The sequence below is a fragment of the Kiloniella litopenaei genome (assembly GCF_000982415.1).
In the GTDB taxonomy this organism is placed as follows: domain Bacteria; phylum Pseudomonadota; class Alphaproteobacteria; order Kiloniellales; family Kiloniellaceae; genus Kiloniella; species Kiloniella litopenaei.
The window spans coordinates 57672-113391 of record NZ_LANI01000019.1 but is presented as its reverse complement, the minus strand read 5'-3'; the positions used below and the strand labels follow the sequence as shown (position 1 = coordinate 113391).

61 protein-coding genes and 1 riboswitch (1 of these 62 running past the window's edge) are annotated in these 55720 nt (G+C 46.1%); of the genes, 25 read left to right on the top strand and 36 right to left on the bottom strand.

Translation table 11 applies throughout. The features are described from left to right. The 3 genes from WH95_RS13305 to cysS all read left to right on the top strand — a co-directional run. A protein-coding gene (locus tag WH95_RS13305; RefSeq protein WP_046508059.1) for an NAD+ synthase crosses the window boundary here: on the top strand, positions 1-843 show its end. It extends 873 nt beyond the left edge of the window; 843 of the gene's 1716 nt are visible here — the last part of the coding sequence; the start codon falls outside the window, past its left edge; it ends in the stop codon at positions 841-843. Between the two features lie 21 nt (positions 844-864). Beyond that, complete coding sequence (gltX, locus tag WH95_RS13300; RefSeq protein WP_046508056.1) at positions 865-2196, top strand: glutamate--tRNA ligase; 1332 nt, start codon at positions 865-867, stop codon at positions 2194-2196. A gap of 134 nt (positions 2197-2330) precedes the next feature. After that, positions 2331-3716: a cysteine--tRNA ligase gene (gene cysS / locus WH95_RS13295; protein WP_046508054.1), complete on the top strand. Its 1386-nt coding sequence runs from the start codon at positions 2331-2333 to the stop codon at positions 3714-3716. Between the two features lie 124 nt (positions 3717-3840). Here the strand turns inward: cysS and WH95_RS13290 are convergent, their stop codons facing one another. The 3 genes from WH95_RS13290 to WH95_RS13280 all read right to left on the bottom strand — a co-directional run bounded on the left by WH95_RS13290 (position 3841) and on the right by WH95_RS13280 (position 5637). After that, a complete protein-coding gene (locus tag WH95_RS13290) occupies positions 3841-4344 on the bottom strand; it encodes a hypothetical protein (RefSeq protein ID WP_046508052.1) in 504 nt (167 codons plus the stop codon). A gap of 186 nt (positions 4345-4530) precedes the next feature. Further along, entirely contained in the window at positions 4531-5142 is a 612-nt protein-coding gene (locus WH95_RS13285) for a ferric reductase-like transmembrane domain-containing protein (protein WP_204247787.1), read from the bottom strand. Between the two features lie 6 nt (positions 5143-5148). After that, the gene (locus tag WH95_RS13280) at positions 5149-5637 is read right to left on the bottom strand and encodes a peptidase associated/transthyretin-like domain-containing protein (protein WP_046508050.1); all 489 of its coding nucleotides are present in this window, start codon (positions 5635-5637) and stop codon (positions 5149-5151) included. Positions 5638-6047: 410 nt separating this feature from the next. Between WH95_RS13280 and yghX the strand changes: the two genes are divergently transcribed. Continuing rightward, the gene (gene yghX, locus WH95_RS13275) at positions 6048-6935 is read left to right on the top strand and encodes a YghX family hydrolase (protein WP_046508048.1); all 888 of its coding nucleotides are present in this window, start codon (positions 6048-6050) and stop codon (positions 6933-6935) included. A 102-nt stretch (positions 6936-7037) separates the two neighbouring features. Here the strand turns inward: yghX and WH95_RS13270 are convergent, their stop codons facing one another. From WH95_RS13270 to WH95_RS13260, 3 genes are all read right to left on the bottom strand, one after another. After that, complete coding sequence (locus WH95_RS13270) at positions 7038-7688, bottom strand: LysE family translocator (protein ID WP_046508046.1); 651 nt, start codon at positions 7686-7688, stop codon at positions 7038-7040. Between the two features lie 69 nt (positions 7689-7757). Next, positions 7758-8195, bottom strand: coding sequence for a DUF805 domain-containing protein (locus tag WH95_RS13265; RefSeq protein WP_052742014.1), 438 nt, complete (start codon positions 8193-8195; stop codon positions 7758-7760). A 130-nt stretch (positions 8196-8325) separates the two neighbouring features. Then, positions 8326-8763: a DUF805 domain-containing protein gene (locus WH95_RS13260; protein WP_052742013.1), complete on the bottom strand. Its 438-nt coding sequence runs from the start codon at positions 8761-8763 to the stop codon at positions 8326-8328. 227 nt (positions 8764-8990) lie between these two features. Between WH95_RS13260 and cimA the strand changes: the two genes are divergently transcribed. Next, a complete protein-coding gene (gene cimA / locus WH95_RS13255) occupies positions 8991-10604 on the top strand; it encodes a citramalate synthase (RefSeq protein ID WP_046508044.1) in 1614 nt (537 codons plus the stop codon). A 32-nt stretch (positions 10605-10636) separates the two neighbouring features. Beyond that, the gene (locus tag WH95_RS13250; RefSeq protein ID WP_046508042.1) at positions 10637-11428 is read left to right on the top strand and encodes an RNA methyltransferase; all 792 of its coding nucleotides are present in this window, start codon (positions 10637-10639) and stop codon (positions 11426-11428) included. 65 nt (positions 11429-11493) lie between these two features. Here WH95_RS13250 and WH95_RS13245 read toward each other — a convergent pair whose 3' ends face one another. After that, complete coding sequence (locus WH95_RS13245) at positions 11494-12882, bottom strand: M24 family metallopeptidase (protein ID WP_204247786.1); 1389 nt, start codon at positions 12880-12882, stop codon at positions 11494-11496. On the opposite strand from WH95_RS13245, the gene rpsD reads away from it, so the two are divergent. Further along, positions 12875-13492 (top strand): 30S ribosomal protein S4, encoded by a 618-nt coding sequence (rpsD, locus tag WH95_RS13240; protein WP_046508041.1) that lies wholly within the window; start codon positions 12875-12877, stop codon positions 13490-13492. The two genes, WH95_RS13245 and rpsD, sit on opposite strands and share 8 nt — an antisense overlap. A gap of 143 nt (positions 13493-13635) precedes the next feature. Here rpsD and WH95_RS13235 read toward each other — a convergent pair whose 3' ends face one another. The 8 genes from WH95_RS13235 to WH95_RS13205 all read right to left on the bottom strand — a co-directional run bounded on the left by WH95_RS13235 (position 13636) and on the right by WH95_RS13205 (position 19451). Further along, positions 13636-13965 carry a hypothetical protein gene (locus tag WH95_RS13235; protein ID WP_046508039.1) on the bottom strand — a complete coding sequence of 110 codons (330 nt, stop codon included), beginning with the start codon at positions 13963-13965 and terminating at the stop codon, positions 13636-13638. 93 nt (positions 13966-14058) lie between these two features. Continuing rightward, complete coding sequence (gene grxD, locus WH95_RS13230; RefSeq protein ID WP_046508037.1) at positions 14059-14400, bottom strand: Grx4 family monothiol glutaredoxin; 342 nt, start codon at positions 14398-14400, stop codon at positions 14059-14061. Positions 14401-14439: 39 nt separating this feature from the next. Continuing rightward, positions 14440-14676 (bottom strand): BolA family protein, encoded by a 237-nt coding sequence (locus WH95_RS13225; protein WP_046508034.1) that lies wholly within the window; start codon positions 14674-14676, stop codon positions 14440-14442. Positions 14677-14843: 167 nt separating this feature from the next. Then, entirely contained in the window at positions 14844-17033 is a 2190-nt protein-coding gene (gene purL, locus WH95_RS13220) for a phosphoribosylformylglycinamidine synthase subunit PurL (protein ID WP_046508031.1), read from the bottom strand. Positions 17034-17045: 12 nt separating this feature from the next. Beyond that, complete coding sequence (purQ, locus tag WH95_RS13215) at positions 17046-17735, bottom strand: phosphoribosylformylglycinamidine synthase subunit PurQ (protein ID WP_046508029.1); 690 nt, start codon at positions 17733-17735, stop codon at positions 17046-17048. An 89-nt stretch (positions 17736-17824) separates the two neighbouring features. Beyond that, positions 17825-18067, bottom strand: a complete 243-nt coding sequence (gene purS / locus WH95_RS13210) for a phosphoribosylformylglycinamidine synthase subunit PurS (protein WP_046508027.1) — start codon at positions 18065-18067, stop codon at positions 17825-17827. 117 nt (positions 18068-18184) lie between these two features. After that, the gene (locus tag WH95_RS21285; RefSeq protein ID WP_157845966.1) at positions 18185-18436 is read right to left on the bottom strand and encodes a hypothetical protein; all 252 of its coding nucleotides are present in this window, start codon (positions 18434-18436) and stop codon (positions 18185-18187) included. 259 nt (positions 18437-18695) lie between these two features. Then, a complete protein-coding gene (locus tag WH95_RS13205) occupies positions 18696-19451 on the bottom strand; it encodes an NRDE family protein (protein WP_046508026.1) in 756 nt (251 codons plus the stop codon). A gap of 215 nt (positions 19452-19666) precedes the next feature. On the opposite strand from WH95_RS13205, the gene WH95_RS13200 reads away from it, so the two are divergent. Together WH95_RS13200 and WH95_RS13195 are read left to right on the top strand one after the other, a co-directional pair. After that, complete coding sequence (locus WH95_RS13200) at positions 19667-19987, top strand: DUF1476 domain-containing protein (RefSeq protein WP_046508024.1); 321 nt, start codon at positions 19667-19669, stop codon at positions 19985-19987. A gap of 193 nt (positions 19988-20180) precedes the next feature. Beyond that, a complete protein-coding gene (locus WH95_RS13195) occupies positions 20181-20501 on the top strand; it encodes an ATPase inhibitor subunit zeta (protein ID WP_046508023.1) in 321 nt (106 codons plus the stop codon). Between the two features lie 72 nt (positions 20502-20573). Here WH95_RS13195 and purB read toward each other — a convergent pair whose 3' ends face one another. Beyond that, positions 20574-21965, bottom strand: a complete 1392-nt coding sequence (purB, locus tag WH95_RS13190) for an adenylosuccinate lyase (protein ID WP_046508020.1) — start codon at positions 21963-21965, stop codon at positions 20574-20576. Positions 21966-22258: 293 nt separating this feature from the next. Here purB and WH95_RS13185 point away from each other — a divergent pair, with 293 nt between their 5' ends. Continuing rightward, positions 22259-22999, top strand: coding sequence for a hypothetical protein (locus WH95_RS13185; protein WP_157845965.1), 741 nt, complete (start codon positions 22259-22261; stop codon positions 22997-22999). 146 nt (positions 23000-23145) lie between these two features. On the opposite strand, the gene WH95_RS13180 is transcribed toward WH95_RS13185, so the two are convergent. The 4 genes from WH95_RS13180 to sfsA all read right to left on the bottom strand — a co-directional run bounded on the left by WH95_RS13180 (position 23146) and on the right by sfsA (position 26142). Next, positions 23146-23679 (bottom strand): cysteine hydrolase family protein, encoded by a 534-nt coding sequence (locus WH95_RS13180; RefSeq protein ID WP_046508017.1) that lies wholly within the window; start codon positions 23677-23679, stop codon positions 23146-23148. Positions 23680-23813: 134 nt separating this feature from the next. Further along, positions 23814-24497, bottom strand: coding sequence for a RadC family protein (radC, locus tag WH95_RS13175; protein ID WP_052742012.1), 684 nt, complete (start codon positions 24495-24497; stop codon positions 23814-23816). Between the two features lie 54 nt (positions 24498-24551). Further along, complete coding sequence (gene map, locus WH95_RS13170; RefSeq protein WP_082114148.1) at positions 24552-25361, bottom strand: type I methionyl aminopeptidase; 810 nt, start codon at positions 25359-25361, stop codon at positions 24552-24554. Between the two features lie 79 nt (positions 25362-25440). Further along, a complete protein-coding gene (sfsA, locus tag WH95_RS13165; protein WP_046508013.1) occupies positions 25441-26142 on the bottom strand; it encodes a DNA/RNA nuclease SfsA in 702 nt (233 codons plus the stop codon). Between the two features lie 258 nt (positions 26143-26400). Between sfsA and WH95_RS13160 the strand changes: the two genes are divergently transcribed. Beyond that, a complete protein-coding gene (locus WH95_RS13160; RefSeq protein ID WP_046508011.1) occupies positions 26401-27030 on the top strand; it encodes a hypothetical protein in 630 nt (209 codons plus the stop codon). 105 nt (positions 27031-27135) lie between these two features. On the opposite strand, the gene WH95_RS13155 is transcribed toward WH95_RS13160, so the two are convergent. Together WH95_RS13155 and WH95_RS13150 are read right to left on the bottom strand one after the other, a co-directional pair. After that, positions 27136-28557: a PepSY-associated TM helix domain-containing protein gene (locus WH95_RS13155; RefSeq protein ID WP_245622973.1), complete on the bottom strand. Its 1422-nt coding sequence runs from the start codon at positions 28555-28557 to the stop codon at positions 27136-27138. A 158-nt stretch (positions 28558-28715) separates the two neighbouring features. After that, on the bottom strand, positions 28716-29084 hold the full coding sequence (locus WH95_RS13150) for a DUF2946 family protein (protein WP_046508009.1): 369 nt from the start codon (positions 29082-29084) through the stop codon (positions 28716-28718). Between the two features lie 196 nt (positions 29085-29280). Here WH95_RS13150 and WH95_RS13145 point away from each other — a divergent pair, with 196 nt between their 5' ends. The 3 genes from WH95_RS13145 (at position 29281) to WH95_RS13135 (ending at position 31098) form a co-directional block, all read left to right on the top strand. Then, positions 29281-29730 carry a YtoQ family protein gene (locus tag WH95_RS13145; protein ID WP_046508149.1) on the top strand — a complete coding sequence of 150 codons (450 nt, stop codon included), beginning with the start codon at positions 29281-29283 and terminating at the stop codon, positions 29728-29730. 45 nt (positions 29731-29775) lie between these two features. Further along, complete coding sequence (locus tag WH95_RS13140; RefSeq protein ID WP_046508007.1) at positions 29776-30501, top strand: competence/damage-inducible protein A; 726 nt, start codon at positions 29776-29778, stop codon at positions 30499-30501. 261 nt (positions 30502-30762) lie between these two features. Further along, a complete protein-coding gene (locus WH95_RS13135; RefSeq protein WP_046508004.1) occupies positions 30763-31098 on the top strand; it encodes a PilZ domain-containing protein in 336 nt (111 codons plus the stop codon). A 65-nt stretch (positions 31099-31163) separates the two neighbouring features. On the opposite strand, the gene WH95_RS20665 is transcribed toward WH95_RS13135, so the two are convergent. Further along, a complete protein-coding gene (locus tag WH95_RS20665; RefSeq protein ID WP_082114147.1) occupies positions 31164-31688 on the bottom strand; it encodes a gamma-glutamylcyclotransferase family protein in 525 nt (174 codons plus the stop codon). A 680-nt stretch (positions 31689-32368) separates the two neighbouring features. Beyond that, positions 32369-33406 (bottom strand): transcriptional regulator GcvA, encoded by a 1038-nt coding sequence (locus tag WH95_RS13120; RefSeq protein ID WP_082114146.1) that lies wholly within the window; start codon positions 33404-33406, stop codon positions 32369-32371. 142 nt (positions 33407-33548) lie between these two features. On the opposite strand from WH95_RS13120, the gene WH95_RS13115 reads away from it, so the two are divergent. After that, complete coding sequence (locus tag WH95_RS13115) at positions 33549-33785, top strand: DUF1127 domain-containing protein (RefSeq protein ID WP_046508000.1); 237 nt, start codon at positions 33549-33551, stop codon at positions 33783-33785. Positions 33786-33978: 193 nt separating this feature from the next. Here WH95_RS13115 and WH95_RS13110 read toward each other — a convergent pair whose 3' ends face one another. Further along, positions 33979-34746, bottom strand: coding sequence for an NAD kinase (locus WH95_RS13110; RefSeq protein WP_046507998.1), 768 nt, complete (start codon positions 34744-34746; stop codon positions 33979-33981). 158 nt (positions 34747-34904) lie between these two features. Between WH95_RS13110 and WH95_RS13105 the strand changes: the two genes are divergently transcribed. Further along, complete coding sequence (locus WH95_RS13105) at positions 34905-35390, top strand: hypothetical protein (RefSeq protein WP_046507996.1); 486 nt, start codon at positions 34905-34907, stop codon at positions 35388-35390. Between the two features lie 37 nt (positions 35391-35427). Beyond that, a complete protein-coding gene (locus WH95_RS13100) occupies positions 35428-36639 on the top strand; it encodes an MFS transporter (protein ID WP_046507994.1) in 1212 nt (403 codons plus the stop codon). A gap of 225 nt (positions 36640-36864) precedes the next feature. Here the strand turns inward: WH95_RS13100 and moaA are convergent, their stop codons facing one another. Next, positions 36865-37854, bottom strand: a complete 990-nt coding sequence (gene moaA, locus WH95_RS13095; protein ID WP_046508143.1) for a GTP 3',8-cyclase MoaA — start codon at positions 37852-37854, stop codon at positions 36865-36867. 271 nt (positions 37855-38125) lie between these two features. Next, complete coding sequence (locus WH95_RS13090; protein ID WP_046507991.1) at positions 38126-38980, bottom strand: C40 family peptidase; 855 nt, start codon at positions 38978-38980, stop codon at positions 38126-38128. Between the two features lie 106 nt (positions 38981-39086). Between WH95_RS13090 and WH95_RS13085 the strand changes: the two genes are divergently transcribed. Beyond that, positions 39087-39728: an HAD family hydrolase gene (locus WH95_RS13085; protein WP_046507989.1), complete on the top strand. Its 642-nt coding sequence runs from the start codon at positions 39087-39089 to the stop codon at positions 39726-39728. A 21-nt stretch (positions 39729-39749) separates the two neighbouring features. On the opposite strand, the gene WH95_RS13080 is transcribed toward WH95_RS13085, so the two are convergent. Continuing rightward, positions 39750-41081 carry a mechanosensitive ion channel family protein gene (locus WH95_RS13080; protein WP_046507987.1) on the bottom strand — a complete coding sequence of 444 codons (1332 nt, stop codon included), beginning with the start codon at positions 41079-41081 and terminating at the stop codon, positions 39750-39752. 329 nt (positions 41082-41410) lie between these two features. Between WH95_RS13080 and WH95_RS13075 the strand changes: the two genes are divergently transcribed. The 3 genes from WH95_RS13075 to WH95_RS13065 are packed head-to-tail and all read left to right on the top strand — an operon-like array spanning position 41411 to position 43993. Then, on the top strand, positions 41411-42181 hold the full coding sequence (locus tag WH95_RS13075) for a TetR family transcriptional regulator (RefSeq protein WP_046507986.1): 771 nt from the start codon (positions 41411-41413) through the stop codon (positions 42179-42181). Further along, a complete protein-coding gene (locus tag WH95_RS13070) occupies positions 42171-43514 on the top strand; it encodes an ABC1 kinase family protein (RefSeq protein ID WP_046507984.1) in 1344 nt (447 codons plus the stop codon). Before WH95_RS13075 ends, WH95_RS13070 begins: the two co-directional genes overlap by 11 nt. Then, positions 43511-43993 (top strand): DUF6463 family protein, encoded by a 483-nt coding sequence (locus WH95_RS13065; RefSeq protein WP_046507982.1) that lies wholly within the window; start codon positions 43511-43513, stop codon positions 43991-43993. The genes WH95_RS13070 and WH95_RS13065 overlap by 4 nt, the downstream gene beginning before the upstream one ends. A gap of 29 nt (positions 43994-44022) precedes the next feature. On the opposite strand, the gene WH95_RS21800 is transcribed toward WH95_RS13065, so the two are convergent. From WH95_RS21800 to WH95_RS13045, 4 genes are all read right to left on the bottom strand, one after another. After that, positions 44023-44847 carry a M23 family metallopeptidase gene (locus WH95_RS21800; RefSeq protein ID WP_052742010.1) on the bottom strand — a complete coding sequence of 275 codons (825 nt, stop codon included), beginning with the start codon at positions 44845-44847 and terminating at the stop codon, positions 44023-44025. A gap of 93 nt (positions 44848-44940) precedes the next feature. Further along, on the bottom strand, positions 44941-45735 hold the full coding sequence (locus WH95_RS13055; protein ID WP_046507980.1) for an ABC transporter ATP-binding protein: 795 nt from the start codon (positions 45733-45735) through the stop codon (positions 44941-44943). Between the two features lie 2 nt (positions 45736-45737). Beyond that, the gene (locus WH95_RS13050) at positions 45738-46634 is read right to left on the bottom strand and encodes an ABC transporter permease (RefSeq protein ID WP_046507978.1); all 897 of its coding nucleotides are present in this window, start codon (positions 46632-46634) and stop codon (positions 45738-45740) included. A gap of 183 nt (positions 46635-46817) precedes the next feature. Next, positions 46818-47792, bottom strand: a complete 975-nt coding sequence (locus tag WH95_RS13045) for an ABC transporter substrate-binding protein (protein WP_046507976.1) — start codon at positions 47790-47792, stop codon at positions 46818-46820. A 369-nt stretch (positions 47793-48161) separates the two neighbouring features. Between WH95_RS13045 and fdhD the strand changes: the two genes are divergently transcribed. The 3 genes from fdhD to WH95_RS13030 all read left to right on the top strand — a co-directional run bounded on the left by fdhD (position 48162) and on the right by WH95_RS13030 (position 51445). Then, the gene (gene fdhD, locus WH95_RS13040; protein WP_082114144.1) at positions 48162-49232 is read left to right on the top strand and encodes a formate dehydrogenase accessory sulfurtransferase FdhD; all 1071 of its coding nucleotides are present in this window, start codon (positions 48162-48164) and stop codon (positions 49230-49232) included. Beyond that, on the top strand, positions 49229-49852 hold the full coding sequence (gene mobA, locus WH95_RS13035; protein ID WP_046507974.1) for a molybdenum cofactor guanylyltransferase MobA: 624 nt from the start codon (positions 49229-49231) through the stop codon (positions 49850-49852). The genes fdhD and mobA overlap by 4 nt, the downstream gene beginning before the upstream one ends. A gap of 282 nt (positions 49853-50134) precedes the next feature. Beyond that, complete coding sequence (locus WH95_RS13030; protein ID WP_157845964.1) at positions 50135-51445, top strand: MFS transporter; 1311 nt, start codon at positions 50135-50137, stop codon at positions 51443-51445. Between the two features lie 64 nt (positions 51446-51509). Here the strand turns inward: WH95_RS13030 and WH95_RS13025 are convergent, their stop codons facing one another. Genes WH95_RS13025 through thiD form a run of 4 tightly spaced genes read right to left on the bottom strand, consistent with a single transcriptional unit; the run spans position 51510 to position 54845 of the window. Further along, positions 51510-52460 carry an ABC transporter substrate-binding protein gene (locus WH95_RS13025; RefSeq protein WP_046507969.1) on the bottom strand — a complete coding sequence of 317 codons (951 nt, stop codon included), beginning with the start codon at positions 52458-52460 and terminating at the stop codon, positions 51510-51512. A gap of 21 nt (positions 52461-52481) precedes the next feature. Beyond that, positions 52482-53240 carry an ABC transporter permease gene (locus WH95_RS13020; protein WP_046507966.1) on the bottom strand — a complete coding sequence of 253 codons (759 nt, stop codon included), beginning with the start codon at positions 53238-53240 and terminating at the stop codon, positions 52482-52484. Then, entirely contained in the window at positions 53237-53995 is a 759-nt protein-coding gene (locus WH95_RS13015; RefSeq protein WP_046507964.1) for an ABC transporter ATP-binding protein, read from the bottom strand. The genes WH95_RS13020 and WH95_RS13015 overlap by 4 nt, the downstream gene beginning before the upstream one ends. A 43-nt stretch (positions 53996-54038) precedes the next feature. Then, entirely contained in the window at positions 54039-54845 is an 807-nt protein-coding gene (thiD, locus tag WH95_RS13010; protein ID WP_046507962.1) for a bifunctional hydroxymethylpyrimidine kinase/phosphomethylpyrimidine kinase, read from the bottom strand. Positions 54846-54920: 75 nt separating this feature from the next. Continuing rightward, a riboswitch (TPP riboswitch) is annotated at positions 54921-55036 on the bottom strand. A 171-nt stretch (positions 55037-55207) separates the two neighbouring features. On the opposite strand from thiD, the gene WH95_RS13000 reads away from it, so the two are divergent. Then, the gene (locus WH95_RS13000; RefSeq protein WP_046507958.1) at positions 55208-55555 is read left to right on the top strand and encodes a RidA family protein; all 348 of its coding nucleotides are present in this window, start codon (positions 55208-55210) and stop codon (positions 55553-55555) included. Positions 55556-55720 lie beyond the last annotated feature (165 nt).

Genomic DNA, 55720 nt, shown 5'->3' with positions numbered 1-55720 from the left:
GTCCGTGATTATATTGGCAAGAACCGTTTTCCAGGTATTGTGATAGGTATGTCCGGGGGAATTGATTCTGCGCTTTCAGCGGCGATTGCCGTTGATGCGATTGGCCCGGAACGTGTGCGTTGTGTCATGATGCCGTCGCCTTATACATCGCGTGAAAGTCTGGAAGATGCACAGCTTGCCACTGAGCTATTGGGTGTAAAGTACGATTCTATTTCCATTGGCCCCGCGATGAAGGCCTTTGAAGAAATGCTGGCCCCGGTTATGGCGGGGACCGAAGCGGATACCACAGAAGAAAATATTCAGGCGCGGTCCCGTGGCCTGACGCTGATGGCAATTTCCAACAAGCTTGGGTATATGGTGCTCTCCACTGGTAACAAATCAGAAATGTCGGTGGGATATGCAACGCTCTATGGCGATATGTGTGGTGGTTATAATGCCTTGAAAGATGTTTATAAAACCAAGGTGTTTGCCCTGTCGCGTTGGCGTAATGAAAACAAGCCGAACGATGTTCTCGGTCCGGATGGCGCCGTGATGCCGGAACGGATTATCACCAAGCCGCCTTCAGCTGAACTAAAACCAGATCAAACGGATCAGGATAGCTTGCCGGAATATGATGTTCTGGATGGCATTCTGGAATGCTTGATTGAAGAAGAATTACCCCTTGTAGATATTCTTGCGCGGGGATATGACGAGAGCACTGTTCGTCGGGTCTGGCGTATGTTAGACCTTGCAGAATATAAACGCCGTCAATCAGCGCCGGGTGTTCGCGTGACAATCCGCGACCTGGCCCGCGACAGACGTTATCCGATCACGAATGCGTTTCGCGGTCTTACAAACAGATAAATTAGAGATAAAGACGAGTTCATGAAAGTACGTTTTGCTCCTAGCCCAACTGGCCGCCTGCACGCAGGAAATGCCCGTATCGCTGTTCTAAACTGGCTTATGGCCAAGAAGGCTGGCGGCACATTCCTGCTGCGTATGGATGATACGGATACAGAGCGTTCTACTGAGGAATTCGCTCAATCCATTCAAACAGATCTGAAGTGGCTCGGCCTTGAGTGGGATGAATTTGCTGTGCAATCTCACCGTATGGATCGTTATGAGTTGGCGGCAGAAAAACTGAAAGCCGATGGACGTCTTTATCCTTGTTACGAGACTTCAGACGAACTTGGCCTCAAGCGTAAGATTGCTCTGCAGGCGGGGCGCCCTCCGATTTATGATCGTGAGGCCCTGAGGCTGACTGAAGAAGACATTGCTAAGTACGAAGCGGAGGGGCGCAAACCTCACTGGCGTTTCAAGCTTAACCACGAAGATATCGATTGGACTGATCTCGTGCGAGGGGAAACGCACTTTGAAGGTCAGCACCTAACTGACCCTGTCTTGATTAGAGAAGACGGCCGTCCGCTTTATACCCTGACATCCTGTGTTGATGATATTGAACTTGAAGTTACCCATGTTCTTCGTGGTGAAGACCACGTTTCCAACACGGCGGTTCAGGTTCAGCTTTTCGAAGCTCTCGGTGGTTCAGTACCTGAGTTCGCCCATATCTCCTTGATGGTGGGTGCGGATGGCTCTGGTCTTTCCAAGCGTCTTGGCAGTTTGAGCCTGGAATCTCTTCGCGAAGAAGAGGGGCTGGAGCCAATGGCGCTGAATAGCTATCTGGCGCGTCTTGGTACGCCTGATCCGATTGAAGTTCGCCAGACTCCAGAGGCATTGACCGAGTTGTTTGATATTGCTCGTTTTGGCCGTGCGACACCGCGTTTTGATCCGGTTGAACTGGGGCACCTGAATGCCAAGGTTCTGCATGATGCAGACTTTGCATCTATTAAATCCCGTTTGCAGGACGGCTTTGACGAAGCGCTGTGGGAAGTGGTACGCCCAAATCTGGAGAAGCTGTCTGATACGCAATCCTGGTTTGATATCTGTCGGGGCGCGGTAACGCCGGATATTGCAGACGAAGATGCTGAATTTCTGACACTGGCGGCGGAAAAGCTGCCAGAAGGTGATTGGGATCAGGGCACGTGGAAAGCTTTGACCACAGTTCTGAAAAACGAAACGGGCCGTAAGGGTAAACAGCTATTTATGCCGCTTCGTAAAGCTTTGACCGGCCAACAACATGGTCCCGAGCTGGCACAGCTTCTGCCTGTTATTGGGCGGGAACGTGCTGAAGCACGCCTCAAGGGGCAAACAGCCTGATAAAGGTTGCCCTAATAGTTGTCGCTATGGCGGCTACTTAAAATTATTGGTGTATCTGCAAGAAAGAGGTTTAATATAAATCTCTTTCTTTTATACAATCACTATATTCAACCCCTAGATTTCGGGAAAAGACGATGACGATTAAAGTCCACAATACTCTTGCGCGTGAAAAGCAGGATTTCGAGCCAATCGATCCTAAAAATGTGCGCATGTATGTCTGTGGACCGACCGTTTATGATCTCGCGCATGTTGGGAATGCACGGCCTGTTGTTGTTTTTGATACCTTTGCGCGTTTGCTGCGGTATGTTTATGGCGCAGAGCATGTGACCTATGTCCGCAACATCACAGATGTTGAAGACAAGATTATCGAAGCTTCCCTAAAGTCGGGGGAACCAATTGAAAGTATTACCAAGCGTACAACGCAGGCTTATCATGATGATATGGCTGCACTTGGTGCGCTTCCACCAGACGTAGAGCCGCGTGCGACAGATCACATTCAGGAAATGATTGATATGAGCGCAAAGCTTATTGAAAAAGGGCATGCCTATGAAGCAGAAGGACATGTTCTGTTTTCTGTAAAGTCCATGGCAGATTATGGCGAGTTATCCCGGCGCAATCGTGAAGATATGATTGCCGGTGCCCGGGTAGAGGTTGCGCCCTATAAAAAAGATCCGGCTGATTTTGTGCTTTGGAAGCCAAGTAATGATGAACAGCCGGGATGGGAAAGCCCCTGGGGCAAAGGCCGTCCGGGCTGGCACATTGAATGTTCTGCCATGTCACGCGTTCATTTGGGAGAGACCTTTGACATTCACGGTGGTGGACTGGACCTTACCTTTCCGCATCATGAAAATGAAATTGCGCAATCCAAATGCTGCAATGAAAAGCCGTATGTTAATTATTGGATGCATAATGGCTATGTCGTCGTCAACGGCGAGAAGATGTCCAAATCTCTTGGCAATTTCTTTACCGTGCGTCAGCTTCTGGACGAAGGCCTGAACGGCGAAGCATTACGTTTGACTTTGTTGTCTGGTCACTATCGCCAGCCGCTGGATATCACCCGTGAAAAGGTTACTGAGTTCAAAACACAACTTGATCGTTTTTATGGGGCTATACAGGCCGTTGAAAAGATTGAAGCCTCTACCGAAGAAGTTTCCGAGGCTTTACTCGACGCGCTGAAAGACGACTTGAATACGCCACTGGCCTTGTCTGTGTTGCATGACATTACCACGCAGTTGAACAAAACCACGGATGACCGCAAAAAGAACCGCAAGGTTATTGCTCAGCTCAAAGGACAGCTTTTGGCGGGTGGTAAGTTGTTAGGTATTATTCAGCAAGACCCGGAGGTCTGGTTTAAGGGCGAGGGTGACGATAGCCAAAATATTGAGGCATTGATCGCTGAACGTATCGAGGCCAAAAAATCTAAAGACTTTGGCCGTGCAGACGCCATTCGTGATGAACTGGCGGCTCAAGGCATTGAGTTGCTGGATAGCCCCACAGGAACGACCTGGCGTCGAAAGTAATCTCGGATCTAATCTGTATTACCCTCTTATATCGCGTATTGATCTTAAAGGGCCGGAATTGTTTCGGCCCTTTGCTATTTTTGCTCAAGGGAGTTCTTAAAGAAGTTTTTTTCAGTGTGATAGCTTAAGAGCTTTCGCCAACTAAAATTCTTGTTTTCGCGACATCTTCGTCATTCGAAGGTGGCGATAGTAGCCCACGAATTATATTCTTAATTCTGCTCAGCTTTTCTTGCTGCTGTTCTGTAAGGTTCAGGATGTGCCCATTGGGGCCAATATCCGTATCAAGGGCCTTGGTGATCCGGCTATTTAAATATTCCAGCTTCCATTCCATACCAAAGGGGATTCTCCCGTTATTCGTTTCTGTTTTTGTGACAGCCTTCTCAACCCACCTTTCCAGCGAGTTGATCTTGTTGTCATTGTCTTTTGGTGATGGAGTGTTCGCTTGCGCACGGTAGTCAATTTTTAATGCTTTTATAGCTTCTCGGGAGAGCGTAACCTTGTCTTGTGGTTCTGGTTGATGTGTAGAGGTCGTTTGACCTGGTCGCTGATGGTCGTGCGGCGAGTGTTTGGGCTGAACTCTTAGATCAGCGCTGGCTCTGTTTATAGGATGAAATAGGTTTATATGCATAAGCTTTTTCCTCAAGGAACAGGTATGCATAACGCAGCATTTTTTATGCCAATAATGCTAAGCTATTGATCTGTTTCAAACCATTAAGGCTATCGGATTTCCTTCCCAAAACAGCATAAATTCCTGGGAAAAAGATGCCGAATAGCTATAGCCTTCGTAGAGTACATAATTTTCGAAATGATGGCTTTATCGTTTAGGCAACCGCCACCAATCAACGATTACTTTCGCAGTAATAGCGAGTATGAACCCGCATAATATACGTTTTGATATTACTTCCATTGTGCCGATGATTAGAAGCGCATGTACAATGCTGCTCGAAACAATCACGACCGCAAAGCCCGTATGAATGAATCGCCACTTGTGTGAATTAATGCGCAGGCGACGGCGCAATAAAACTGTTAGGGCAGAGGCAAATAAGGCCCACATCGCAATGACATCCCAAGCGGAAAATGGCGTAGGGGAAGTAAAAAGGAGCGCGTCGATTACATCAGGGGGGCTTGTTATCCATAAACCAATGACATGGATGACGATCATCATGACCAGTATTCCCCCGATAACGCGATGAACCCGGCGACTTAGTAATCGGCTTAGCCCACGTAAATATCCACCTGCGAGTAAAGGTTGAACGAATAAGAGCACCATCGCAATAATGCCAGCTAGTCCGGCAACAATATATACTGGATCACGCCACGCGAGCAGGGGACTTTGCAGGGCGGCAACAATGGGAACAATGATGACTATGGCAAGGGTTGACCAAATTAAACCTGTATTAATCCAGGCCTTCTTTTTTAAACTCACTTTAGGTCAGGCCGGTTGAAGCACGAATTCTACATTAAGACTTGTATCGTTGACGTTTTGCATGACGGGACGAAGAAATACGGTTTTAAATTCATCACCATCATAGGCAAGGTGACCGTGAGGTTGTCCGAAAGCGGGAACAATCTGTGGCATCTCAAGACGGAAAGTGCCGTCTGTCTTTGTCAAAGTAGCGCCATGGCTATGGGGGTCGCGTTCATGTCCCTCGGTCGTATGTGCCCATATTTGTATACGTTGACCCGCAAGAGGTTTTCCGTCTCCGGCACGGCGTACGGTTCCTGTCATCCAAAAACCACCCCCACCGATCTTATCTACGATGGCTGCACCGGGAAGGTAGTTGTTGGACCCGCCACGCATTGTTGGTGTCGGTAAAAGTCCTTGTGCATGAACTGGTAAAAGGGGGGGAGATACGCCAACTATCAAAGCTGCGCCAACTGATTTAATGACGGTACGACGAGTGATTAGAGTATCTGTCATGTGGCTTCTTTCAAACTATGAAATATCCAAGTCTGAATAATAACACTTTGTTCAATTATTTTCACGGAGAGAACCTCGAGGGCAGGATAAACATTGGACACAGTTGCGTGATATGACGGTTTGCTCATAGCCAAGGCGTTGCTTATTACAAATCCACACGATAACATTTGGGGCTCTAGGCATGTTATTTACGCAAGGTTTAAAGTATGTCGGCCTGGGAAATAAAAGAGCTATACCCTAGGGCGGATGTTGGTAAATGGTGCTTTGGAGTGTTAAGCGGCTCCTTAGCATTGGTGATAGTTATCGGAAATAGTTAATCATATTGTATTGCAACAGTTCAGGGCCAGTGGTCCGTATTGACTGGTGGTCTGTGTTGAATTGAGGAGCAATCTGAAAGGGAGGCACTAATAATGACCCGACTAACAGCTAAAGATTTTGACCCAAAGTTGTTGGAACTTTACGACTTTTATGCGCACGGTATGATCACAAAACGAGAGTTTCTCACAAGGGCAGCAAAGTTTACTGTTGCTGGTATGACAGCAACCACTATTCTCGGTTTGATGTCACCGAATTACGCCTTGGCGGAACAGGTTTCTTTTAACGATCCAGACATCATACCGGAATACATCATGTACCCATCACCCAACGGACATGGTGAAGTCCGGGGCTATCTGGTGCGTCCCTCAGGTGTTGAGGGCAAGCTGCCTGCCGTTGTCGTGGTGCATGAAAATCGTGGTCTTAACCCATACATTGAAGATGTTGCCCGGCGACTTGCAAAGGCTGGATTTATGGCAATTGCACCTGATGGACTTACGTCTGTTGGTGGCTATCCCGGTAATGATGCTGAGGGGCGTGAGCTGCAGCGCACGGTTAATGCCGAAAAACTAATGAACGACTTTTTCGCAGCTATTGAATTCATGATGGCCCACGAAGGTTCTACAGGAAATGTCGGTATAACCGGGTTCTGCTATGGTGGTGGCGTAGCCAATGCGGCAGCGGTCGCTTATCCTGAACTGAAAGCATCTGTCCCATACTATGGCCGACAAGCGAGCGCTGAAGATGTGCCGAAAATTCAAGCACCATTATTGCTGCACTACGGAGAACTAGACGAACGGGTGAATGCGGGCTGGCCTGATTATGAAGCTGCACTTAAAGCTAATGGTAAAGAATTTGAGGCTTATATCTACGAGGGTGCCAACCATGGCTTTCACAACGACAGTACGCCGCGTTATGATGAAGCGATGGCTAATTTGTCTTGGGAGCGAACACTCGCGCACTTTCGCAAGCACCTTGTATAAACTTCTAGTCCAGCGGTGTCACCAAAGAAACTTATCTTGTTTTGGATAGCTGGTAAAAAGCAAACAGGGCTGAGGTTCTCGGCCCTGTTTCTTTGTTGGAAACTAGTTATTGGTAAAGGCTATTCGTATGGCCATCCCGCCTAGAATAGTCGCTGTGATCCAGCGCAATAATGTCTTTGTAACTCTACTTGCTTTGATCTTTGCCGCGGCTAAAGAAGTTAACGTGATGAGTACAACAAAAACAATGTAGCCGTTGATATTGAAAAGAAGCCCTAAGGCGAGTGTTTGCCAGACGACGTCCTGTGGCGCTGCATCAATAAACTGCGGTAGAAAGGCAAGCATAAAAAGACCGATCTTGGGGTTTAGAAGATTGGTCATGGCACCTTCCAGGATAATACGGCCGTTTTTTGATTTTGTAGAGATTGAGTGTTCTTTGTTTTCTCGATGATTTTGTGATGGTGCTGTCAAAATCTTATAGGCGATATAGAAAAGATAAATCGCACCAGCAATTTTAAGTGTCAGAAAAGCGGTTTCGGATGCTGCAAGCAGAGCGGATATGCCCAATGCGGAAGCTGTGGCATGAACCATAGAACCCAAACTAATACCTAAAGCAGCTAGCAGTCCGGCTTTCTTACCCTGATGTGTTGTCTTGGCAAGGACATAAGCCATATCAACGCCGGGCGTTAGGTTGAGCGCAATCCCTGCAAGGATAAAGGGGATAAGTAAGGACAAGTCGGGAAGAAGCTGTGGCATGTGTATGACCCATAAAAAAAGCCCGTAAGATTTGTTTTATCCTACGGGCTTTATGATCAATGAAAAGCTTTATTCAAAAACTTCGTTGATATTCTGTTCTTCCGGGAAGCGTGAAGGCCCAAAGCGGTTTGGCCCTGCTGTACCTCGCAAGAAACCGCACTCAATGAGAACCCAAAAAGCACCGATGATTGGAACAAAAATAATAAGGGTCCACCAACCACTTTTGTCTCGATCGTGCCAACGCTTGATGAGAATGACGATTGCTGGATAAATGCCAACGATTGCAAATATAGTGCTAAAGAGACCGCCGCCTGCTTCAATACTATAGGCGCCGATCATTATGTCTAAGCCGACGAGGACGATGTTGATGATGAAATATGGTAGAGCGTACCTCAACCAGTAATCAGAACGTGAAATACGCCCCTTTGGAGAAAGCAGGAACCATTTCCAGGAAAACTCCTGGCTGGCTGAAGCCATGGGTGGCTGTGTCATTGCGGAATCTGTCATAAAAAAATCCCCCCAGATTCATTAAATAAAATAGAAACTAACTTAAGTACGATTTAAGTCGGTTGCTTATATAACATTATTATGGTTGTGATCCTACTGTTTTGTATGTTTAGAAGATAATCACAAGGCTCTATTCAAAAACTTCGTTGATATTCTGTTCTTCAGGGAACCGTGAAGGCCCAAAACGGTTAGGTCCTGCTGTGCCGCTCAAGAAGCTGCACTCGATGAAAACCCAAAAAGCACCAATGATAGGAACAAAAATGATAAGGGTCCACCAACCACTTTTGTCTCGATCATGCCAACGTTTGACATGGATTAATATCGAAGGAATGAGGGTGCCGAGGGCAAAAATACCGAGGAATAAATCTTTGAGAATTCCAGGGATATAGGTTCCAATGTGTATATAAACACTGATAAAGACGATACAGAGCGCTATAAGTGGCATAAAATATATAAACCAATAGTCGAAACTTGAAATACGCCCTTTTGGTGAAAATAGGAACCATAACCAGGAAAAAACCTGATGGCCTGAAGTTATAAATGGTTGCTTAATGACAGGATTTTCCATGAAATAATTTCTTAGTCCTATCACGAACAAATAAAGGAGTGATTTACAGGAGAGTTTGGCGGCTGCTTTATTGCGTTTTTATTGTAAACCGATCCTTGTTGTCTTGGGAAGTTGTAGATGTGATTCCATGACAGAATATCTTGAACCATGGCTGCAACATTGACCTTTTCGTATCTGTATGGTCAAAAGCAGGTATAAATCAATTTCACAAAGAAACTTGTAATAAAATGTCGTCAGGAACCCTAAACGAAAACCGCGTTTATCTATTTGATTCCACTTTGCGTGATGGGCAGCAAACACAGGGGGTTGATTTCTCTGTTGCTGATAAGATTGCCATTGCCATGGGGCTGGATACGATTGGCGTTGATTATGTTGAGGGGGGATGGCCGGGGGCCAATCCGACGGATAACGAGTTCTTTAATGAACGCCCTGATCTTAAAGTGGCGCAATTCGTCGCTTTTGGGATGACACGTCGTCCCGGACGATCTGCTGAAAATGATCCCGGGCTTGCGCCGCTGGTTAATTCCGCTGCAGATGCCGTTTGTATTGTGGGCAAGACGTGGGACTTTCACGTGGATGTTGCCCTGGATATTCCAAGAACAGAAAACATCGACATGATTGGCGAGTCCATCGCCTTTCTGAAAGCACGTAAGAGCGAAGCAATGTTTGACGCAGAACATTTCTTTGATGGTTATAAAGCAAATCCGCAATTTGCCATGGACTGCCTGTTATCTGCTTATGATGCCGGGGCGCGCTGGATCGTTCTTTGCGATACCAATGGCGGAACTCTGCCACAGGAAATTCGTCAAATCGTGAGTGAAGTGACAAATAAAATTCCCGGCACGCATCTTGGTATACATTGTCATAATGACACCGAGAATGCTGTTGCAAACTCGCTGGCGGCGGTTGAAGCTGGTGCGCGTCAAATTCAGGGTACTCTTAACGGGTTGGGCGAGCGATGTGGTAATGCAAATCTTGTCTCGCTGATCCCATCGCTAAAGCTTAAAACATCTTATGATATCGGTGTCAGTGATGCGCAGCTCAAGCGCTTGACCTCTGTGTCTCATATGTTGGATGAGCGCCTGAACCGTGCGTCATCCAGCAACGCAGCCTATGTCGGGCAATCTGCCTTTACCCACAAGGGGGGATTGCATGTTTCGGCTGTTGAAAAAGATCCCAAGACTTATGAACATATAAATCCCGAAGATGTTGGCAACAGACGTCATATTGTTGTGTCGGATCAGGCCGGACGTTCAAACGTCTTGGCGATGTTCCGGGATATGAATATCAATCTGGATGTTCAGGACAACGGCAAGATGACAACCTTGTTGCAGCGGGTAAAAGACCGGGAGTACGAGGGTTATTCCTATGATGGTGCCGAGGCGAGTTTTGAGCTGTTGGCGCGACGGGCATTTGGCGAAGTGCCGAAATACTTCTCTCTTTCGCGTTTTCGGGTTATGGACGACCGACGTTGGGATGCAAAACATAATCTGGTGACTGAGTCCGAGGCCACCGTTCGTCTGGATGTTGGCGGTAATGAAATAATGGAAGTTTCAACCGGGAACGGTCCGGTGAATGCGTTGGATTGCGCCCTGCGAAAAGCGCTGTTGCCTTTCTATCCGGAACTCGAGGATATGGTACTTCTCGATTACAAAGTGCGCATTCTGACGCCACAAGACGGAACGCGGGCGGTGACACGTGTGATGATTGAATCGGGTGATAGTACGGGGCGCAGATGGACCACCGTTGGGGTTTCGCCCAATATTATTGATGCGTCCTATAATGCGATCAACGATGGCATCACATGGAAGCTTTTCCATGAAAAAGCAAAAAGTATTTAAACAGGCGTTTGATTTCGAAAACGGAGAAGACAGTGGCCGGTACTGATTCCACACAACCAGCTTTGGCTCAAGCTTCAAACACAGGTGGCCCGGCGATTATTCTGGTAAAACCTCAGCTCGGTGAAAATATCGGGATGGTAACCCGTGCCATGTTGAACAACGGGCTGACAGAACTGCGCCTTGTCAAACCCCGGGACGGATGGCCCAACCCGGCGGCGGAAGCGTCGGCGGCAGGCGCAATTGAAGTATTGGAAAAAGCGAAAGTTTTCGAAACGACAGAAGAGGCAATTGCCGATCTGCATAAAGTTTATGCCACGACGGCCCGCACACGGGACATGACCAAACCGGTTGCGGTTCCCCATTATGCTGCCAAAGAAATGCGCGCCTTTGATCGCTCTGGTCAGAAGGTGGGTGTTCTTTTCGGCCCGGAAAAAGCGGGCCTGCATAATGATGATGTTGTTTTGGCGGACACTGTGATCTCGGTGCCGCTGAACCCCAAATTTTCCTCTTTGAATCTGGCGCAGGCCGTCTTGTTGATTGCCTATGAATGGTTTCAACAGGGGGTAGATGTACCGGATGAAGAGCTTTTGCTGGGGAGTTCCCCATTAGCGACAAAAGATGAATTGTTGAATTTTTACAAACGTCTAGAAGCCGCATTGGATGAATCCGGTTTCCTCTGGCCGCCGGAAAAACGCCCGAACATGGTGCGGAATTTACGAAATATCTTCCAACGGGCTCATTTAACGGATCAGGAAGTCAATACACTGCATGGTGTGGTGAAGACATTACAGCTTGGTCCTCGGGTCCAAAAACCGAAAGAATAATTTGGGCAGGGAAAGAAGAGCGCAAAGAAAGGTGGTTGAACCTACGACTTTGCGCTCTTTTTATCTTATCCGTTTGCAATCAGATCCAGCGGCATCTTTGAGAGATTTTCACAGCCATCCTTCGTAACGACAACAGTTTGACCAGGACACATCGCAGTGTTGTTGTCGCTATCCATCAGGATCATGTGGAGGAAGAAGACCATCTTTTCCTGCACTTCTACAGGATTGCCATGATAGAACATGGGCCAGTCCATCCAGTTTGGGGCAAAAGTGGTCCCCAGACTGTATCCGGTGGCATTAAGGCGGTGTTCCTGCATGCCTGCATCATCAACAACCCGCGCATAGGCATCAAAAACATCACCGACAGCCGCGCCCGGTTTAAGCGTCTCCATACAGGCAGCCATGGCATCTGTTGCCACCTTGTGCATCTCAATCTGACGGACGCTGGGGGGGCCAATTACGATGGTACGCATCATGGCGGCATGATAGTGGCGGTAAGCACCAGCCCATTCCAGTGTGATCTGGTCTTCTGCGTCTAGATGTCGACGCCCCGTGAAGTAACGACAGAGCAGGGCGTCCTGTCCGGAACCAATGATAAATTCATTTCCCGGATAGTCCCCGCCGCCTTTAAAGACAGCCCCCTGCATGGCGGCGAGGATATCCCCTTCGAACGCGCCGGGGACGCAAAGTTCATTTGCTTCGCGCAGGGCATTATCGGCTAACTCAGCTGCTTTGCGCACATAGCCAAGCTCTGCGGGGCTTTTGATGACCCTGAGTTGACTAACCAGATCTGAAGCATCTTCGAGACGGCAAAAGCAATCCAGTGCAGCATAAAGACGACGGCCATTTCTGGCGGTTAATCCATAAGCTTCCAGTTCGACTCCAAAGGTTTTATCCTTGCCACCATGCTCGTCGAGAATCTTTCGAAGCTCCAGTTCCGGTGTTGCGTCGGGTCCATCAACCCATACTCTTACATCATCAATAATGGATGTGTGTTTTGCCTGTCGCAGGTCTGCTGATCTGGTCAGCAGTGTCATCGTACCATCGGAACCGAGGTAAAGGCACTGAAAAAAAACGTATCCAAAGGTATCGTATCCGGTTAGGTAAAACATTGATTCTTGGCGAAAAATCAGCATTCCGTCCAAGTTTCTCTTGATCATTTCTTCAATGGTTTTTTGGCGGCGTTGGGCCAGTTCCTCTTCGGAAAAGTGGATTGCCATTGGTTTAACCTCGTAAAATGGATGGTTCTGCCGACCTGCAGGAAAGATGTTGAGAGGCATCTTACGCAGGCTTTGCAATCTGTACAGCAGGAAATAGGTTTGACTTTTGGATGTGTATCCGTATAGTCGCGCCTGCATTCCCGGGAAAGTGGGGCGGCCACGGGCCTGTTCCCCGTCCTTGATTGGAACTACCGGGACACTAAACTTAATATATAGGATATCAGAAATGTCCAAGCGTATCGCTGCTAAATATAAAATTAATCGCCGTCTTGGCGTTAATCTTTGGGGTCGCCCAAAAAGCCCCCTAAACCGTCGTGACTACGGCCCTGGTCAGCATGGCCAACGCCGCAAAGGTAAGACTTCTGACTTTGGTACACAGCTTATGGCCAAACAGAAGCTCAAAGGTTACTACGGCAACATCGGTGAAAAACAGTTCCGTCGTTACTTCGCAGAAGCTAACCGTCGTAAAGGTGACACAGGTCAGAACCTTGTTGGTATCCTTGAGAGCCGTCTGGACGCTGTTGTTTACCGTGCGAAATTCGTACCGACTGTATTTGCTGCACGTCAGTTCGTGAACCACGGTCACGTAACTGTAAACGGCAAAAAAGTGAACATTCCTTCTTACCTTGTTAAAGAAGGTGATGTGATCGAAGTTAAAGAGAAAAGCCGTCAGATCCCAATGGTTCTGGAAGCGGTTGAATCTGTTGAGCGTGAAGTTCCAGATTATGTAAACTGTGATCCAAAAGCGATGAAAGCTACTTTCGTTCGCGTTCCTGAACTTGCTGATATTCCATATCCAGTTCAGATGGAACCAAACCTGATCATCGAGTTTTACTCTCGTTAATTCGAGACGAAAACTCTGCTGGTGGTTTCCGCTGGCATCAAATGGTTATCAAAAAAAGGTTGTCAGTTTTACTGGCAACCTTTTTTGTTTCTTTAGTCAAATTCTGTCTTCGCAGTTCTTAAATCACAGCATTTTGAAGAAACTTAGAAGCTCTCTATACCGGGGAATTTACATTCGCCTATTGTGTAAATCTGATCAACCCGCCCAAAACGATGTTGAACAATTTGTAAGTAACCTTTGCAATCTTCAAACCAAATATAAGTATCGTATCCAAATATCCTGCGCTTGTTACGAAAATCTCTAATCGTTTTTTGTGAGGTGATTTTACTTTCGTCGATATTATATTTGACCAGGGCTTCTTTGATTTTCTCTGGATAGGGATTTATTGGGTTGGCAAAGGCTATGTTATTTATAGGCAAGAAGAGAAAGCCGGAAACTGTGAGCAGCTGCGTAAGGAGTTTGAATCTGGTCATGCCTTATTCTCTTGGGCGTTCAATCGATTTAATTGTGAGTTTTAGGGTAAAAAAAAGGCCGCATAAGCGACCTTTTTCGATTATCAAAGCGTCTTAAGAAGCTTGCTCTTGCGCTTCTAATCCCTTGTCTTTGAAGAACTGCTGAAGTTCACCAGTTTGGAACATTTCACGAAGAATATCGCAACCACCTACAAACTCACCCTTCACATAAAGCTGAGGAATTGTTGGCCAGTTGCTGAAATCCTTGATGCCCTGTCTGATACTTGGGTCTTGCAGCACGTCAATACCTGTAAATTTAACGCCAAGGTGGGTCAATATCTGTGCCGCAGTTGCGGAAAACCCACATTGTGGAAATACAGGTGTACCTTTCATGAAAAGTACAACGTCGTTTTCATTTACTTCCTGACGAATGCGTTCAGCGACAACGTTATCCATAAGGTCTATTCCTTGATCGTATTAATTTAATAGAGTGGCTTAGCTCTGCGGGGCAGAGGTCTGTAAAGCCAGCGCGTGTAACTCATTGCCCATGCGTCCCTGAAGGGCTTGGTAAACCATCTGGTGCTGTTGCACGCGGGTCTTCCCTTCAAAGGCAGGCGAAACGACGTAAGCTGCATAGTGATCACCATCACCACGAAGATCTTCAATGGTTACATCTGCTTCGGGCAGTGCATCCCGAATCAGTGCTTCGATCTCTGCAGGGTTCATCGGCATAAATACTGTCCTTGTTCTCATTTCTCCGGTTTAGACTGAGAAGCTTATTTTGGATTCTCAATCCTTTTCAGATACCACACTACAAAGCTTGTTCGAAAAGATCTACAGGAGAGGTATGTTTAATCCTCTCCTGCGTCAAAATTTCTTTCCATAGGATAGATATCAAACTATCCAGCCATATAGTTTGGCATCCATGCTTCGTTGCATTCGCGAAGCTCTGCAACGGATATGGTGCTTCCACCCGGTAGCGTCAAGTCATTGCCGCCTGTACGTCCAACAACAACAGCCGAAACACCAGCCTCTTCAGCTGCTTCGAGCAAGCTCTCTGCATCGCCGATGGAAATCAGATAACGACCCTGATCTTCACCAAATAACCAAGCCGTTGTCGGTGTTTCAACGTCGGCAGGTTTGATGACCTCGGCACCCATGTTTGATGCAATAACCATATCGGCTACCGCCGCGGCAAGACCACCGTCAGAGAGATCGTGACAGCTTTCTACAAAGCCAGCTTCGATCTGTGATCTAACAAACTCACCATTTTTGCGTTCAGCAGCAAGATCAACAATCGGCGCATTTCCTTCGCGGCGTCCTTCGATCACATCGAGATAGATAGACATGCCAACATGGCCGATTGAATCGCCGATCAGAACCAGACTTTCGTTTTCTGAACCAAAGGCAACTGTGGCTGTTTTATCTGAATCTTTAATCAGGCCAACGCCACCGATAACGGGGGTTGGTAGAATACCTTTGCCGTTGGTTTCGTTATAGAGAGAAACGTTACCAGATACGACGGGATAATCCAGAGCAAGACAAGCATCACGCATACCTTCGATACAGCCTACAAATTGTCCCATAATTTCTGGACGTTCCGGGTTACCAAAGTTCATGTTATCGGTAATCGCCAAAGGTGTAGCACCAACCGCTGTAATATTACGATAGGTTTCGGCAACAGCCTGTGCACCACCGCGAACAGGGTTTGCTTTACAATAGCGTGGCGTACAGTCAGATGTCACAGCAAGCGCACGATTGGTTCCGTGAACACGAACAACACCAGCATCACCGCCCGGGCGTTGAATTGTATCACCCATCACCATGTGATCGTACTGTTCCCATACCCAGCGGCGGCTGGACATATTCGGGGAGCTCATCAAGGTTTTCAAAGCATCGGTTGTGTCGGCTGCTTCGCTGATATCACTTGCCAACACGTCTTTGGAATCTGGTGTCGGTACCCACGGACGATCATATTCCGGGGAATGGTGTGCCAATGGCTTGATCGGAAGATCTCCAACGACATCGCCATGGAACTTCAGGACCATACGTTTGCTGTCAGTCAGCTTTCCGATAACGGCAAAATCAAGATCCCATTTTTCCATGATAGAACGCGCAAGATCTTCTTTCCCGGGCTTGAGGATGATCAGCATGCGTTCCTGGCTTTCGGAAAGCATCATCTCGTATGGAGTCATACCTTCTTCGCGCTGTGGAACTTGATCGAGATCCAGTTCAACACCCATGTCCCCGGAAGAAGCCATTTCAAAGGATGAAGAAGTCAGACCGGCAGCTCCCATATCCTGAATGGCCACGATGGCATCTGTTTGCATTAGCTCGAGGCAGGCTTCGATAAGAAGCTTCTCAGTGAAGGGGTCCCCAACCTGTACGGTTGGACGCTTTTCATCAGAGGCATCATCAAATTCAGCAGACGCCATTGTCGCACCGTGAATGCCGTCGCGACCGGTTTTGGAACCAACATAAACAACCGGGTTGCCTACGCCAGATGCCTGGGCCGTGAAGATACGGTCAGCCTTTGCCAAGCCGACGGTCATCGCGTTTACAAGGATATTACCGTTATAAGAAGGATCAAACTCAACTTCACCAGCAACTGTTGGAACGCCAACGCAGTTACCATAGCCGCCAACACCAGCAACAACGCCAGATACGAGGTGACGTGTTTTCGGATGGTCAGGCTCACCAAAACGCAGGGCGTTTACATTGGCAATCGGGCGTGCACCCATGGTGAAGACATCACGCAGGATACCGCCGACACCAGTGGCTGCACCTTGATAAGGTTCGATAAAACTTGGGTGGTTGTGGCTTTCCATTTTGAAAATGGCGGCATTACCGTCACCAATGTCAATGACACCAGCGTTTTCACCCGGGCCCATAATGACCTGTGGCCCTTCGGTTGGAAGGGTTTTTAACCACTTTTTGGATGACTTGTACGAGCAGTGTTCGGACCACATGACCGAGAAGATACCGAGTTCCAGAAGATTGGGTTCGCGACCCATAATTTCGAGAACAAGGGCATATTCTTCTTCGTTGATACCGTGTTCGGCGACGATTTCAGGGGTAATTTCACTCATTTTATTATCACCTTATGAAAGGGCCGCAACAAGGCTGTCAAACATGGGACGCCCGTCTGTACCACCAAGAACATCTTCGCAAAGGCGTTCAGGGTGGGGCATCATGCCAAGAACATTGCCTTTGCTGTTATAAACGCCTGCAATATTATTGAGAGAGCCGTTGGGGTTGCTTGCATCGCTAACGCTACCATCTTCGGCGCTGTAGCGGAAAGCGACTTGTCCGTTGTCTTCCAAGGCTTTTAAGCCGTCTGCATCCACGAAGTAGTTTCCATCGTGGTGGGCAACAGGGATACGGATGTTTTGTCCTGCCTGATATTGTTTTGTGAAGACTGTGTCGTTGCGCTCTACTTTGAGATGAACGTCCCGGCAGACGAATTTGAGGTTGCTATTACGCATAAGGGCGCCAGGAACAAGGCCGCATTCTGTCAGGATCTGAAAACCATTACAGATACCAAGAACAGGGACGCCTTTGTTGGCGCGGGCAACAACTTCTTTCATAACGGGTGATTTCGCTGACATGGCACCACAGCGAAGATAGTCGCCATAGGAAAATCCGCCAGGCAGGCAAATTAGATCAACATCATCAAAGTCGGCATCTTTATGCCAGACCATCTGGGGTTCAGATCCCATGGATTGACGCAATGCGACCTGAATGTCTCGGTCACAGTTGGATCCTGGGAAAACGATAACCGCCGCTTTCATTGGCTAGTTCCTCGTAGTTTGAAATTACAGTAAGCCATTACAGATCTTTGGTCGTGATTGCAGAAATTTGTTTCCGCAAAAGCACGAACTTACTGTTCCAGATCGATGGAATAGTTTTCGATCACAGTGTTTGCCAAAAGCTTTTCGCACATGGCTGTAACGGTTTCGCGTGCTTTTGCTTCATCAGTCTCTTGAATATCAAGTTCGATGAATTTTCCCTGACGTGCTTCGTTAACACCATCAAAGCCCAAAGAGCCCAGTGTGTGTTCAATCGCTTTGCCTTGGGGATCTAGGACTCCGTTTTTCAGAGTGACATGGATGCGCGCTTTCACCCGTATTCTCCATTATTCAGTTGCGAACAGAAGCCGTTTTCTTTTATTGGCTTCTGATAGGCTACTTTCGTTTAAACAACTTGGGGACCTTTTAAAGGCCCCCGCTACAATGGACCTTTAGGCCCAGATTTCATTTACAGTCTTACCCGATGACATACCAAGACATGCCATGACAGACAGGATTAGTGTGTGTCTTAATCCGCTGGATAATGTCACTGAGGATTTGCAAAAACTGTGCATCAATTGATGCGATCGGACTTGACGCGACTGGATCGGCCCAAAGCCGACAGGCAAGGATGGCAGGCGATAAGATAATACGCCTGTTAAAGAGGCCAATGGTTTGCCTTTGAAATGTGGCTTGCCTGGCATTCGCTCAGTCCTTTGGGCTTCTACCCAGAAAGAGATAACAAAGGATGGGGGTTTGTTTCCATTCCTATACATTCGCGGTCCATATAGCAGCCTATGCTATAGAAAACAATCCCACTTTGCCTTTCTCAATCAGATAGAATTTGTTGAAAACAAGCTCTTTGGGTTTTAACAGGATTAACTGCTTAATATTGCATGTCATTCTGATTGAAGGGGTGTTTATTTATCTGGTATTTTTCTGCTTGAGTTATCTTGGTTGGTTTTATATCTGCACTTCTTCAAAGGAAACATCGCTGGGTTTCCCATTGGCAAACCACCATTTTATTTTTTCTGGAGTCCCTGAATCTGTCGTGGTCTCGGGAGCAGGAAGGGCGATAAGAGAAGAGGAACTGGTTTCAAATCCTGTTTCGGTTTCAACGGTCATTGCTGTCTTTGGATCATTATTTTTGCGTGCCAGAATTTCTTTCCAGCCAGACCAGTCATTTGTATCTATATCAGGGATAGCATTTTCAAAATCTTGTTTGTGAGCTGCAATACGAGGACTGTCGTCATTCCCGTCACCAGCGGTAATCATAAAAACACCTTTGGGGATGGGAAAAACTTCGACTGCGCCGGGGCCATTTTCTGTGTCATTGCGCAACCAGAAAGCTTTTTTATAATCGGCAACGATTAGATTAAAGCTTCTATAGGCTGCGGTATTTAAATCAGCAAGTGCCATTGCTGCATCGTAAGAATCCGCGTGATCCAAAGCTTCAAGAACCAGTTCACCTCGGCTGCGTTTGTCGTCTTGTGTGCCCAAGCTTCCCTTACGGTTTAAGACACATGAGAGAAGACCATAATCATTTACCCCCAGCCAGGTACCTCCGGCAAGTTCATCTAAGCCAGCTACAATCTCAGGTCGGTCATCCCAATGACGTCTGGGGGGAAGCCAGGGACGATTATTCATTTCGTCTCTATTGCCTGCAAATAAAAGGGGCCATTTATGACCGGGTCGAGAGAGGAGGGTAACGGTACACATTGTTCCTACTATAAAATGGGTTCCTGCTATAAAATGTAATTATATTAATATAATTAACGAGTTTCCCTTGCAGAAGTGAAGGGGTGTGACAAAATATATAACAGATGGTTCGTTGAATAGCTTTCAGTTATTAAATAAGCTGATTGCGGATTAGAATAATCGTTTGGTTTAAATTCAAGAATAACAATTCAGTTCAGGCAAGGAGTCTTTGTTTTATGACGAACATTAGTGACCGCGAAAAGGCATTTGAAGACAAATACCAGCACGATGAAGAGTTGCGGTTCAAAACAGAAGCGCGCCGTAATAAACTGCTTGGGCTTTGGGCGGCTGACCTGATGGGACTCACAGGGGATGCTGCTGAAGAATATGCAAAGACTGTTATCAAGGCAGATTTGATTGAGCCTGGTGACGAGGACGTGAAGCAAAAAGTTCTCAAGGATTTTCAAAGCCGTAATGTTGATAAATCCGTACATCAGCTGGAGCGGCAAATGGCTGAGTTAATGGAAGAAGCCAAAAAGCAGCTTATGAGCGAGTAGCACCCGAAATTTTGTTTATAGGGTTATGTAAAAGGAGCTTTCTATTGATAGCTCCTTTTTGGTTTTGAGTGTATTATTTTATAAAATTCCTGAATAGATAGCCAAAAGCTGGAGTAATAAACTTTTGGTTATTAAGTTGCAGCTATACTGAACGATACAGGTATATTTCAGTATCTTTCAGGGAAATGTAAATATGGACGCATTACAGGAATTGAAAGAAGCTCATGAAAACAAGTTTAAGCATGAGCAAAATATCCTCTTTAAAGCAAAAATACGTCGTAATAGATTAGTGGGGCTTTGGGCCGGCGACTTAATGGAGCTTTCCAAGAGTGATGCCGAGAAATATGCAGAAGAGTTGGTTGAACTGCATATAAAGGATACAGGGCGTGATCGCTTACAAGTGAAGATTGTCGACGATTTTAATCGTCATGGTGTGCATAAGTCTGAACATCGTATAGAGAGACAAATTCAGGACTTTATGCTTCAGGCTATAGAGGCTGTAAAAAACGAATAAGCTTGTTCAGAAACAAGGTTCACACAAAAAAGAGCCCCAAAAGGGGCTCTTTTGTACAGTACAATGACTTTATTACTTCCCAAAAATACGTTCGAAAATACGATCTACATTTTTGGTGTGATAGCTGATGGAATCCTCATCCAGAAGTTTACTGAGTTTTTCCACGCTCAAAATTTCCATCAGACCTTCGTCTTTGGACATAAAGAAGAAGAAGCGATTATCGTGCTCTTGCGCTTCTTTTTCTACAGCGTCCAGTTCCGCTGGTGAATCCGGATTGTCGGGGTCAATACCATAGCTTTTCCAAACGCGCATGGCATTGCGCTGAACGATACGATAGGCATCTTCGCGACTGACGTCGTTTTGTGTGAGATATAAAAGAACACGCTGGGCATCGTGAATACCGCCAAAGTTATTCATGTGATCCAGCATATTCTGTGGGTAAACCACAAGCTTTTCGATGGTACCAGCAAGACGGTTAAGAGCAAAATCCAGCGTTACAGTGGCATCAGGACCGATCATACGTTCGACAGATGAGTGCGAAATATCTCGTTCGTGCCACAGCGCGACATTTTCAAGCGCTGGTGTAACCGCGGAACGAACGATACGGGCCAACCCGGTCAGATTCTCGGTCAGAATTGGGTTGCGTTTGTGCGGCATCGCAGAAGAGCCTTTTTGGCCTGGTGCGAAATATTCCTGTGCTTCGCGGACTTCTGTGCGCTGTAGATGGCGAATTTCAGTGGCAATGTTTTCTACGGAAGAAGCGATGATACCCAGAACAGCAAAATAATTTGCATGGCGATCGCGAGGGATGACCTGCGTTGAAATTGGCTCAGGCGTCAGACCCATCTTATTGGCGACATGCTCTTCAACAGATGGGTCAACATTGGCAAAGGTACCGACTGCACCGGAAATAGCACAGGTTGCAATCTCATCACGCGCCTGTTGCAGACGTTTTTTATTTCGATCCATCTCGGCGTAGAAACGGGCAAACTTAAGGCCCATGGTCACAGGTTCAGCATGGATGCCGTGGGAACGACCAATGCAAGCCATGTGCTTGGTTTCTTTGGCACGTTTTTCCAAGGCGGCAAGCAAGCGGTCCATATCAGAAAGCAAAATATCTGCGGCCTGTGACATTTGCACAGACAAACATGTGTCTAATACATCCGAAGATGTCATGCCCTGATGTACAAATCTGGATTCTTCACCAACGTTTTCGGCAAGTTCCGTCAAGAAAGCGATTACGTCGTGTTTGACCTCGACCTCGATTTCATCAATCCGCGCGATGCGTTCTGGGGTATATGGCTTTTGACCTTTTTCCCAAATAACGGCGGCTGCTTCTTTTGGGATAACACCCAGAGACGCCTGGGCGTCACAAGCATGAGCTTCAATTTCAAACCAGATACGGAATTTATTTTCTGCTTCCCAGATTGAAGTCATTTCTGGGCGACTATAACGCGGGATCATGGTGCTTTTGTTCCTTTGGGAAAGTGCACAAAGTCATGGCAAATTTTTACTGCCAACAATCTCAGGGTGAAACAAGCGAAGTTGTCAGCTTCTGTCAACCGTTATAGTGAATTTATCCTATTCTTTCTTCCTGACTATAGTATTTGTTGTCGTTACGAGCTTAGCCTGATTTGATGAGAACTGTGGTCTATACATGCAACCTTATGTCTTTTTACCTCTGCCTTTTAACAACCCGTTTCTTGTGCTATAGCCCCTGACCATAAAAATTTAATGAAAAATTCATTGAGGCGGATGTGACACAAAATTCAGCAAATAATGCTGATAACCTAACTGACTTTTCCAAGCTTTATTGGATGTGGATGCCATTGTTAATGGTTGTCGTGATGGTTATCGGGCGTACAATTTTCCCGGATTGGGCAGAGTACGAATACTATATTGAGAGCGAACGGCGCGGTATTGTTGAAAATGCTGCTTTTGTTCTGTTGGTGCCAGCAGTTGTTTTTGGCTTTTTGGCTTGGCGTATGCGTGCCAACCTACCGTCGAAATATCTTGGCCATTGGCTGATGCTTTGTACGATTGCAGTGTTCATTGCTGCGGGTGAGGAAGCGAGCTGGGGGCAACATTGGTTCCAATGGGAAACGCCAGAAGGCTTGGCTGCCATTAACGACCATAATGAGACCAATTTCCACAATACGCTTAACGGTCATGATACGACAATAAAATCAATTATCATGATCGGAATGGCGATCGGAACAATTGTTATTCCGTTAATTATCAAATTTGGATATATGGCAAAGCCAGCTATGGGAAGTGCGCTCTATTGGCTTTTCCCGACTGTTGTCGGTTTGCCTGTAACCATTTATTGCCTTATCAGCCGCGTACTCCGGCAGCTGTTCCAGAAATGGACTCGGTTAGACGAGCATATGTACTTTGATATGGATTTGAACGAGCTTAGCGAATTTTATGTCGCTTGTTTCCTGTTCTTCTATCTCTTTTCTTTCTGGTATCGTTTGCGTCAGGTTAAGGCCCAATAAGTTGATCGCCTGATTTTTGAAAAATCCCTTATTAAAAGGGACGATATACAATAAAAGGCAGAAAGGTTTGTAATTATCCTTTCTGCCTTTTATTTGTCAGGAATATGCCGCAGAACTTCTAATGTTCGTGGAGTAATTTATCTGTATCAGAGGGTTAATTCGGATAAAGAAACTGCCGTAATTTGAGAGCCAAAACTTGTTATGTTGGGCAGAGTTGCATTGTGATGCGCCCTGATTTTTTCGGCTGAGGCATGTTCTTTGTCGTGGGTTGTATGAGCGTCAGCAACAAGAGTTATATCATATCCCAAGCCTGCCGCCCTTCTGATTGTTGTATCAACACAAAACTCAGTGGCATAACCGGTTATAACCAGCTTTGTTGCACCTAATGACTTTAGTTCTGCTTCCAAACTGGTGTGAAGAAAGGAATCCGGTGTGGTTTTGCGGATTATTTTGTCATCTTTGCTCTGTTTGAGACCTTCAGCAAGTTGCCAGCCTGAACTTTCATATTCCACAATTGATTCTGGAGATTCGTGATGGACAAAAAAAACAGGGATCTTCTTTTGTCTTGCTTCCTCTGTGACTTGATTAATGTGTTTGATAACCTCGGCTATTTGATAAGGCTGTGGCATAGGGGCAACCAGTCCTTGTTGCATATCAATAACAATAACGGCTGTGCTCATAGAAGGCTTTCCTCTGATTGCTGGCATTAACAAACTATAGACGCTTGTGCGTGGTCAGTATTGTTTAAGTCCGCAGCCCTAGCCAGAGAAATTTTACGGGCTGGGTCATCGTTGTTTTAAGTAGGTTTTATTGGTTACAGATGCCCGAGTTGTCGAAAGCTGCTGTTACCTGTTTTGCTGATGATCAAATGGTCGTGAAGTTCAATACCAAGCTTTCCACAAATTTCTTTGACTTCTTTGGTCATGGCGATATCCGCTTGCGATGGTGATGGGTCACCACTGGGGTGGTTGTGCACCATAATCAGGGCAGAGGCACTGAGTTCTAACGCACGTTTAACAACCTCACGCGGGTAAACGGGTGTGTGGTCGATTGTGCCTTTTTGCTGAATTTCATCAGCAATCAACCGATTTTTCCGGTCGAGGAAAAGAAGCCGAAACTGTTCTATCTTTTCCCGGGCCATGACAATCGTGCAGTATTCAACAAGCCGATCCCAGCTATCAATGACTGGTTGTTCCAGAATAGCGTCTTTGGTCAGGCGCCGGGCTGCTTCGGGGATCAACTTGAGAAGCGATGCTGCGGCATCGCCAACGCCCGCCACTTGTTTTAACTCATCGGGTGAGGCGGCAAAAACCTCGGCCAGCGACCCGAATGTTTCAATTAGCTTTTTAGCCAGAGGTTTTGTGTCGCCACGGGGATTAACTCCGAAGAGAAGGAACTCAAGCACTTCATAATCAGCGAAGCTTTCAGCGCCCTTTTCCAGCAGGCGCTGACGCAATCTATCGCGATGACCATGATAATGGGGTTTTTCTGTTTTCAAACCAATGCCTGAGTCAGTCCAGATTTAAGAGGAGGTATCCCAATTTAAAAACTTTTAATCATAAGGTGGCTTATGCCAGCCTTTGGGGGAAAGTGTGAAAATCTCGCATCCATCTGCTGTTACGCCGAGAGTGTGTTCGTATTGCATCGAGAGAGATTTGTCTTTGGTAACAGCTGTCCAGCCGTCGTTGAGGACCTTGACTGCATATTTGCCTCCGTTAATCATGGGCTCAATCGTAAAGATCATGCCCTCTAACAGGCGTGCCCCTTTGCCGGCTTGTCCATAGTGCAGAACGCTTGGAGGAGTGTGGAAGCTGCGGCCAATGCCATGACCGCAAAAATCTTCGACGACTGAAAAGCGGTTGGCTTCGGCATAGGTTTGAATGGCGTGGCCAATGTCACCAAGTGTTGCGCCGGGCTTAACCACTTCGATGCCACGTAACAAACATTCGTAGGTCACTTCGCTAAGGCGTTTGGTTTTTACATTTGGTTTTCCAGCAAAAAACATGCGACTGGTATCGCCATGCCATTCGTCCAGGATCACGGTGACATCAATGTTAAGGCTATCGCCATCGCGCAAAATTTTGTCTTCGCCGGGAATACCATGACAGACAACATGGTTGACGGACGTACAGATTGATTTTGGAAAGCCCTTGTAGTTCAACGGTGCGGGAACTGCGTTATGCGAGGTAATAAACTCGTGGCAGAGATCATTGAGTTTGCCTGTGGAAACGCCTGGTTGAACATAAGGTGTAATAAAATCCAGAGTTTCGGCAGCCAGTCGCCCAGCTTTGCGCATGCCGGCAAAGTCTTCTTCGGTATAGGTTACAAACTGTCGTTCTTCACGTGTCAGATTGTCGATCACGTTATTTCTTCCATTTCTTGCGTGTCTTATCAATACGTCGTTTATTTACGTATTGTATCTATAATACGATCATTCAAGCCTATATACCTAGCTCTAGCGGCTTATCCAAGTGAATTCCCTCTGGCGTGACATTACAGCCATAGGCGATAACCTCAACCCCACGGGTGATTGCGACTTTCAGCGCGTCAGCATAGACAGGATCAATATCCTTGGCGGGAACAAAACGGGTGCAATCACTCCGTTGTGCAAGATAGAACATGACGGCTCTGTGGCCTTCTTCTATCATGTCCCCCAGCTCCTGAAGGTGCTTTGTGCCTCTGGCAGAAACAGCGTCCGGGAACTCTGCGATTCCAGGTTCTCTGCTTAGGGTGACGGATTTAATTTCGACATAACAATCAGCTTTTCCCTTGGCTTGCAGAAAGACATCAATACGAGAGTTCTGGCCGTACTTCACTTCCCGTTTGATTGTTGTATAGCCTGTCAGTAGCGGGATATTGCCCGAGGATATTTCTTCGAAGACGAGTTTATTGGGAATAGCCGTGTTAACCCCCACAGGTGCTTTCCCCGCCGCCCCGATTTCCCAGGTGTATTTCAGCTTGCGTTTCGGGTTGTCTGATTCTGAAAGCCAGACGTGTGAATTTGCTTCGATAAGTCCAAGCATTGAGCCTGTATTGGTCGTGTGCGCAGTTACTATTGAACCGTCCGTCAGCTCTACGTCAGCCAGGAAGCGTTTATATCTTTTTATGAGTTTTCCGGGGATAAGGGGAGTGTCAAATTTCATAAGATCCTCTTTTAAATGACCTTAGTCGTTTCATACTTTTTATAGCAAGGGAAATTAATAAAGAACTCATATGTGTTGTGTAAGGTAAGCGGTGTTAATTGAAAAGGTGCCCAAGTACCATTTATATCACTTGCCAAAGACTTGTAAGCCAGTACAAGGTGTTACTAAGATATTCTTTGCTGTTTTTATTTGTGCCAGTCCTGTTGAGTTACAGGTGTTTGTCCATTGATTTACCCATTAAATCTCGGGAGAATTTCCATGAATTGCCGTTATGTTCTTACTGCTTCTGTTCTTGCTATCCTGCTTTCTGGGTGTGCATTTGGCGGCAAAAGTGAACAAGCGGTTCCCGAGAAACCCGCGAAAACCTACACGTCGGAACCTTCAACCTTGGCTGTGCCCCCCAGTGGGGATGTATCCAGTGGACATGTTTCGAGTGGAAATTCAAATGAAGTCATTAATCAGAACGTTACAGGTACAGTGAACGAAACAGCAGATGGTTTAAGTATCAGTGATCAACCCGTGACGAATAGCTATCCTTATGGTTCTGCTGATCCGTCTGCGTCACCTGCTCAAACTCAGGATCAACTCCCGGCACAGGGGCAGCCGATTATCAGAGCACCTGATGGAAAGCTTTATTCTGCTGAAACGCCAAAGACCGAAGTTGACTATGAAAATGATGTAGCGTCCTGCCATTATTATGCAAGAGGTCTCGTAGCACACGATGCAAGAATTGAAGATGATCGGGGTGGCAGTTTTGGAGATAGTCATGGCGGAGGGACTTCGTCCCTTTTAACGCTGCGTCAGAATATTGACAAAAAAGATGTTAGAAAGCGACAGGCTATTCACTTTAATCGTTGCATGAATACAAAGGGATATTATCAACGTTAATAAAGGGCGCTTGTATTGATGATTGTTTGGCGAGGGGGCTGCAAGCTGTCTTAATTTGAGTATATAGAAAAGGGAGGCTTAGAAGCCTCCCTTTGTTGTTGTAGCCTAATTAAAGGCACGTTTTAAGAAAGGTAGTTGTGAAAGTACAAGCAGGTCTATTGCAAGCACAGCAAGAAGGGTAAGCCCGACTAGAGGAAATGCTAACGACAGAAGGAGCATAATAAATACGGCTCCTTTCCATAGAGGCAGGTTTTGTGGGAGAGGTGGTGCAACAAGACGGCCCGCGCCTTTGGGACGGCGTATCCACCACATAACAACTCCGCTAATGCATAGAAAAATCACTGCGAGGCAGAACAGGGCGTTAAGGATCGAGTTCCACCATCCCATGTCGCCTTGGTGAAGGGCAATACCAACAGCCATTGATTTTGCCATTAATGAGTAATCTTCATATCCAACTTTGCCGAGTACCTTGCCGCTGTATTGGTCAACGTGAACGGTTCTGTCGCCCGTTGGTGTATCAGTATCACCGTCCATAGAGTCTGCTGATATGGTGTAAACCCCGGTTGATGACCCGGGCAGATTGATGCGGAATTGTTTGTCAAAACCAATGCCACGGGCGAGGACAACCATTGAATTCAGGTTGATTTTATATCCTTCGGGAATGCCAAGTGTTCCTGCGTCAGAGCCTGATAAAGGCATTTTTGTCAGTTCAAGTCCCCAGGGAACTTCTTTCACGGCGCCATCATTCATCATGCCATGGACTTCGTCAGAAAGGGGAACATTATCCCATTTTTCTGCGGGGAAGGTGCTCCAGGGTTGAACAAATTTTCCACCCCAAACGCCTGCCCACGATAGCCCGGAAATCAAGAAGAAGAACAATATGACGGATATATAAAAGCCAATTGATACGTGGAGTTCTTTCCAGAAGCTGCGTCCTTTTTCAGAGAGGTTAGGGACAAAAACTCGTTTTAATCCCTTGCCGTCACGAGGCCACCATAAATATAGACCTGTTACAATCAAGACGATGGTTAGGCCCGCTGCAATCTCTATTAAACGATCCCCAAGGTCACCGATTAGTAAACTGCCATGAATATCGCTGGCAAAGTAAAACCAGGTCGAATCTTTTTCGACAGTGCCAATAATTTTGGCGGTGTAAGGGTCAACGGAGACAATTGTTTTTACGCCATCAAGCTTGATTGTGAAAAGGCTGGTACGATCAGCTTCGGGGGGCGGCATGTATTGGGTAATGGCACTGTTTGGGAAAGCTGTGGATACAGCTTTTAACTGCTCTGTCGGTAATAACATTTCTGCTTGGGGGGTCACGTAAAGCTTTTCACCAAAGCGGGTTTCAATGGAATTAAAATAAACCATAATCAACCCGGTTACCGCGAGTACCAGAAGAAATGGAATGACATAAAGGCCCGCATAAAAATGCCAACGCCAGGCGGCGCGATAGAATTTTTGTGAAATTGTTGTGGATGTGCTCTCTGCGCCATGATCATTCATGGATAGATTATTTGCTGTCATATCTGACACGAAAAACTCCTGAGTATTCTCATTAATATGAGACAATTATTCTTTGCGTTGACGCTAGAGAGGTTAAGCCGCGAAAGTTTCCGACGTGCTGTACACGAAGAAATCCTTATGCGTAGTTTTCTACCGTCAACGGGTGATTGATATTGTTACTAGGAGTAAACAGGAGGTGCCCGTGATCCGTAGGCTAGATGCCTTTGAAGTTCTGTTAAGTGGCTGTCAGGAACTCTATTTGTAGAGATTGTAGGAGGAACAGCGCGTTCAGCAAACTTGGTAAGCGGAATGAAATGCTGATCTGCATGAAGTGAGAAAACACAACCAGATCCACTTTCAGCCTTTTTTTCACCGTCTGCAGGTACAGAAATTTCTTTGATACCGTCAGGGGTGCAAATAACCAAAGTAAAAGAATTGTTTTCATAACTGGTCATCATGCCTTGCGGCATTAATGAAACAGCAAGGAACTGTAGTAAAAGCCCGAGCTTTACTAGTTGCTTTGCTGCTGTTGTTAAATGCCAGTTCATGGATAATCCTTTTACTATTATCGTTTATAATCGACATCCAGGGCACAGGACAATGCTAAACTTCTTGTAAAGCGAGAGAAGCTAGTTGTTCCTGCTGTTCATTCTCTGTAGCCTGCAGGGCAATTCATTCAAGGCGATGGATACACATTATATCCTGGCTATTACCCCTTTTGTTTTTTGTAAGGATAAAATTGCTATGAACTGGAAGATTTATTTATCTGGTGAAATTCATACAAATTGGCGTGAAGAGATTGAACAGCAGATACAATCTTTGGATTTGCCGATTGAAACCTACGCACCTGTTACGGACCATGCCTCTTCTGACGATTGCGGAGTTTCTATACTTGGCGCAGAGGACGATAAATTCTGGCACGATAATAAGGGCGCCAAGGTAAATGCAATCCGTACTCGTACGCTCATTGAAAAATCAGATATCGTTGTTGTTTGCTTTGGCGAGAAATACAAACAATGGAACGCCGCTTTTGATGCGGGATATGCATCTGCACTTGGAAAGTCATTGATTATTATGCATGGGCCAGACCACCAGCACGCTTTGAAAGAGGTTGATGCAGCTGCACTTGCTGTTACCCGCACACCTGACGAAGTTGTCAAGGTTCTGAGGTATGTAATCAATGGAGAACTTTGATTGCATACCTTGTCGATAATTATAGGCGGAGTTTGAAGAGGTATTATGGAACGCATCTATACAGCATGTTTGGTCATTATCGGGAACGAAATTCTTTCAGGTCGAACCCAGGATTCAAATCTTTCCTTTCTTGGTGAGAAATTAAATGAAATCGGGATTAGAATGGAAGAGGCTAGGGTCGTACCTGATATTCCAGAGCGGATAATGCACACAGTAAATGAAGTACGCTGTGCTTTTGATTATGTTTTTACAACTGGTGGTATTGGCCCAACCCATGATGACATAACATCACAATGTGTTGCAGATGCTTTTGATGTGCCTTTGATTCTGCACCCTGATGCGCACCGGGCAATGCTGTCCTTTTACGGGGAAGATCAGTTAACTGAAGCTCGATTGCGAATGGCCCATGTGCCACAAGGGGCTAAGCTGATTGAAAACGATATATCTGTTGCGCCAGGATACCAGATTGAAAATGTTTTTGTTTTGGCTGGCGTGCCGAAGATTATGCAGTCAATGTTTTCAAAGTTGGCACCGGGGTTGACGGGCGGAAAACCCATGATTTCAAAGACATTGACCTCTAATGCCAAAGAAGGTGATATCGCCAAGGACCTTGGTGATATACAAAAAAAATATCCTGATGTTGATATTGGCAGCTATCCATTTATGGGACGTGGCGGTACTGGTGTTCGTATTGTTATGCGATCTACAGATGAAGGAGTGTTAGATCAGTGCGAAAAAGCGGTGGATGTCGTTCTTAACAACTATATGTAACCTGGAAATGATAAAATAACGCTTATCCTTTTGGTTAAGGGGAAGGCGTTATTTTTTTGCAGTATCAATAAGAATAAAAATCATAACATAAGAGTTATACTTAAAAATATTAACCATAAATGACACTGTCTAGGTGTTATTATTGTTGAATTATTTGTCTTTTTACCAGTTTATTTTCTTGTATTTTTTTCATTCTTGGTTCATTTTGAAGTATATGGGATTTTATGGAAATGCAATGAAATCGACGGGGGATCGATAGAAATGCAAGATGCACTAAAAGCAAATGTAGAAGAGCGTCGCGGAAAGGCGCGGGTTGGGGCTGCCCTGAGTGGAAGCCTAAAGTTTGGTCCTGAGCTATCTACAAGCTGTGAGGTCGTGGATGTTTCTGTTACGGGTGTGAAGGTACAGCTAGCAGATACTGTTCCGTTGAATAGTGAAGTTACTCTTATTTTACCGGGGTCTGTTCATTTTGGTGGCGAGGTAATGTGGCGTCATGGACTTCAGGTTGGATTGAAATTCAGAAATTCACCAGAAAAAATAGCCGAACGTTTATCCGGCTTTCTTAATAGTGATGACATGCGGGTTTTGCATAGTTAATCTATAAATTCAGTCCCCAGATAATGAGGCAGTGATAAAAGCTCTTCGTATTGCGAAGGGCTTTTTTAACTGGCAAGTGAAGGGTTTGTGGCTTTCTTGTCTTGCTCGAAATCCAGCACAAGATCATCCCAATAACGTAAGGCTTCGGCCAGGGTCATTTTCCCATATGCTTCCATAAAGCGTTCAGCTAGGGGTAAAAACGCTGCCTTGTCTTTCTTTTGCCAGATATTCAGGTGCCACCGTTCGCCTGAAGATGCAATGTCTTCACCAGTTGCAAAGCCAAGCGCAGTAATTTTTTTGCCATCGACTAATGGATTGAATCGGGCAAAATCATACTCACCTGTCTCGTAAAAAAGAATACGGTCGATATCTGTTGTCGATAGGGTCTCGGCAATGAGCACTTTAGCCTGTTGTCCGGGGCTTGGGATGAGAACAGGGTAACTTTCTTTAGCTTCGCGTTCGCATTGATACCCGACCAGAATACCTTGTTTGAAATTCTGGATTTCAACTGAACGGCCCAGAACAATTTCGAGGACATCCTGATCCATCAAGGACCCAAAGAAGAAAAGAGGTAAGGTGTTATCATGCATTTTTCAGCTCGGGCATTCTGGTGTTCTGGGTTGGTGTTCTGGGAGTTTGCGTGAAACAAGAGCTCTTTGGATAAAAATGAAAACGCAAAATTTCATAAGAGAGCAAGATTATGTTCTGACAACGATCTCTTCTTCCTAAAAGAAGAGTGGTGCGGACGGCGGGACTTGAACCCGCACGGCCGAAGCCAACGGATTTTCATACCAACTACAGCTTTCGCTGCCACGCCTTTGGTGTAAACACCGCGCGTTTGTGGTCTGGACTATCCCTTCACCATAACAAGGTCTAACTCACTGATCCTTGTCGTAGGTGCTGCCCGTCTAGTCTCTACACCTTCCCAAATCTTTTTCAAGTTTTGGGCTTGGCTCGGGATTGGCATTATCTTGCGATCTAAGCTTTCCCCGAATTTGAGCAGTTCTACTCTCTGGGTTTCCCCAAAGGCACTCAATTTTTTAAGTCCGTCGTGTCTACCAATTCCACCACGTCCGCACGTGTTGTCTAGGACACTCTGTGGGGAAATCTCTCGCCCGAAAGCAGCTTTATGTCAATGATTCGTTTTTGGAATTTTAAATTTTTTTTGAATTTTCCCGATACTTCTTCCGATACAAGGAACACATTTTTTAACGAGAGCAAAGAGTTGATTTAGAACTTAAATTAGGATTTATGATTAGCTTTTACTGTTTTAATCCCCGTCGTTTTTAATATGGTTTCCTGTTTCGATTGTACTGGTGTTAGCTGTACCTGTGTTAATTGTTACAGGACCAATTTCTCCTCTTTCTTTTGCTCTATCCAAATCAACCTGCACGTTGGGTACAAAATCATCTGCTGTGGCTTCATCCAGTAACCATTCCCTAAACGCTTTGATTTTGGTTATTTCTGATGTGCTTTGTGGTGTCACGACATAGTATTGGTAGGTCGAGGGGGTTTTGGGGCCAAAGGGGCACACCAATCGTCCCGCTTTCAGATCGTCGTAAGTTAACGATGTGCGTCCCAAGGCGACACCTTGTCCTTCTATCGCAGCCTGAAGGATAAGGCTTGAATCGTTGTATCCCGGACCCTTGTCTGGATCGATATCGGTGACCCCCGCGATATGTAACCATCGCCGCCAGTTAACAGCAAAGGGTTCTTCGCCCACATCATCATGAAGCAATGTATGATATTTCAGATCATGCGGGGTGCGCAGAGGCGGGTCGCCATCGAGAAGGTGTGGGCTACAGACAACAAGACTTTCATCTTCCATCATCTTGTCAACACGACAGCCTGGGTATTGGCCGGCACCAAACCGGATCGCAAGATCAACATCATCGCGAGAAAAATTACTTTTTGTAATGGTCGCTGACACCAGAATATCGATTTCAGGGTGCTTTCGCCGGAATTTTGGCAAGCGTGGTAATAACCATTTTGCTGCGAAGGATGGCATGACAGACACTTTGAGTGTGCCACGGTCGCCGCCATCGTAAAGCTTCTGGGTGGTTGATTTTATGATGTCAAAGGCTTCGCTGACCGCCGGCAATAAAATTTGTGCTTCATCTGTAAGGATAAGACGTCTGTTCATTCTGCGGAAAAGCTGAATCCCCAAATGATCTTCGAGTGATTTTATCTGATGGCTAACCGCGGCTTGAGTAACAAAAAGTTCTTGTGCTGCTTTTGTAAAGGAAAGCTGGCGAGCAGCGGCTTCAAAGGCACGCAACGCGTTTAAAGGAGGCAGAGGTCTTAGCATGGCTTCACATTAAAAAATCTAATCCGATATATGAAATAACATCGTTTGAGATTGAAATCAAACGGTCATATTTTAGCTGTATCAAAGAAGACAGAGACACGCGGCCGATTGAGACGCATTATTTTGGATAAGGAGAACTGTTATGGCAAATGTAACAATGCACAAAACCTATACTTTTGGTCAGTTGCATAAGAACAGGCAGGATGTATCTTTTTTCACGGCGCCATTTGCGAGCATCGTCCAAAAGTTGATTATGTGGCAAGATCGTTTGAGCGAACGTGCCAGCCTTCGTGATGCTGATGCCCATCTGTTGCAGGATATGGGAATTACAGCTCAGGCTGCTTACCAAGAAGCATGTAAGCCTTTTTGGGTTAGCTAAGACAAATTACCCTGCCCCGACGCGCTATCGGGTTCTTCTGAAAAGAAGGTTTAGCGTAACTTCCTTTGTTGGAACTTTACAAAGCCCGTTAATAGCTTGCCGACAGCTGTTGACGGGCTTTTGAAGTTTTCTCTATTTTGCTTTAATCTTATCGTCGCTTTTTTGTGCAGGCCTTTGATAAAAACAACGTTTGTTAAGGAAGAAACTGTTCGCGAATAATGCGTTCTTCCAGATTGTGTTCTTCATCAAAAAGAAGATTCATATCAACGCTGTCATCCTGACGTACGCTGACCCGTTTGACATGTTTAATTTCTGTAAAATCAGCAGTTGCTGATATAGGTCGCTTTTCTGTGTCCAGGGTTCTAAAGGTGACTTCTGCTGATGCGGGCAGCAGAGCGCCGCGCCAACGTCTAGGCCGAAAAGCGCTAATGGGTGTCATGGCTAGCAGAGACGCACCAATAGGTACGATTGGTCCATGAGCCGAGAGATTATAGGCTGTGCTTCCTGCTGGGGTGGACAAGATTACCCCATCGCAGACAAGTTCTTGCATGCGTTCGATGCCATCAATGTCGATACCTATGCTGGCTGCCTGTCGGCTGTCCCGGTGGAGAGATACTTCGTTGATTGCCAGGGCCTCAAATTTTTGTCCGCTAACGGTCTCAACACACATGCGTAGAGGGTGCAGGGTAATTTTTAAGGCTTTCTCAATGCGCTGATCCAGTTGGCTTTCGTTGTATTCATTAAGCAAAAAGCCAATTGTACCCCGGTTCATTCCATAGATAGGAACGTCTAGCCCAATAAACTGGTGCAAGGTTTCCAGCATGAAACCGTCACCGCCCAATGCAACAATTACATCTGCTTCGTCAGGGGACACAGCTTGATATTTGTTCTTTAGGCACTCCAGCGCGTTAGTTGCTCGTTCGGTTTCAGAAGCAACAAATGCAAAACGTTTTCTGCTCATCGTTTTTTTCTCATGGCAGTAGGCCTTTTCCGTAAAACATCACAAACATTACTGGTATGTATTTCACAAATAATAACAATAGACTGACAGCCACTTGCAGCGCTGTCAAAATGTCTGATACTGATTAATAAATAAAATACTTATAAGGGGAATTTATTTTGATCCGTTCATTCTTTTTGGCCATTTTGGCCGTTCTGAGTTATGGCAGTGTTATGGCGGTAACCGTTCAAGCCGCAGACCGTCACGCTGGGTATTATTATCCTGACCCTGTCTATCGGGAAGTTTACAAAGCTAGGGCGAAACAAATAGCAACCGCGAACAGGAAAACACGCGTTGCTTTTGTGACGTCAATCACGCAACAGAATATGCAAAGGGATTTTGCCCCAACTGCAGCAATATTTGCTAAGGGCGAAGATGCACAAAAATTAATCGTTGTTGGTTTGGAAGATGGTCGTATGGATACGATTTATCGCGCACGTGCCATTTTTGCAAATATGACAGCCGGGGTCAGAACCTTACCGGTTTTTCAGGAACTGGGTGTCGAAGATGTTTTTACATTTTTCGATCTCGCTGCAATGATGGGGTTTACCCAGATTACGATAACTAATGGTCGTAACTTTACGCACCAGATTATTCTTCAGTAAGATCCAGTTTTCTTTTTGAATGTAAAAGATAATCCATATGATTGTCCGTATTTTTCTCCCCTTTGCCATTGGGTATTTTCTCTCGTTTTTATTGCGGGTGGTGAATGCTGTAATTGCTCCTGATCTTATTTCGGAATTGGATTTGTCAGCTGCCGACCTTGGGTTGTTGACAAGTACCTTCTTCATCGCCTTTGCGCTCACGCAGCTTCCCTTGGGGGTGTTACTTGACCGTTACGGACCGAGAAAGGTCGAGAGTATTTTCCTAGTGCTAGCCGCTGTCGGTGCATTTTTATTTTCTTGGGCCGAAAGTTTTCCTCTGCTTATTTTGGCGCGGGCGTTAATTGGGTTTGGTGTTTCAGCCTGTATGATGGCTGCGTTTAAGGCCTATGTCAGTTGGGTTCCTAAAGAGCGACTTGCCTTAATTAATGGTTGTCATCTCGCAGCTGGCGGTCTGGGAGCTATTGCGGGTACAGCACCTGTAGAGTTCCTTGCTGACTTTATGGGCTGGAGAGGAGTCTTTATTGTTCTTGCGGTAATGGCTTTGATTATTTCAGCATTGATCTACATCGTAATTCCAAGGCGTGGCGAGGTGCCGGCGAGTGAAAGTGTTGCGAAGCAGATCAAAGATTATGGACTGGTTTTTAAAAGCCCTTTTTTCTGGCGCATAATGCCCTTTACCGTCATGTCCCAAGCTGCCTTCTTTTCCTTACAAGCACTATGGTCTGGCCCTTGGTTGCGCGATGTTGCCGGATTTGAACGGGATATTGTCGCGTGGGGCTTGACGCTGATTGCTATTGCTGTTTTTACGGGATTTCTGGTTGGTGGTATCGTGACAGACTGGGTGCGCCGTCATAAGGTTAGTCCGATTACAATCGGGTTTTATGGTATGTTACTTTGTATGATCCCGCAGGCTCTTTTGTTGTTCGAAATGAATTCCTTTTTTCTGGTAAGCATTGTTTGGATGGCTTTTGGTCTGTTGGGTACCGCGGGCTATCTTATCTATCCCGGGTTTTCGCAATTTTTCCCAAGTCATCTGGCTGGCCGAGTTAACACTGCATTGAACTCTTTTGTGTTTGTGGTTGCGTTTATTGGTCAGTGGGCCGTTGGCGCGGTAATCGAACTATGGCCCGCACAAGCATCTGGTGGTTACGCTGGCGAAGGGTATCAGGCGGGTATTATTATGTTGCTTGTTGCGCAGGCACTGGGTGTCGTCTGGTATTATCTTTTTCCCATGTTTAAAGGGAAATGAGTTTTTAGTCCTGCGATGTGAAAAAGGGAGCTTATTTGAAGCTCCCTCAGACTGCTGACAAAGTCCGACGCTCAAAATGTTGGTGGAGATTCACGGAACGTTCCTGAATCGAAAGGGGAACAAAACGGAATCAAAGCTTCTTTTTTTAAGAAAAATCCCCCTGCTCAGAAAAAACAGGGGGTTTATCAGCAAACTGAGGGAGCTTATTTGAAGCTCCCTTAATTTTTATCCGCCTGTGACGCTCATGTGTCGTGCAACGGATGGGGCTGCTTCCCGATCAATGATAAAATCATGCCCTTTTGGCTTTCGGGCGATGGCTTTAAAGATTGCCTGTTCCAACGGGCCGTTGTCGTCACTACTGCGCAAAGGTGCCCGTAAATCCATTGCATCATCCTGTCCAAGGCAAAGGTAGAGCGTTCCTGTGCACGTCATACGAACCCGGTTGCAGCTCTCACAGAAGTTATGGGTCATGGGGGTTATAAAACCAATTTTTCCACCCGTTTCCTTAACCTCTACATAGCGGGCTGGGCCGCCGGTTTTGTGATCACTTTCGTTCAGGGTCCAGTGTTCGCCCAAAATTGTACGTACTTCTGTTAGCGGTAGGTATTGATCAACTCGATTTTCATTCCCTATATCACCCATCGGCATGACTTCGATAAAGGTAATATCAAAGCCTTCGTCCCCACACCAAGATACCAAAGTATGTAGCTCATCATCATTGACACCACGCAGGGCAACTGTGTTGATTTTGATTTTTAGTCCTGCTTTTTTTGCGGCCTGTAGGCCTTCAAGAACCTGATCCAGTTTTCCCCAGCGCGTAATGGCAGCAAATTTATCTTTGTTGAGTGTGTCGAGAGAAACATTAATACGTCGCATACCCGCATCTGCCAGCTGTTGCGAGTATTTTTCCAGCTGGCTGCCGTTTGTTGTCAGGGTCATTTCCCTCAGTTGCCCTGATTCCAGATAAGGTGTCAGGCCATTAAACAGCTTCATTATGTTTTTTCGTACCAGTGGCTCGCCACCTGTAAAGCGTAACTTTTTAACACCAAGATTAATGAAGGCTCCTGAAACTCGTTCCAGTTCTTCAATGGTCAGTAATTCTTTTTTTGGCAAAAAGCTCATGTCTTCGGACATGCAATATACGCAACGAAAATCACATCTGTCAGTGACTGATATTCGTAGATAATCAACCATGCGCCCAAAGGGATCTATCATCCCGGGATGACCATCCTGAATATTGCCTGTCGCTTTGTTTGTCGAAGCCACAGGTTGATTGAGGCCCTTTTGTGTGGTTGACGATTTAATCATCAATTATATCTCCTGAGATTTCAGGTGTTCCGTTTTATTATGCCTGAAAATCTTTCCTACACTTTGGCGTATCGGGCATTAATTGCAAGTCAATTAAATGTCTTCTTTGTATGAAAAACAAAATGGCAGTGCTTTGTCATATATCAAACGCCTTTGTCACTTTGTCGTATTTACACAGTTAAGTTGATGAAACTCGCTTGATTGCGGTTATGCCTGTTCCGCCTGTTTCGATTTTGACTCGTTCCGTTATATGGGCAATGGGTTCAATTAAAACATCCATCGAATTGGCAGTTGCATGAATAGCATTTTCTTTATCCAGTGCAATGGCAACATGCCCAGGCCAGTAGATGAGATCACCTTCGCTACACTGTTCAGAATTTACAGGGAAGCCTGCGTTTGTTTCCTGTACATAGGTATCTCGGTGTGTGTTTATGCCGCTGGCGCTAAGGGATACTTGGACCAGGCCCGAGCAGTCTATCCCAACTGAAGATTTTCCGCCCCAAAAATAGGGCGTGCCTAAGAATTGATAGGCAACATCTACGTGGCTCATGGCTTTGGTCTCGAGAGAGCAAATATGATCTGTAAAGATCCAGCCCCCGCCTTGAATTTGGCTGTAGCGTCCTTCTTCTTTTAGGGGAAGAACTGTAGATTCCATAGATAGCATATCTAGTGGGGGAATTTTCATGTCAGGTTGTGGATATACGTAGGTTCGCAGGGCCTTTACCCTGTGTGTTGTGTGTCGAACTTCCCGCGACAGGCTGTTCGTTTTGATGTATCCAACATAACTGTCTTTGGCGTTTTGGACCCAGGCCCAGCCATTTTTTTCTTCATAGACAGTAACTTTCTCGCCAAAAAGAAGTTCGGTATCCTGCCCTGCCTCATCAGCGGGGCGCCGCCTAAGAGGTACGATCCCGGCTGATATCTGGGCTGCATAACCTTTGCTGAAAGTAGATGCCTTGACTTTGTCTCGCAGATATTCAGCTGCAAGATCTTCTCTGATCGGGTGAAGGCGAGGATCTAATGTTTGGTGCATGTCAGGGTCAGGCTTTCTCTCTCTGTCCTATTTGATAACAAGCTTGCCACTGTCTGGTATGTAAATAAAGTACTCTTGTTCCAGTTTTATCGCCTGGGAGGGCAAAATGACGGCAATTTTCTTTGATTTGGATGGTACTTTAACTGATCCGAAAGAAGGAATAACCAAATCAATCCAGTACGCTTTGAGAGAACTTGACCGAGAGGTGTTGTCAGGTGACGACCTTGAGTGGTGTATTGGACCACCCTTGAAGCAATCTTTTGATCAGCTGCTTGGTAATCCGTCTTTGAGCGATGACGCAATTGCTCTTTATCGTCGACGGTTTTCTGCAAAGGGGCTGTACGAGAATGCCGTTTATCCAGAAATAGAGCTGCTTTTGACAGAGCTTCGTGAGAAAAATATTCCCCTTTATGTCGCGACCAGCAAGCCGGAAATCTATGCAATACAAATCGTTGAACACTTCAAGCTGGATAAGTTTTTCGAACGAATTTTTGGTTCTGAACTGGATGGTAAACGTTCAAATAAAGCTGAGTTACTGGAATATGCGCTTTCGGAAACAGGTTGCTGTCCTTCAAAATCGTTGATGATTGGGGATCGAAAGCATGATGCAATGGGGGCTCAGCATAATGGGATGATATCCGTAGGTGTTACCTATGGGTATGGCACCGCCTCGGAATTAAAAACCGCTGGTGTACAACATCTTATCGACAAGCCTTTGGACCTGCTGGATTTGATGGCCTCGCTTTGATAAACATGTTGGTGATGTTGTTCAATCCCGTGCAAGGTCTGTCTGGTTCTGTATGGTTTCAATCTGAATAGGCGCTTTAATATGAAGGTCGCGTTGTGGGAAAGGAAATTCGACATTTTCTTCCTTGAATTTGTCCCAAATAGCCAGCAATAGTTCGCTGGTTATATTACCTACTCCGTTCTGCGGATCGGCTATCCATACCCGAACCTCCAGGTTTACAGAGTTGTCGCCAAAGTTCCGTACCAGACAGTTTGCAGCAGGGTTGTCCAGAATTCGTTTGTTCTCTTTTGCTGCTTCAATGCAAAGGTTAATGGCCTTGTGAAGGTCTGAGTTGTAGGAAACGCCGATTGGTACTCTCACCCTTACCCAGCTATTTGTGTAAGACCAGTTTTCTACGCGTTGCGTGATAAACTCTTCATTCGGGATAAGATGTTCGATGCCATCCCTTGTAATGACAGATGCATAGCGGGCACCAAATGATTTGACCCAGCCATAGGTATCATTAACGGCGATGACATCACCGGGTTTAATGGACCTATCCATTAGCAGAATGATGCCTGATACTAAGTTGGATATGACTTTTTGTAATCCAAAGCCGATACCGACACCCAAAGCACCACCAAATAAGGCAAAGGCAGAAAGATCAATGCCGACTGTTTTGAGACCAACAATGACGGCAAGGCCAATAAAGGTGACTTTGAGTAATTTCCCCAGAAGAACCTGAACTGAAGGTGTTAATTCGGGGACTGACTTTACGCGGCGTTCCAGTAGAGAGCTAAAAGCAATGGCAGCCCAAAGTAAAACAGCCAGTGAAATAACGCCTTTCAGGACCATCAGGACCGAAATGCGCAAACCGCCCACGTCCAAAGCTGCAGCATCCAGTATTTCTTCGGCAAAGTCTAGCAGTCCCAGAATATTAAGAGCGGCGACAGACCAGATAAAGAGAGAGACAAGTCGCGCGAGTATGCGTGTCTTTATCAGGCTGGTTGTCAGGTTTATCACTACCCAGGCCAGGGTCAAACTGGCGACTGTATTGATCAGGAAACGTGTGCGGACTGGCATCTCAAGCTGAATCAGGGCACCAAGTGTGATCCAGAGCATCAAAAGAAATACGACCCATGGGATCATGGGTAATAGATTGGTCAGGATAAGTCGCAAGGTTTGGGGTGTTTTGGCAAACTGTTTCCACTCACTTGCCATCGGCCGCAGTTTATTTCCGAGGTAACGACTTAATGGTAAAAGGATAAGAAGGAAACCCAGTTGGAAAATGACCGGCCAACTCAAAAGATTTTGCCCTAACCAGGTGGTGATTTGTTCCATCCAGTGAGTAATTTCTTCGTGGCTTGGGATCATTAAAAAATCCAACCTTCACCTCCTAACCTGATTTTTATAAAGGCAAGCAGAGTTACCTTTCAAATTAACACGTGCTTATTGTTTAGGCCGCGTCTTGCTTAAGTTTAGCAATTTTATCCTATGGGGAACAGGCTCTGTTTTTCTTCGAGGTTTAGGAGTCTTGGGGTGCGTCAAATTGGCAGATATTTTCTATCATATTGATATTTATTAATTAACTGGTTTTTTGGAGAGGTTGGAATAGGGGATGTTTGTTAAAGCTATTGTCTTTATGAATAATTACTATACATTAATTTGTATAAAATTAATTTTTATAGAAAGCTATTCTCAATATGAAAATATCTAACAAGCAAAAAGAAGCAAATAAAGTGAAGCTGATTGCTACTGCCGTGGATTTATTTTCCGAGCATGGCTTTCACAATGTTTCGATGAAACAAATTTCCAAAGCGGCAAAAATAGGCGATTCAACGATCTATAAGTATTTCCCCAATAAAGATAAATTTCTGTTGGCTTATCACGAGACGGTATTGAACGATGTTCTTCAACTCGTTGAGGAAGCTGACGATTTTGCAGACTTCACCCTCGAAGAAAAACTTCAGTTCTTCATCTATAATTATCTAGATATCCTGATTGAAAATCGTGAATTCGTTGCTGAAAGTATAGATATTTTACGTGAGTCTCCGGCATTTTTAATGCAGCGGGAGTTTCCGGCAAGCAAGGCCCTGAAAAAGAAAATCATACAAATACTTGAACAGTCAGTAGAAAGTGAAGAGATTCCAGATGTTCCCTTTGAAGGTGCCGTTGCACATTTGATGGTCGATGCATTATTGGGAATAGTTCTCTATTGGCTACAGGATGATAGTGAAGAATTCACCCAAACCACTCAATTTGTTGAGGTTTCCACAAGTTTCTTCGCCACATTGTTAAAGAGCGGTGTTCTTGGCAAGGGTATTGATCTGGTAAGCTTCATGATCAAAAGCCAAATGATGCGGTTTCTGGAAAATGGTCAGGGCTTCACGGGTCTGATGAAGGGCCTCGGCGTAATGGCCAGTAAAGGGGCAGGTTCTGTTTCCAGAAAAGGGGGCTGGAAACATGGGGGCTAAGGGATCAATTGCAACCAGAAAACTACACCGTTCTGCAACAATCGGGTTAACTGCGACCAAGGTGGGTTTGCGTCATCTAGGCCATGTCGGGAAGAAAAAACTCTCCCCAAAATCTTCATCTCATGAACAAGAAGATGCACGTATCAAACATGAAGAAGATATTGGGAAAACACTTTTTAAAGCGTTGAATCAACTTAAAGGTACTGCTTTAAAGGCCTCGCAAATTCTGAGCATGGAGGCTGATATTCTTCCCGAAGGCATTCGACGAGAATTATCCAGAGCCTGCTACAAGGCAACACCCTTAAACCGGGCGCTGGTTGATAAGGTCTTTCGTGATCAGTTCGGAAAGAGTCCAGGGACAATTTTTGAAACGTTCGATCCAAAAGCATTCGCTGCGGCAAGTTTAGGCCAGGTTCATAAAGCGAAGCTGGCTTCAGGGCAGGATGTTGCCGTGAAGGTTCAGTATCCGGGGATTGCCGCATCCATTAAGAGCGATATGAAGATGCTTGGTGGTTTGTTGACGGTCTTTTCAGCCTCGACTGACTTGATGCCGGATAAAAATATTATCGATACCGTTCTGGATGAAATTACCATCCAACTTCATCGCGAAGTTGATTATTTTCAAGAAGCTGAGAGCTTGAAGTGGTTCAGAGATAAAATAAAAAACGATCACATTATCGTACCGGAAATTTATGATGACTACAGTTCGGAACATATTTTAACGACTGAACTATTAACAGGATCTCATTTGGATGAATGGTTGGCAACCAAGCCTTCGCAAGAAGACAAAAATGCCTATGGACAGCTGCTGTTTGATTTTTTCTTTGATAGCTTTTTTGAACTGGGGATTGTCCATGCAGATCCTCATCCGGGTAATTTTCTGTTTATGGAAAAGGGAAAGTTGGGGCTGTTGGATTTTGGGTGTGTGCGAAAAATGGATCGCTGTTTTACAAACACAATATCCGATTATTACAGGTTTCTCATTCATCACCACACGGTTAAGCCCGACTACGAAAAACTGAGAGATTTTTATGAAGATCTGGAACTGAGCAAGGATGAAATGACGGATGAGGAATTCCGATCCGTTTTACAGCCTCAGCTGGACGTTATTCAAAAGTGGATGATTGAACCCTATTTGGCTGAAGAGTTTGATTTTACCAATCGGGAATGGCCTGAAATCAAGATGGCTGACACCCGAAAAATAACCCCCTTTATGAAAGAGATTAATCGGAACCTTCTGTATTTTGATCGAACTTACCGCGGAATGATTTTGCTGTTAAGCAAGTTGGGCGCAACAGTCAAAACCGGAAACAAGTGGATTGGAGTGTCATGATGCCCATAACCATGAGGGGAGAGAAAGGTCTGTTTCATGAAAAGATATCCGAAGAGAAACTGTTCCTGAAACGCTACTGGAAAAAACTACAGGCATATTTCATTGAACAGCGGTGGGTTGGGCGCTGGATAATGGGGGTCGCCATAACACATGTTGCTTTTACCTTTGTTCTTTTCCCGAGCCAGATTGCATTCATCTTTATGGATGGTTTCTTTGATACCGGGATCGCGAACTATGAAATCAGTAATACAGTTTGGTTCTTTTTCTTTGGTGTGCCGCTTTTTCTCGTCGGACACCTGATTGATCGGGATGAAAAAGGAAAAAAGATACCACCTTTTCAGGAAGTTCTGCTCTTTACCTTGGTGGGGATGACGGCGTTGGGAATCATGCTGATACCCGTGTCAGGTTTCTGGTTGATGATACCCGCAATTTTCGGATTTTACCTGAAAAACAAATCAGCCAATGATAAATGGAATTGAATGAATGCTTGCAAAAAACGGATTGGAAATCAGCGGGGAGCAAAATTAACAGGGTGGCTTTTAAAGGCTGCACCATGTTGTTGAGAACTTGATACATGGAAATGCAGATGGGGCGCTGAAGAATAGCCCGTGTTGCCCGAAAAGGCGATAAGCTGACCTTTTTTTACCCTGTCGCCAACCTCGACAACAACACCGTCTTTTTTGAGGTGCAGGTATTGCCCTATCGTTCCGTCTGGGTGCCTGATCCAGAGGTAATTTTCTTCACTTTTATACTGGTTTGAAGCACCGCCACGGGATGAATCTTCTCTGAGTGCGATAACAGTTCCTTCGCGCGCAGCCAAAATTTCTGATCCTACAGGCATCGCCCAGTCTATGGCGAAGCTGTTTGGCCCCCTATGAGAAAAAGCGCCGTTCGGGCCTTGGGATATCGGATAGGACTTTGTTTTGGGAAAAGGGAGTTGATAGAGCACAGTGTCATCGTGTGCGGCGTCGCCTGTATCGGGATGAAGTTGTGATGTCCAGTTGTACCGCCATTGACCATGGCTTTTTGCCTGAATGGATATAATGTTTTTTATTTCACCAGGACCAAGTCGTGCGTTTACTGTTTTTTGGGACGGCGTAATATTATGTCCTGTCAGGTGCAAGGATACACGCATCGGAAAAGGATAGCTGTTCTGGGCACTGATATGCGCGCCTTTTTTGTCTTCGCTGGTCAGGTAACAAACCTTGTCATGCTGAAAACAAGTTTTGCGTTCATCCGCTCTGCTTTCTGTCGTGTGAAATAAAGAAAAGCAGGTAAATATAGCGCAGATGAAATAAAAGGAGGAGAGGGGCGTAAGGGAAAGATGTTTCATATTCTTACGTCGCCCTCCTGTTTTAATGTGCCTGTTTCTTTTGAGCGCTCTTGCTCGTGGCTTGTGTATGATAAGTCGTTCTAGCCCTGTGACCTACCCAAGCAAAAGGCTATCACTGTCGAGCTCTTCACCTCTAACTTTGCCAAACATCTCGACGAGATCGTGAATTGTCATGGAACTGCGCTCTTCACCGGAAACATCCAGTACCACTTGTCCTTCGTGCAACATCACAGTTCTCGTTCCAAACTGAAGAGCCTGCCCCATTGAGTGGGTAATCATCAAGGTTGTGATGCCGGTTTCTTTGACAATGTCATTGGTAAGCTCAAGGACAAAAGCTTGCATTCTTGGGTCAAGGGCGGCTGTGTGTTCATCAAGCAGCAGGCATTTTGTTGGCTGTAACGTTGCCATAATCAGGCTGACGGCTTGACGCTGACCGCCACTGAGGAGGCCCATTTTGTCTGCCAAACGGTCTTCAAGCCCTAATCGCAGGCGAGACAAACGTTCTCTGAAAAGGTCGCGTTTGTTGTTATTGATTGCCAGCCCAAAGCCGCGTTTTTGCCCTCTTGAGTGTGCGAGGGACAGGTTCTCTTCGATGGTTAAAGCTTCGCAGGTTCCCGCAAGAGGGTCCTGGAAAACGCGAGAGACCAAACTGCTGCGCCGGGCTGCTTTCCAACGACTGACATCTTTGCCATCAATTGTAATGGTGCCACTATCCGCGATCAGCTCGCCCGTCAAACAGTTCATAAAAGTGGATTTACCTGCGCCGTTTGATCCGATGACAGTAACGAATTCTCCTTCGGCAACAGACAGGTTTACACCTTGGAGTGCTTTGTTTTCGTTTGGCGTGCCTTTGCCAAAAGTAATGCGGAGATCTTGAACGTTGATCATTTTTAGTTACCCCGCTTCATCAGTTTTTTAAGGGGATTTTTGGCCCCGGGCAATACTAAGGCAATTGTAACCAATAAGGCGGTAACAAGGTTGAGATCCGAAGGCTCCAGCCCGATACTATCGGCATTGAGGGCCAGTCCAATGGCAATACGATAGACAATAGAGCCAAAGATGCAGGCAAGCACCGCCATTAACATTCCGCGTGTTGAGAAGATTGCTTCACCTGCAATAAGGGCAGCAAGACCAATGACAATTGTACCAGTCCCGATGGTGATATCTGCAAAACCGTTCATTTGTGCGAACAAAGCCCCGGCCAGCCCTACAAGGGCATTTGAAAGTGCCATACCGATATAGGTTGTCTTGTTGGTATCAATGCCTTGCGCACGTGCCATCTTCTGGTTCGCACCGGTCGAGCGCATAGCAAGCCCATAGTCGGAATTGAGGAAACGCGCCACGATGAGGGCAACGACAAAGACGATAACAGCAGCAATGATCGGTTTTAGATAATACCCGGGCAAGCCTTGCCCTTCAAAAGGCGTAAGAATTGTCTCTTCCGTAATGATTGCCACGTTCGGGCGGCCCATAATACGCAAGTTGATAGAGTAGAGCGCAATCATGGTCAGAATAGAGGCGAGAAGATTGAGGATCTTGAAGCGTAAGTTCAAAAAGGCTGTGACGACCCCAGACATCCCGCCAGCTAAAAAAGCAATAACCGTGGCTAACAAAGGATTGTAGCCAGACACAATCATTGTTGCACAGACAGCAGCCCCCAAAGGGAAAGATCCGTCAATGGTAAGGTCTGGAAAATCAAGAATTCTGAACGACAAGAAGACGGCTAAAGCAATTAGACCATAGATCAAGCCTAATTCGATGGCACCCATAAAAGAAATAAGGTTCATTTATCCGAAGCCTTGCGGCTCTCTAACTGTTGTATTTTTGCGTGGGTAACGCTGCTTGGATAGTTCCATAACGCAAGAAGACGAAATCCGCAAAACGAATTTCGTCTTCTTTAAACGCTTTTCTGTCTCAGTTCTTATGACTGGAACAGAATAGTTCTTATGACTGGAACAGAATAGAGGATCCTATTTGATCACTTCTGTTGCGCGGGCGATGACTTCTGGGGGGAGAGTTACGCCCATCTTTTCTGCCATGCCTGGATTAACGAAGAGATTGGTTTTCTTCACGCCCTGAAAGGCAATATCCCCTGCTGCTTTACCTTTGAGGATATCAACAACAACTTTACCTGTCTGACGCCCTACATCGTAGTAATCAAAGCCAAGAGCTGCCAATGCACCGCGTTTTACAGAATCTGTATCGCCAGCGTAAACGGGAATTTGGTTATCAATACCGACTTTCACCACAGCTTCGAAGGCTGAGATGATTGTATTGTCTGTGGCTACGTAAATAACGTCGGCTTTACCGACCAGATTTTGAGCTGCGGTTAGAACTTCACCTGTTTTAGTCGCAGGGGACGCAATAACTTCAAAGCCCTGGGCTGCACCGTGCTTTTTGACAAGGTCCAGAAGAACAACAGAGTTTGCTTCACCGGGGTTATAGGGAACACCGATACTTTTTGCGTTTGGTGTCAGTTCCTTGATCAGGGCGATGTGTTGATCAATTGGGGAAAGATCGCTGACTCCTGTTACGTTTGTACCTGATGGCCCCTCGCTGGAAACCAGTTTGGCTGCAACAGGGTCAGTTACGGCAGAGAAAACAACAGGGATATCTTTTGTTGCCGCAACAACTGCCTGAGCAGAAGGGGTCGCAATTGGTACGATTACATTCGGACCATTCCCGATGTATTCACGGGCAATCTGGGCCGCTGTTGCTGGGTTTCCTTGTGCACTTTTATAAAGAAAGGTCAGGTTTTTGCCTTCTTCAAAGCCTTGGGCTTTAAGTTCGTCACGTACACCGTCCCGCACAGCGTCAAGAGCTGGGTGTTCTACAATAGCAGTAGTGGCAACAACAACGTCTTCTGCCTGTGCAGCAAAAGGGAAAGATAGACCGAGTGCTACTGTTGCTGCAAAAATTTTGGATCCCAAATTCTTGGAAATCATGATGTGCCTCCGAGATAGCAATTATATATTCATTTGAATGGTTCAGACCGGCCTCGTAACCGCATATGGATAACGTATCAGGAGTCTGCCCAAATTTGTTGTTGTGTATTAATCCTCTTCATTGCCATGAAAGCAAGAGGATATGTTGAGAAGGGCTGATGTTTCTTTGGTCGAATTTCAACTGTAAATAAATGTCAAAACGGAAACATTGGTGTGACAGCCTAATACCAGATAGCTATTCACGATCAGGGTGTTGCTTGTTCCTGCAAGGAAAAATCGACATAGTGTCATTCGATGTAATGGATATATCAGGGAAGGTGTCTATCGTCGAAGATACCAAGGCTGATAAAGATTGTTATGGACCCTTGAATGAACGATACCAATCAGGAAAAAAAGACGCGCCGCCGAGTGGCGAAAGCGGACGAAGAAACACTGGCAGAATTTATTCTGAGACCAAATCCCGCTAAAGAAGGTTTAACCGAGGCTGTGGCGGGGACCGATCAGGATGGCAATGTCATTGAAATTCCGGTCGTGGTCGAAAAACCCCTGACGCTTTTTCTGAATGGTCAGGAAATTGTTACCATGATGACCATTGGGGACTATCCTGATTATCTGGCCGTTGGTTATCTTCTTAATCAAAACATGTTGCGCCGTGATGATGTGATCACGGCAATTGATGTGGATGAAGAACTTGATCTGGTTGTTGTTCGTACTGAACGCGAAACAAATTATGAAGAGAAGCTCAAAAAGAAAACACGGACATCTGGCTGCGCCCAGGGAACGGTTTTCGGGGACTTGATGGAAAAGTTTGAAGATATCAAGCTTCCCGCCGATGCTAAGATTCACACATCCTGGATCTATGCCCTCAGTCGTAAGATCAATATGGTGCCCAGTCTGTATCTGGAAGCAGGAGCGATCCACGGATGCGTTTTGTGTCAGGGTGATCAGCCTTTGATTTATATCGAAGACGTTGGACGCCATAATGCCGTTGATAAAATTGCAGGCTATATGTTTTTGAACAATGTCACTGCCTCGGACAAAATTTTCTATACAACGGGCCGACTGACATCAGAGATGGTAATTAAAACGGTGCAGATGGGTATTCCTGTATTGGTTTCCCGTTCCGGCTTTACAGCCTGGGGTGTCGATCTGGCCAAACAAGCGGGCCTGACACTAATAGGTCGGGCCAAAGGAAAACGTTTCACTGCCCTTGCTGGTCAGGACCGGATTGTTTTTGACCATCAGGCGTCAGATTTGGAAGATGAAGATCCGCGTCATCAAAGAGCTGCGGCCAGAGGGACCGAGACCAGAGGGACCGAGACCAGAGGGACGGAGACCAGAGGAACCGGGACCCAGATTGCCCAAGTTGAAGGAACCGGGCATAAAGCCCAGATTGCCCAGGTTGAAGGAACCGGGCATAAAGAGGGTCAAATTAAATGACTGATGTTGCTGGTGTGATTTTAGCGGGTGGTCTGGCCCGCCGGATGGGCGGTGGTGACAAGGGGCTCAAACCCTTGGCTGGCGAAAGTATGCTTGCGCGAATTATTAAGCGCATTCAACCTCAGGTCGGGCCGTTAGTCCTAAATGCCAATGGTGATAGCCAGCGTTTCAAGGAATTTTCGTTGCCCGTTGCAGCTGATGTGGTTGGTGATAATCCGGGGCCCTTGGCTGGTGTCTTGACGGGGTTGGAATGGGTGGCTGAACATTCACCCGAAACAGAATGGGTCGTTACCGTTCCTTGTGATGCCCCGTTTATCCCTGATGACCTTGTGGAAAGAATGGTATTTGAAGTCATTAAACAGGACGTGCCCTTGGCTTGTGCTATGTCACATGGTCGAACCCATCCTGTTGTTGGTTTATGGTCCGTGGCGCTGCGGACTGATTTACGGCAAGCGATTGTACAAGAAAAAATGCGTAAGGTTGATCGTTGGACAGAGCGTCATGGGATTTGCCATGTTACTTTTGACGATGTTGTCATTGGGGATGAAGCTATTGATCCCTTTTATAACGCCAATAAGCCAGATGATTTGTCGCGTGTAGAAGGTTTCCTTAAGGCTTGAGGCATGGGTAGCATTTTTGCGAAAGTGAATCTGTAACAATAGGCTTTGCCAATCTTTCTGGTCTCGTGCTTATTAAACGCTTGCCAGTCATTATATCAGGGTGTGATGGCAGCGGTTATCTAGTGCTTTCACGCTCTGATATGATTCTTTTGTCTGACCCATTGATATCAGTTACTGATTGGTTACTGCAAAATTACCCCGGCTGTGGATAGCTGTTAAAATATTTGCTACAGAGCTACTCTTTCTTTACCTCTTGTCTCCTTAGTTATAGGGAAAATTTCTTTGTCGCATTCTACCGTTATGTCCGATAAATCTTTGCTGTTGCAAAAGCCTCCTGTCAGGTTGTCTTGGTTGATGTGGTTGTTAGGTGCGATGCTCTTTTTGATCGGGTTCTTTCACCGTATTGCCTTTGGCGTTATGGCGGAACCTTTGACTATAGAGTTTGGATTGACGGCAACTACTTTGGGGACCTTGGCGAGTTTCTACTATTATAGCTATGTCGTCATGCAGGTACCTGTCGGGGTTATGGCAGACCGTTTCGGCCCGCGGAAACTCTTAACCACAGGGGCTGTGATTGCGGCAATCGGGACGGCGATTTTTGCGCTTGCGCCCAATTACTGGATTATCAGCTTTGGTCGTTTGTTGATCGGTGGTTCTGTTGCCGTGGCCTTTGTCACGATGATGAAGATCGCCCTGCATTGGTTTGACCTTAAACGTTTTGCATTGTTGGTTGGTCTGGGACTTTTATCCGGTAATCTGGGTGCTGTTGTTGCCGGGGCGCCATTACAACAAATGATTGAGCTGATTGGCTGGCGTTATGTCATGCTCGGCTTTGCCGGTATTACCGGGGTGCTGGCATTGGCTACAGGGATCTGGTTACGGGATGATCCCTCGGATCTTGGGTATAAAAGCTATGGTCATGAACACGATGATAGTCAACCGAAGCAATCTATACTGGCTGACTTAAAAGAAGCAATTACTTATCGCACGGTTTTCCTTTTGACGCTGGCCTGTGGGGCATCTGCGGGGTCAATGTTGACCTTTGGCGGGCTTTGGGGCGTCCCTTTTCTTAAGGTGGCTTATGGTTTTACGACTTCCGAAGCTGCGCTCATAACCACTGTGACCTTACTTGTTTGGGCCGGGAGTGGCGTCTTGCTGGGGCATTGGTCCGATGCGTCTGGTAAACGAAAATTACCCTTTGCAATTCTTGCCCTTACCGCAGCATCTGGATGGTTTGTGGTCACACAGATATCCGATCTTCCCCTAGTTGTTCTTGGTTTGGGGTTATTTATTGCTGCAACAGGAAGCTGTGTAATGATTGTGGGGCTATCTTGGGCCAAAGAAGCTGTTCCTGCCCGTTTACAAGGCACGTCGCTCGGGTGGTGTAATACCGGGGTCATGATTGGGCCTATGGTCTTGCAACCCCTAACAGGTGTTCTTATTGATCTGAACTGGAGTGGCGCAACAGAAGCTGGGCAACGTGTCTATGATGTCCCTGCGTTTGAAGCCGGGTTTATTCCAATGATCGTTTGGCTGGTTGTTGCTGCAATCCTAGTCCTTTTTGCCAGGGAAAAGCAGAACCCATTTAAATGATGTAGAATAAGAATAAGGGCTGCCATAGGTTGGGCAGCCCTTATCGGTTTTATTCTGGATATTTTTATCTGATGGTTACGGCATATTCCGATACGTCACCAGTTTCCTTGATCAGGTCTTTGGCTTTTAGAAAATCAGCAAAATCGCTGTAACGTTTTTCATCCAAAGCAGCGGGGCGTAGGGCAAAACGTGGAAGGGTATCTTTCCAAGCTCTGCGATTTAACTCGTCGTCAAGATCCGGATAGGCTTTGATAAATAGCTCCCAGCTTTCTTGTGGATGATTGATCAGATAGGTCGTGGCTTGTTCCAAAGCTTTGAGGAAACGGGGGAAGCGCGGGTCGTCGACATTTTGTTTGTTCGCGACAAGAATAAGTTCGTCATAAGAGGGAACGCCTTCTTCTTCTACATAAAAAGCGCGTCCCGGTTTTTCGACGATATCCATCTGGTTCAGTTCAAAGTTCCGAAAAGCTCCGATCACAGCATCAACCTGACCCGAGATAAGTGATGGCGACAGTGTGAAGTTAACATTGATCAACTCAACATCCTTTACATCCAGACCATGCTTTTCCAGCATTGCGTCCAGAATGACATCTTCAAAGCCACCAACGGAATACCCGACTTTACGGCCTTTCAGGTCTGCAATGGACTTGATGGGACTGTCTTTCAGAACAACAAGGGAATTCAAGGGCGTTGCGACCAGTGTCCCAACACGTGTTAGTGGGAGGCCTTCGGCGACTTGCAAATGAAGTTGTGGCTGGTAGGAAACGGCAAGCTCTGCCTTTCCTGCCGCGACCAGTTTCGGGGGATCGTTGGGGTCTGCCGGAGCAATCAGATCTACATCCAGTCCTTGTTCAGCAAAGAACCCCTTTTCCTTGGCTACCACAAGTGTGGCGTGATCCGGGTTCACAAACCAGTCGAGCAAAACAGTGAGTTTTTCGTTGGCAATTGCCTGTGTTGAAAGGCTTAACAAGCCAGCCAAAGCACATAGCGTAACAGTAAGTTTTCGTAACATCATAAGATCCTTAAGTAAGGGGAATTATCGTGTTTTGTGATCATCAAGTGAAAGATGTCGAAGAAGGCTGTGTAGTAAGTAATCCGTCGTGAGATAGAGGGTAACGGCCATAACGGAGAGGAGGAGTAGGGCCGCGAACATAAGATCGATTTGCATGCGGCCATTTGCATGAAGCATTAGATAACCCAAGCCGGCTGATGATCCGACCCACTCGCCAACGATGGCACCAATCGGGGCTGTGGCCATGGCAACGCGTAGGCCTGATGATAAGGCTGGCAGCGCCAGAGGAATGCGAACATGGATAAGAAAAGCCAGCGGCTTGGCATTCATTACCCGGGCCAGTGCCTGCCAGTCTTTCGGGGTGCGCCTTAAGCCGTCATAAAAGGCTGCGGTTACCGGGAAGTAGATAATCAAAACCGCCATGGCAATTTTGGATGGCAGTCCATAGCCCAGCCACAAGACAAGAATGGGCGCGAGGGCAAAAACGGGCAGTGACTGGGTAATGACAAGTACAGGTGTCAGCCAGTCGCGAACTGATTTAACAGTGGCGAGGATCAGGGCTGAACAACACCCCAACAGGCTGCCGAAAAGAAAGCCAAGAATAATTTCTAGCAAGGTTATCCCGGCGTGATTGATCAATGTGTCAAATCGCCTGTAGAGCGTTCCAAACACGGCAAGAGGATCAGGCAGAATATAGGGGGGAGCTGCCGTGATATAAACAATGGCCTGCCAAGCGATAAGAAGTCCGATGATGATGACGAGCGGGCGAATGAAGTTGGTCATGAGGGTGCTTTGCAATCAGATAGTTGCCCCATCAGAATGTCGTGTTCTTCCAACAGAGATTGGTTCTTGGTATCTCGTGGTGGACAGGACGAAGGTATGAATACTTCTGCCCTGGTAATCGTCGGTCCCTTTAAAATATAAACGATATCTGCGAGCTTCAGGGCTTCGAGAGGATCGTGGGTGATCATGACAACCGTTTTGTTTGTCAGGTAGTGGGAAGTGAGATCGTGCATTTCTGAACGCGTCATGGCATCCAGTGCAGAGAAGGGTTCGTCCAGAAGGACAATGGGGCGGTCTTCCAAAAGCGTTCTTGCCAAGGCTGTTCTTTGACGCATGCCACCGGACAGGTTGTCGGGCTTCATATCCAGATATGATACGAGACCAAGATCTGACAATAGCGATTTTGCCTTTGTTTCGCTGATTGCGCTTGTCCCGGAAAGCTGCCTCAGCTTGTTGCCAATCAAAACATTTTGTAAAACGCTGAGCCAGGGCAGTAACAGGGCATCCTGGGTCATCCAGCTTACTTGTCCTGATAGGATAGAGCCGTCGTCGGCTTTTATTGTCCCTTGATAGGAAGATGGAGAAAGGAGGCCTGCGATGGCCTTGAGAAGAGACGATTTTCCAACGCCGCTACGTCCCAGTAACACGTTCCACTTCCCGCCTTTCAAGCAGTGAGAAAAGTTTTTGAAAACTTGCTTCTCTTGATAAGAAAGGCTGAGGTCTTGAATATGAACGCTATTTTCCGGGCTGGGCATTATTAAACGCAACTTATTTATCTTGTTGGAAACCTTGTTGTGTTTAAACTTTCCAGTTTGCGTGGAAATGGTGAACAGGGCCGTGTCCTTTACCTATTTCCAGGTGATCGGCATGGCGAAGAGCTTCGGTTAGATACTCTTTGGCAGCATTAACGGCTTCTAAAAGCGAGAACCCCTTGGCAATTCCAGATGCAATTGCCGCGGAAAGGGTACAACCTGTTCCATGGCTGTTCTTGGTATTTATGCGCTCTGAGCTCAGACAGATTTCATTTTGTCCGTCAAAGAGCAGGTCATCGCTTTTGTCTCCGTCCAGGTGTCCGCCTTTCAAAAGAATGGCTTTCGGACTGATGACTTGAAGCGCTGCCAACATGTCTTTCATCTCTTGAATAGACGTGGGTTCTTTTTTTCCTGTTAAGACAGCTGCCTCCGGTAGATTGGGAGTGATAATTTCTGCAAGGGGGAGCAGGTTTTCTTTGAGGCTTGCAACGGCGTCATCTTGTAAGAGTTTGTCACCACTTTTTGCTACCATCACAGGGTCAAGAACGACCGGAATTTGCGGGTAGTGTTTCAGAACATCTGCAACAGAGCTGATAATATCCGGGGTTCCCAGCATGCCGATTTTGATGGCCTTGACGTTCAAATCCTCGAAGACTGTATATAACTGATCCTGTATGAAGTCTGTTGATACCGGAAAGATTGAATGCACTTTACAGGTGTTTTGCGCGGTTAGGGCCGTGATGACCGATGCAGCATAAACACCCAGAGCGGACATTGCTTTTATATCAGCCTGAATACCCGCGCCACCACTGCTGTCAGATCCGGCGATTGTAAGGGCTATTGGTGCAGACATGCTTTCCTCCGTTTTATATTCAGAGGAAGCCGTTCATGCTGTTCCTTTTGGGGAAGGTGGATTATTGGCTTTTGCCAATCCCAGCATCTCAGTTTCCTCCGCCGGTATTAACCGGATCAGGTTCTGCGGGTTAGCGTTAGCCTCTCAGCTCAATCAGCATATTGCATGGTCGAGCACCCCGACGAGATTTCCTGAATTATGCGGTGCTTTTAAAAATAGGCAAGAGGGAAAGTTATTTTTGAATTGTCTGGTTTATATCATCGTCAGATCTGGACCTATGGGGTGCTTTACAGGCATATAGGCTTTCTCAACCCACAGAGAAATCTGGCAGGGGTGTGTTTCTTTAAAAGGGAGTGATATAAATGAGTGAAATTATCCGTCACGATACGACGGCACGGTCTAGTAAAATTGTTGAGCACGGCAATACAGTTTATCTGTCAGGTCAAGTGGGAACGGCGGGAGAATCCGTCACCGAACAGACAAAAGAAATTTTAAACAAAATTGACACATGCCTTGAGTCTGTTGGGAGTGACAAAAGCAAGATTCTTCAGGCCGTGATTTGGTTAAGTGATATGAAATACTTCGCAGAATTAAACGAAGTTTGGAATGCCTGGGTTCCGGAAGGGCATGCGCCGGCGCGTGCTTGTGGGGAAGCTAAACTTGCACGTGCAGAACTCAGTGTTGAAATTATTATTACGGCTGCAAAATAGTCGTATATTCAAGTTATATAGTCGCTTTTGAGCTGCTCGATTGACTGGATCGGGCAGCTTTTTTTATGACCTAAGCGACTTAGGCTGGATTCTCATCTTTGTATAAAGTATAATGCCTAAATGCTCGCCAGTTTTGATCAATTAATAAAGAAAAATAGCTGTTTT

What these genes read in the sequence shown, in the direction of transcription:
- cimA (WP_046508044.1), top strand. Translation starts at nt 8,991, where the DNA reads ATGTCGTCAGGAACCCTAAACGAAAACCGCGTTTATCTATTTGATTCC.
- fdhD (WP_082114144.1), top strand. Translation starts at nt 48,162, where the DNA reads ATGAACGATACCAATCAGGAAAAAAAGACGCGCCGCCGAGTGGCGAAA.
- WH95_RS21800 (WP_052742010.1), bottom strand. Translation starts at nt 44,847, where the DNA reads ATGAAACATCTTTCCCTTACGCCCCTCTCCTCCTTTTATTTCATCTGC.
- rpsD (WP_046508041.1), top strand. Translation starts at nt 12,875, where the DNA reads ATGTCCAAGCGTATCGCTGCTAAATATAAAATTAATCGCCGTCTTGGC.
- cysS (WP_046508054.1), top strand. Translation starts at nt 2,331, where the DNA reads ATGACGATTAAAGTCCACAATACTCTTGCGCGTGAAAAGCAGGATTTC.
- WH95_RS13000 (WP_046507958.1), top strand. Translation starts at nt 55,208, where the DNA reads ATGAGTGAAATTATCCGTCACGATACGACGGCACGGTCTAGTAAAATT.
- WH95_RS13075 (WP_046507986.1), top strand. Translation starts at nt 41,411, where the DNA reads ATGAAAATATCTAACAAGCAAAAAGAAGCAAATAAAGTGAAGCTGATT.
- WH95_RS13020 (WP_046507966.1), bottom strand. Translation starts at nt 53,240, where the DNA reads ATGACCAACTTCATTCGCCCGCTCGTCATCATCATCGGACTTCTTATC.
- WH95_RS13135 (WP_046508004.1), top strand. Translation starts at nt 30,763, where the DNA reads ATGCAAGATGCACTAAAAGCAAATGTAGAAGAGCGTCGCGGAAAGGCG.
- WH95_RS13100 (WP_046507994.1), top strand. Translation starts at nt 35,428, where the DNA reads ATGATTGTCCGTATTTTTCTCCCCTTTGCCATTGGGTATTTTCTCTCG.
- WH95_RS13235 (WP_046508039.1), bottom strand. Translation starts at nt 13,965, where the DNA reads ATGACCAGATTCAAACTCCTTACGCAGCTGCTCACAGTTTCCGGCTTT.
- WH95_RS13195 (WP_046508023.1), top strand. Translation starts at nt 20,181, where the DNA reads ATGGACGCATTACAGGAATTGAAAGAAGCTCATGAAAACAAGTTTAAG.
- WH95_RS13290 (WP_046508052.1), bottom strand. Translation starts at nt 4,344, where the DNA reads ATGCATATAAACCTATTTCATCCTATAAACAGAGCCAGCGCTGATCTA.
- WH95_RS13155 (WP_245622973.1), bottom strand. Translation starts at nt 28,557, where the DNA reads ATGACAGCAAATAATCTATCCATGAATGATCATGGCGCAGAGAGCACA.
- WH95_RS13065 (WP_046507982.1), top strand. Translation starts at nt 43,511, where the DNA reads ATGATGCCCATAACCATGAGGGGAGAGAAAGGTCTGTTTCATGAAAAG.
- WH95_RS13205 (WP_046508026.1), bottom strand. Translation starts at nt 19,451, where the DNA reads ATGTGTACCGTTACCCTCCTCTCTCGACCCGGTCATAAATGGCCCCTT.
- WH95_RS13070 (WP_046507984.1), top strand. Translation starts at nt 42,171, where the DNA reads ATGGGGGCTAAGGGATCAATTGCAACCAGAAAACTACACCGTTCTGCA.
- WH95_RS13015 (WP_046507964.1), bottom strand. Translation starts at nt 53,995, where the DNA reads ATGCCCAGCCCGGAAAATAGCGTTCATATTCAAGACCTCAGCCTTTCT.
- WH95_RS13150 (WP_046508009.1), bottom strand. Translation starts at nt 29,084, where the DNA reads ATGAACTGGCATTTAACAACAGCAGCAAAGCAACTAGTAAAGCTCGGG.
- WH95_RS13260 (WP_052742013.1), bottom strand. Translation starts at nt 8,763, where the DNA reads ATGGAAAATCCTGTCATTAAGCAACCATTTATAACTTCAGGCCATCAG.
- thiD (WP_046507962.1), bottom strand. Translation starts at nt 54,845, where the DNA reads ATGTCTGCACCAATAGCCCTTACAATCGCCGGATCTGACAGCAGTGGT.
- WH95_RS13120 (WP_082114146.1), bottom strand. Translation starts at nt 33,406, where the DNA reads ATGCTAAGACCTCTGCCTCCTTTAAACGCGTTGCGTGCCTTTGAAGCC.
- purB (WP_046508020.1), bottom strand. Translation starts at nt 21,965, where the DNA reads ATGATCCCGCGTTATAGTCGCCCAGAAATGACTTCAATCTGGGAAGCA.
- WH95_RS13115 (WP_046508000.1), top strand. Translation starts at nt 33,549, where the DNA reads ATGGCAAATGTAACAATGCACAAAACCTATACTTTTGGTCAGTTGCAT.
- WH95_RS13050 (WP_046507978.1), bottom strand. Translation starts at nt 46,634, where the DNA reads ATGAACCTTATTTCTTTTATGGGTGCCATCGAATTAGGCTTGATCTAT.
- purL (WP_046508031.1), bottom strand. Translation starts at nt 17,033, where the DNA reads ATGAGTGAAATTACCCCTGAAATCGTCGCCGAACACGGTATCAACGAA.
- sfsA (WP_046508013.1), bottom strand. Translation starts at nt 26,142, where the DNA reads ATGAAATTTGACACTCCCCTTATCCCCGGAAAACTCATAAAAAGATAT.
- gltX (WP_046508056.1), top strand. Translation starts at nt 865, where the DNA reads ATGAAAGTACGTTTTGCTCCTAGCCCAACTGGCCGCCTGCACGCAGGA.
- WH95_RS13090 (WP_046507991.1), bottom strand. Translation starts at nt 38,980, where the DNA reads ATGCACCAAACATTAGATCCTCGCCTTCACCCGATCAGAGAAGATCTT.
- mobA (WP_046507974.1), top strand. Translation starts at nt 49,229, where the DNA reads ATGACTGATGTTGCTGGTGTGATTTTAGCGGGTGGTCTGGCCCGCCGG.
- WH95_RS13180 (WP_046508017.1), bottom strand. Translation starts at nt 23,679, where the DNA reads ATGAGCACAGCCGTTATTGTTATTGATATGCAACAAGGACTGGTTGCC.
- WH95_RS13145 (WP_046508149.1), top strand. Translation starts at nt 29,281, where the DNA reads ATGAACTGGAAGATTTATTTATCTGGTGAAATTCATACAAATTGGCGT.
- WH95_RS13110 (WP_046507998.1), bottom strand. Translation starts at nt 34,746, where the DNA reads ATGAGCAGAAAACGTTTTGCATTTGTTGCTTCTGAAACCGAACGAGCA.
- moaA (WP_046508143.1), bottom strand. Translation starts at nt 37,854, where the DNA reads ATGATAGATCCCTTTGGGCGCATGGTTGATTATCTACGAATATCAGTC.
- WH95_RS13200 (WP_046508024.1), top strand. Translation starts at nt 19,667, where the DNA reads ATGACGAACATTAGTGACCGCGAAAAGGCATTTGAAGACAAATACCAG.
- WH95_RS13270 (WP_046508046.1), bottom strand. Translation starts at nt 7,688, where the DNA reads ATGCCACAGCTTCTTCCCGACTTGTCCTTACTTATCCCCTTTATCCTT.
- grxD (WP_046508037.1), bottom strand. Translation starts at nt 14,400, where the DNA reads ATGGATAACGTTGTCGCTGAACGCATTCGTCAGGAAGTAAATGAAAAC.
- yghX (WP_046508048.1), top strand. Translation starts at nt 6,048, where the DNA reads ATGACCCGACTAACAGCTAAAGATTTTGACCCAAAGTTGTTGGAACTT.
- WH95_RS13055 (WP_046507980.1), bottom strand. Translation starts at nt 45,735, where the DNA reads ATGATCAACGTTCAAGATCTCCGCATTACTTTTGGCAAAGGCACGCCA.
- WH95_RS21285 (WP_157845966.1), bottom strand. Translation starts at nt 18,436, where the DNA reads ATGCCAGGCAAGCCACATTTCAAAGGCAAACCATTGGCCTCTTTAACA.
- WH95_RS13085 (WP_046507989.1), top strand. Translation starts at nt 39,087, where the DNA reads ATGACGGCAATTTTCTTTGATTTGGATGGTACTTTAACTGATCCGAAA.
- WH95_RS13280 (WP_046508050.1), bottom strand. Translation starts at nt 5,637, where the DNA reads ATGACAGATACTCTAATCACTCGTCGTACCGTCATTAAATCAGTTGGC.
- WH95_RS13160 (WP_046508011.1), top strand. Translation starts at nt 26,401, where the DNA reads ATGAATTGCCGTTATGTTCTTACTGCTTCTGTTCTTGCTATCCTGCTT.
- WH95_RS20665 (WP_082114147.1), bottom strand. Translation starts at nt 31,688, where the DNA reads ATGCATGATAACACCTTACCTCTTTTCTTCTTTGGGTCCTTGATGGAT.
- WH95_RS13265 (WP_052742014.1), bottom strand. Translation starts at nt 8,195, where the DNA reads ATGACAGATTCCGCAATGACACAGCCACCCATGGCTTCAGCCAGCCAG.
- WH95_RS13140 (WP_046508007.1), top strand. Translation starts at nt 29,776, where the DNA reads ATGGAACGCATCTATACAGCATGTTTGGTCATTATCGGGAACGAAATT.
- WH95_RS13225 (WP_046508034.1), bottom strand. Translation starts at nt 14,676, where the DNA reads ATGCCGATGAACCCTGCAGAGATCGAAGCACTGATTCGGGATGCACTG.
- purQ (WP_046508029.1), bottom strand. Translation starts at nt 17,735, where the DNA reads ATGAAAGCGGCGGTTATCGTTTTCCCAGGATCCAACTGTGACCGAGAC.
- WH95_RS13025 (WP_046507969.1), bottom strand. Translation starts at nt 52,460, where the DNA reads ATGATGTTACGAAAACTTACTGTTACGCTATGTGCTTTGGCTGGCTTG.
- WH95_RS13045 (WP_046507976.1), bottom strand. Translation starts at nt 47,792, where the DNA reads ATGATTTCCAAGAATTTGGGATCCAAAATTTTTGCAGCAACAGTAGCA.
- WH95_RS13080 (WP_046507987.1), bottom strand. Translation starts at nt 41,081, where the DNA reads ATGATCCCAAGCCACGAAGAAATTACTCACTGGATGGAACAAATCACC.